The organism is Hyphomicrobiales bacterium, from assembly GCA_016125495.1.
GTDB lineage: Bacteria > Pseudomonadota > Alphaproteobacteria > Rhizobiales > RI-29 > RI-29.
In genome coordinates this window covers 57,672-100,523 of the sequence record WGLQ01000005.1, presented here as the reverse complement: position 1 = coordinate 100,523, position 42,852 = coordinate 57,672, and the positions used below count along the sequence as shown (strand labels likewise).

The following is a 42,852-nucleotide window of genomic DNA, read 5'->3' as shown; positions in this document are numbered from 1 at the left end:
GTAGTAGCGGGGCACGTAGGTGACGCAGCCGGCGAAGGCCGAACCAGCGACGAGCATCGAAGAGGCGGTGACGAAGGCGTAAGCTGCGATCTTGCGGATCATCGGAAGTCTCCTTGAAGGGTGGGGTTTCGATCGGGTCTCGTGCAATCCAGGGGTGGGGGACCAACCCGGTCCCCCTTGGCGCTCAGCGCCGGCTCACCAGCCGTAGTAGCGGGGCACGTAGGTCACGCAGCCGGCGAAGGCCGAACCAGCAACCAGCATCGAAGAGGCGGTGACGAAGGCGTAAGCTGCGATCTTGCGGATCATCTGAGGTCTCCTAGAGCTTTGGTTCCATCCGTGAGCGCCGATCCTCGGCCGCCCGTTGTGACGATGGAATGGAGAGCCCAGACGAATTCGTGCGGGACGGCCCGACGAAGACCGTCTAGCGAATTGCAAATGAAACCTGATTTCATCGTCCTGCGGCCGCCGTCCCTCCGGTGATCCGGTTGCCTTTTCAAGCCCCTCGAACAAGGCACTGGCTCGCCGCGGACGGGCAAATCACTCTAAGGTGGTCCCGCATGCGCCGGTCGGGCGACGCACTTCGGGGGGAACGTCATGCAGGCTGCCACACGCATCATCGGCATCGACCCCGGCCTCCGGCGCACCGGCTGGGGCATCATCGAGAGCGACGGGGTCCGCTTGCGCTACATCGCGAGTGGGCGCGTGACCTCCGACGCGGGCGACCCGCTGGCCGTTCGCCTTCGCGCCCTCCACGAGGGCCTGACCGGGATCGTGCGCGCGCATCGCCCGAACGAGGCGGCCGTCGAGGAAACCTTCGTCAACCGCGACGCCCGGGCGACGTTGAAGCTCGGTCAGGCGCGCGGCATTGCGCTGCTCGTGCCGGCCCTCGCCGGCCTCTCGGTTGCCGAGTACGCTCCGAACCTCATCAAGAAAACCGTGGTTGGCAGCGGCCACGCCGAAAAGGTCCAGATCCACGCCATGCTTCAGATCCTGCTGCCGCGCGCCCGCCCCGAGAGCGACGACGAGGCCGATGCCCTCGCCATCGCGATCTGCCACGCCAACCATCGCGGCGCCCGGGCCCTTGCGGCCCGCCATGGCGTTCTCGCAGCGGGGGCCGCCGGATGATCGGCAAGCTCAGAGGGCGCGTCGACAGCTTCGGCGAGGACTTCGTGATCCTCGACGTCGGCGGGGTCGGCTACGAGGTCCACTGCGGCACCCGGCTGCTGGCGCGTCTCGAGGTCGGCGAGGAGGCCAGCCTCGCCATCGAGACGCTCGTGCGCGAGGACATGATCCGCCTCTTCGGCTTCGAAAGCGAGACGGAGCGCCGCTGGTTCCGCCTGCTCCAGTCGGTTCAAGGGGTCGGCGCGAAGTCCGCGCTCGCGATCCTCGGTGTCCTCGCCCCCGGCGAACTGGCAACCGCCATCGCCGTCCAGGACAAGGCCATGGTCGCGCGGGCCCAGGGTGTCGGACCCAAGCTCGCCCAGCGCATCGTCGCGGAACTGCGCGACAAGGCCCCCGCCCTCACCGCTGCCGGAATGACCTTGCCGTCGGGCACCCACGTGGCGCTCCCGACAACACCAGGCGGCTCGGCGGCCGCCGACGCCGTCTCCGCCCTCGTCAATCTCGGCTACCAGCAGGCCCAGGCCTCCGGCGCCGTCGCCGCCGCCCGCCAGAAGGCCGGCGATGACGCGCCGGAAAAAGAGCTGATCCGCCTCGCACTGCGCGAGCTGGCGCGCTGACGGGCGCCGCGGCGGGCTTGGCCGGACCGGCCAGCGATTCCCAACTCCACCATCACCTGCCCCGCTCCCCGCCCTGCAAAGATCACGGTTTCCTTTTGTGCGTTGGCACGACAGGATCATACTTTAGGCACAGATCGACAGCGGGAGTTGCTCATTGAGTGACCGAAAGCAGCGACGCGACAACAACGCGCGCGGTGCGGGGATCGACAGGTCCGGCGACCTCGGCGAGCGGTTGCGCATGGCATTCGATGCGGCCGGCGCGCCAGCCGCCCTCGCCGTTGCCCTCGCCCTGGCCGAGGCGAGCCGGCTCGTGGCCGATCTCCTCGCCGATGGCACCCTGCCGCCCAGCGAACGCACGGCACCGTGTGGCGACCATCCGGCGAGCCCGCATGCGATCTTCGCCGAGGCACTCGCGGCCGCCCCGGTTTCGGTCATCGCCTGGCCCGACGGCCGGCTGTCGCACTCGAAGGCACCCGCGACCGGTTATGCCGTCGCCTTGACCCCGTTGACCCTGGCCAGCCCCGCCAGCGCCGACGGGGCGGCGACCCTCTTTTTGATCACTGCCGATCACCCACGCGACGAGATCGCCGAACCCGGGGCACCGTTCCTGCGGCCCGGCCGCGACCATCTTGCCGGTGGCTATGTACTTTATGGCGCGCGCACCGCGTTCGTGATGGCCGTCGCGGGCCGCCTCCACTGCTTCCACCTCGATCGCCTCACGGGTCGCTTTGTTCCAACCGCCGGCCAACCCGCCATTCCGCCGACGTCGAACCGGCTCGCCTCCGACATCTCGTGCGAGCGCCTCTGGCCGACGCCCGCCCGCACCTACCTCGAGGATTGTCTCGCCGGCTCGCCTGGCCCGCACGGCCGCGAGCATGCGCTGCGCTGGTCCGGTTCCCCAGCCGGCGAACTGCACGGGATCCTCCAGGCCGGCGGCGTACTCTTCCTTCCCTGCTGCGCTCCTTCGGCGCCCGTCGCCGGTGGCCTTGCCCTGGTCCACGTGGCCACCCCCCTCGCCCTCGTGACCGAGGCGGCCGGCGGCCGGGCGAGTGACGGGCTCGCCCCGCTGCTCGAGCGCACGCCCAGCGCGATCCTCGAGCACGCTCCCGTGGCGCTCGGCTCGCGCGAGGAAGTGAGCAGCATCGAGCGCTACCACCACGATCCCTTCCACGCCCGCCGCTGCTCGCCCCTTTTCGTCTCGCGCGGTCTTTTCCACTCCTGAGGCCAGCCATGTCGGTCCGCCACCCGATCATAACGGTCGTGGGCGCCTCGGGCGCCGGCACGAGCACCGTTCGCCACACCTTCGAGCAGATTTTCCGCCGCGAGGGCATCCGGGCGGCGATGATGGAAGGCGACGCGTTCCACCGCTACGACCGCCAGAGCATGTCCGAGGAGCTTGCGCACCGTGCCGCACGAAACGACCTGACATTCAGCCACTTCTCGATCGAGGCGAACATCCTCGATGTACTCGAGGCGCAACTGCGCCGCTACGGCGAGACCGGCCGCGCCCGCTCGCGCCGCTACGCGCACGACGCCGCCCAGGCCGCCCAGCTCGCGATTGCCGAGGGCTCCTTCACCGAATGGGAGGAAATTGGCGAAGACACCGATCTGCTCTTTTATGAAGGGCTGCACGGAGCCCTACGCGCCGATGGCATCGACATTGCCAGCCAGGCCGACCTGCGCATCGGCGTGGTCCCCGTCATCAACCTCGAGTGGATACAGAAAATCCACCGCGACCGCGCCACGAGAGGTTATTCCACCGAGGCCGTCACCGACACGATCCTGCGCCGCATGCACGCCTACGTGCACGTCATCTGCCCGCAGTTCACCGAGACCGACGTCAATTTCCAGCGCGTGCCGATCGTCGACACCTCGAACCCCTTCATCGCGCGCTGGATTCCGACGGCGGGCGAATCCCTCGTCGTCATCCGCTTTCGCAATCCGCGGGGGATCGATTTTTCCTACCTCGTGACGATGATCCCCGGCAGCTGGATGAGCCGCGCGAATTCCATCGTCATCCCGGGCGACAAGCTCGACCTCGCCATGCAGCTCATCCTGACGCCGATGATCATCCGCCTCGTCGAGGCGGCCCGCCGAGCACGTTGAGGTGTGGCGGCCGATCACCTCGACCGCCACACGCGATTTTGCCCCGCCCGCGCCCCGTCAGCGCAGCTGGATCGGTCCGCCGGGCAGGCGCACGAGTCGCTTGTCGGCTGGCCAGCTGAGATCGTAACCGAATTCGATCTCGCCCGTTTTTCCGGCTGCAACCTCGATCTCCCAAGCGATGACGCCCGGTAGATTGTCGAGGTCGCGCTCGGACGGTTTGTTCGCCGCTCCCTTGAGTGCCACCTTGATGGCCTCGTCACCCGGCACCGGCACCCGGTCCACCACCCAGACCTTGACCGGCACGGCATGGCGGTTCTCGAGTGTGATCTTGAAACGATTGATCTCCGTTTTGGAGGTCGAGAAGGTGCCACTCTCGCCGGCCGTGCGCTCCGTCTCGTTGTGCCGCACGGTGATGCCGTCGTCGATGCCGACACCGAGCTTGTGCTTTGCGCCGGCAGCGAGCTGCGGCATCCAGCCGGCACCGACGAAGACATCGTCACGAAACAGCGACACCGGCCCCTCGAGCAGCCGGACATCCGCCGGCACGGTGAGGTCCGCATAGAGATAGACGGCGGGCGAGAGGGAGGGCACGGTTCGCCGCACCAGCTCCGTTTCCGGGCTCACCGCATCGATCCGCACGCGCCGCTCCGCGCCGCTCGTTGCCACCGTCGTTCGCCCGGGGATGCCATAGCTCGCCTGGAATGCACTCGAGGAGATCCGCGCTTCGATCTGCACCGCCGGCTGGCTCACGGGCGCCGCGGCACCGACCTGTGCGTAGCCCGCGGCTTCCGGGGCCACCGCATCCTCCATGCTGAGCGTACCGCCCGCCCGCGGCCGCATCCGCATGGCGGTCGGCGCCGGTGCCGGCGGCTGCTCGGGCTCGAACTCGAGGCGCAGTGACGGCAGATCGGGCGCCGAGGTGCCGCGCGCCGGCTGCGTCGTCGAGAGCGTCAGGGCGACGTTGCGCCAGTCCTCGCCGGTCGCCTGCTGGATGTTCGCGAACCGCACGAGCTGCAGCCCGGCCGCCCCGCTCGCCGCCTCGGTCGACATGCGCGCCTCGTATTGCGGCTGCCAGCTGGCGCTCTGCAATTGGTAGCGGATGCTCAAATCCGCCTCGAGTTCAGCGAGCGCAACGACCTGGACGTGCACCACGGTACGTTGCTCTTCGCGTGGCGGCTCGCTTTCGAGCTGGCGTCTCAATTCGTCGATCCGCTCGGTGATCTTGCGTTGCGCGATGCGCGTCGCCTGAATGACCCCGTCGGCCTCGCTCATGCGCTCGCCGATGAGTTGATAGAGTTCGCCGAGCCGTGCCGGCTCGATGCCCCAGGGATGTTCACCGAGCCCCTGGCCCTTGGCGATGACGCCACCGCTCGCGAGGTTGACCATGAGCGAGCGCTGTGTCGCGGCGACGTTCAAGCGGTCGGTCAGCGACTGCAATTCGTCGCTCAGCCTCTCGATTTCGTCCTCGAGTGCCTTGCGTGTCTTGGCGTCCAGCTCGCGCTCGGCGTCGTCCCCGATGACGTAGCGCACTTCGGTATCCACGGCGCCGAGTCTGAGGCCACCTGTCGCCGAACCCTCGACGCGCACCGATCCGGAGATCACCTCGGCCGGCAGATCATCGATTACCAGCACGTGCTCGCCGGCCGGCAGCTTCACCTTTGCCAGCCGCCGCGCCTCCGCCCCGGTCGGAAAAACGGTCACCGAATCGATCTCGGATTCGATGCCGATTTCGTCGGCCTGCGCCATCGTGCCGAGCCCCGCTGAGAGACCGGCGATGATGAAGGCGGCCAAGGTCGGTCTTACCAGGAAGCCAATCCGTCTCGCAGACAATCGCATCGGGGAACGCTCCATTGGTCTCGATGTTCCGCGCCGCAGCCGCGCGTGGTTCATGGTTAGACCTGCACCACGGCGGCAATCGGGCATCGCATCGTCGAGGGCGATATACCTCTCACCCAGGCCGCTTCTGACACCAGAATTGGTACATCGCGTTGAACACCCCCGGGTTCGCCTTCTCGAACGCCTCCCAGCTCGCGAACCGCCCCGGCCATTTCTCCTCCGGATAGGCCTTCGCGAAGCCCTGGCGCACGAAGCCACTCGCGGCAAAGCCGAGGAAATTCAGATCGAGCTTCTCCAGCGCGCGTTCGATGTCCGGAATGGTGAATGGCTGCTCGCTCTCGTGCAGGACGAGGTCGCGGAACGAACTCAGGGTATGGAAATCCTTCGATCGCGCGAGCTTGCCGCCGGGGATGTCGGGGTTCTGTGCGATCAGACGTTGGCGGTAGGCCCGCGCCTCGGCATCGCTGCACCCGGCTCCGGGAAAATCCGGCTCGAGCCCCAGCGCCAGGATCGGCTCGCGCGATATTGCACTGTAGAGCCCGACCAGCATGTAACCGCCGGGCGCCAGCCGCTCGACGAGCGAACGCCAACCGGCGATCGGATCGCCCATGTGGTGCAGCACGCCGACCGCCTCGATGATCTGGAAACTGCGCCCGCCGTCGTCGAACGACATGAGGTCGGCCTGGGCGAACGACAGGTTGTCGACTCCGAGCCGATTGGCCATGCGCTGGCCATAGGCGAGGCTCGCGAGGCTGAGGTCGATCGCCAGGACGCGCGCGTTCGGACCATAGCCGACGGCGGCCTGGATCGCCTCGCGCCCGGTGCCCGCGCCCGCGACCAGCACATCGAACGGCGCCTGGGCAAAGCGCATCGGCGCGGGCGAGGCGATCCGCTGAAGGTTCCGCAGCCCGCTCAGCGGCTGGGGCATGTTGAGGCTTCGCCAACGCGGATAGGGATTGTGTTCGTACTGGCGTGCGACGCGCCTCGAGACGTCGTCGGCGATCGGCCCGAGATTGGGAATCTTTGCCGCGAGCCGCCGCTCTCCGTTCGCGGCATCGAGTTCCTCGCGCGCCAGATCACGCAGCCAGCGCGGCTTCAGCCCTTCGATCTCGGCCGACGAGAGGCCCCGCAGAAGATGGTCGATTGGCCGGTACAGCGCCAGATTGGCGAGCGCCACGGCCGCCGTCGCCGAGCCGGAAGCCAGTTCCGTGGCTGGCGCCTCGAGTCGCGCCAGCGCCTCGCTTTCCGCACTCGTTTCCGCGAAGATGAATTCGTTGCGCGTCAGTTGGCGCACCAGGGCTGTGAGGAACGCCTGCAGCGCGCGATCGTTGAGCCGCTCCTCGGGAAGGTCGAGCAGCACTTTGCGGCGCAGCACAGTGAGCAACCGCTCGAGCTTGAGGTCGCGATTGACGCCTTCCGAAAGGCCGAGCAGGAACAATTCGTTGTCGAGCGCAGCCGACATTCGCCGCTCGATGAGCCCGAACGCCGCCCGTTCATGCTCGGCGTCTGGGGCCGCCATCGCCTCGGCGAGCGGACCGTCCGATGTGGCATGCGCCAATGCCGCTTCCGCGATCGGTTGATGGTCGACGCCCTTGAGCCGCAAGCCCGCCTTGAGCCCTGCCGCATCGAGCAGACCCGGATAGGTGAGCCGCCCGAGCGCCAGAATGCCGGCGAGCCGCTGACCCGCGTCGACATGCTCGCTCGACAACCGCAGCACCTCGCTGAAGCGCACCGCCGCACCGCCGAGATCGCCGACCCGCTGCAACACGAGCCCCAGCTTGAAACGCGAATCGTAGTCGCGCTTGTCGGCCTCGATCACCTGCTCGAACAGGGCGCGCGCTCGGGCCCATTGGCCCTGGGCTGCCGCCTTCTGCGCCTCGAGCGCGAGGTCGGCCTTGCGTTGCACCGGTTGCGAGGGCCGCCCGCCCGTCTCCTCGGCCATGGAGCCTCCAATACCGCCTCATGCCAACGGCGGCGGGAATCGCCGCACACGCCGCGAGCCTAGGCGATTGCGCGCCCGCCGACGAGTCCAACCGAAGGGCGGTTGGGCGACCGTGAGCAGCACGCGAAATCTCGCCAGCGGCGGTACGCCGCCGGCTCGTCAGATGACGTCGAACACGAGTGGACGGGCCTGCACCACGTGTTCGATCTCCATGATCGCCTCGAGCACGCCTTCGGGCAGCGCGCCATCGACCTCGATGAGCGCGATCGCGTCCCCGCCCGGCGCCGCCCGCCCGAGATTGAAGGAAGCGATGTTGACGCCCGACTTACCGAGCAGCGTTCCGAGCGCCCCGATGAACCCCGGCTTATCACGGTTCGTGACGTAGAGCATGTGCGGCGCGAACGAGGCATCCATGTTGATGCCCTTGATCTGGATGATGCGCGGCTGGCCGTCCGAGAATACGGTGCCAGCGATCGAACGCTCCTGGTTGGCGGTGCGCACGGTGAGGCGAATGTAGGCATCGAAGGCGCCGCGCTTGGACTGGCGCACCTCGTCGACCGCGATCCCCCGCTCGCGCGCGATGGCCGGTGCCGAGACCATGTTGACCTCCGCGAGCGAGGGGCGCAGCAGCCCGGCGAGAGCCGCCGCCGTCAACGCCTTGACGTTCATCTCGGCGACATCGCCGGCATATTCGATCCGCACCCCGAGAATGCTCGACTGCGTCAGCTGTCCGGCGAACGAGCCGAGCCACTCGGCAAGGCGCACGAACGGGCGAAGGCGCGGGGCCTCGTCGGCGCTGATCGAGGGCATGTTGAGCGCGTTGGTCACCGCCCCGCTCGTCAGGAAGTCGGACATCTGCTCCGCGATCTGGAGGGCGACGTTCTCCTGCGCCTCGAGCGTCGAGGCCCCGAGGTGGGGTGTCACCACCACCTCCTCGCGCGCAAAGAGCGGATTGTCCCTCGCCGGCTCCTCGGCGAAGACATCGAGCGCCGCGCCCGCCACGTGCCCCGCCTCTATCGCCGCCAGCAGCGCGGCTTCGTCGATCAGTCCCCCGCGCGCGCAGTTGACGATCCGCACGCCCTTGCGCGTGCGTGCGAGTGCCGCGGCATCGAGGATGTTTCGGGTCTTTTCGGTGAGCGGTGTATGCAGGGAGATGAAGTCGGCTCTCGCGAGGAGTTGGTCGAGTTCGACTTTCTCCACACCGATTTCGATCGCCCGCTCCGGCGAAAGGAACGGATCGAAGGCGACGACCTTCATGGCGAGCCCGAGCGCCCGGCTCGCCACCACCGAACCGATATTGCCGCAGCCGATGATGCCAAGCGTCTTGGCCGTCATCTCGACGCCCATGAAACGGTTCTTCTCCCACTTGCCCGCACGCGTCGAGCGGTCGGCCGCCGGGATTTGCCGCGCCAGCGCGAGCAGCAGCGTGATCGCGTGCTCGGCCGTGGTGATCGAGTTGCCGAAAGGCGTGTTCATGACGATGATGCCGCGCGCCGTCGCGGCCTTGACATCGACGTTGTCGACGCCGATCCCGGCCCGCCCGACCACCTTGAGCCGACTGGCGGCGGCGATGACCTTGTCGGTCACCTTCGTTGCCGAACGGATCGCGAGCCCGTCGTACTCCGCGATGATGGAGAGCAATTCGTCCTTGTCGAGTCCTGGCCGGAAATCGACCTCGAGACCGCGCTCGCGGAAGATTTCGACGGCACGCGGCGAGAGCTGATCGGAAATGAGGACACGAGGCGCCATATTGTTTTCCTCTCGAAGGCGAGAATCTGGAGAATGCCGGGGCCCGCCCGGATGTGGCTTCACGCGGCCCGGCCGAGGACCTGGCCACCGCGGTGGTTTGCCCGGCGTCAGCTGCCCGCGAGCCGGGCGCGGCAAACCGCGTGCGCCCAGTCGAGCCAAGGCAGCAGCGCCGCGACATCCGAACGCTCGACCGTGCAGCCGCACCAGATCCGCAGACCCGGCGGCGCGTCGCGATAGGCGCCGATGTCGAGTGCCACACCCTCCCTTTCGAGGAGCGCGGCAAGGTCCTTGGCGAAGGCCGCACGCGCCTTTGCATCGACCCTCGTCACCTCCGGGTCCACGACCTCGAGGCAGACCGAGGTGTTGGAACGCGTCGCCGGCACCCGCGCGAGATGACCGACCCAGGGCGTGCGCTCGACCCAGGCGGCAACCTCCCCGGCATTTCGATCCGCCCGCCCGGTCAGCGCCGCGAGACCGCCGATTTCTTGCCCCCACGTCAGGGCGTCGAGATAATCCTCGACGCACAGCATCGACGGTGTGTTGATCGTCGCCCCCTCGAACACATCGTCCATCAACTTGCCGCCCTTGGTGAGACGGAAGATTTTCGGCACGGGCCAGGCCGGCGTGTAGGATTCGAGCCGCTCGACCGCCCGCGGCGAGAGCACCAGCATACCGTGCTGACCTTCACCCCCGAGCGCCTTCTGCCAGGAGAAGGTTGCAACGTCGATGCGCGGCCAGTCGATCACCTGCGCGAAGGCTGCCGACGTCGCATCGCAGAACGTCAACCCCTTTCGATCCCCGGCAATCCAATTGCCGTCCGGTACGCGCACGCCCGAGGTCGTACCGTTCCAGGTGAAGACCACGTCTCGGTCGAAATCGACTGCCCGGAGGTCCGGGAGGTCCCCATAGGGTGCCTCGAGAACACGGACGTCGGCGAGCTTCAGCTCCTTGCGGATGTCGGAAACCCAGCCGGCACCGAAACTTTCCCAGGCGAGCGCATCGACACCCCGCGCCCCGAGCATGGTCCACATCGCCATCTCGAAAGCGCCGGTATCCGACGCCGGTACGATCGCGAGGCGATATCCGTCCGGCAGGCCGAGCAGCGCCCGCGTGCGCTCGATTGCCTCCACGATGCGCGCCTTGGGAGCCTTGGCGCGGTGCGAACGTCCGAGCGACGTCGTCAAGGGGTCTTGGGAAAAAATCCGCGCCGCATCCCACCCGGGGCGCTTGACGCATGGCCCGGATGAAAATCGGGGGTCGGCCGGGCGCATGGCCGGCCGGATCGGCAGTGTCATTGTCCTACCCTCACAGATAGTCGCGCCTCGTTGGGGAGGCGTGGCCCGAGAAGGGTGGTAGGGCCCCCTCGTCTCGCTGTCAATGCGCTCCTTCGTCGCATGCCCGCCGTGCCCCGGCACGAAGCGGCGGCACGAAACGAAGGCGGGAGGGGAACCGGGTCCCCTCCCGCCGCATGTGTTCGCAGTCGGTTTGCAGTCCTCGGGTACGGGAACCGCTTACCAGATGTCGTAGCGCAGACCGAAGCGGATCTCGTGGCTCGTGAGATCCTCGGTGTGCTGCTGAACGTCGACGTTGTAGTTGTAGGTGACGTCGTTGTTGGTGTTGGTGCGCGAGTAGGTCTGGGCGACCGTGGCGCTGGTTGCGACGTTACCCATGTAGGTGAAGCGGTAGCCGAGGTCCATTTTCAGACCGCTGCGCAGCTCGCGCGAGACACCGGCCATCACCGCGAAGGCCGCCTCGAGCTCGCTGTCGCCATCGAGTTCGCCCTGGCCGCACGTGCAGACCGCCTGAACGAGGCCACGGTCGATCTTGTGGTGCGCCAGACCAACGGCGAAGCCGAGGTAGGGACGCAGCCAGCTTTCGGCGCTGCCGCCGCCATCCTTCATGCCGCTGTAGGAATGGCCGCCGAAGTCATAGTAGAAGTTGGCCATGTAGAGCGAGGTCTGGATGCCGTACTCGTAGTTGCCGCCGATGTGCGTGCGCACGCTGACGAACTCGCCGGTCGCCGGATCCTGCACTTCGTAGGTGATACCGCCGTGGGCGAGACGGTTGGCGATGCCGTCGCCGTCACGGTCCCAATCGTAGACCGCGAGCGGGGAGATGCTGCCGGCCGGGTTGCCCGTGAACGGAGCGCCCGGAGCAACGAACGTGTCGACGTTGCCGTCGTTGTCGATGTCGTTGTCGTTGAAGGGATCGTAAGTCGCGTGGCTGTCGTTGGTCGTGCCACGCAGCTTTGCGGACTGGCGCCAGTCGGCCGTCAGGTCCATGCGCCAATTGTGAGAGAAATAATAGCCGATGCCGCCGCCGAAGCTCCAAACATCCTCGATATCGAGGTTGTTCAGCTCATGGTGCACGCCGGTAAGATACTGGTCACGCGCATAGGCGTGCGCATCGTCGTTGTTCCAGACGTAGCCGATATCGCCACGCAGGTACCAGCGGGCACCATCCGCGATGCTGACGGAGTGCGGGACGGGCGTCCCATATCCATCCTTCATGCCGCCTGCCGGCACCCAAAGGTCGGCAGCGGTTGCGCCGGCCGTCGAGCCGACCAACAACACCGCACCGACGACAACCGAACGCATTTTGTTCATGGGTCTGTCCTCTGCTCAGTCGAATGCCGGTTCCCCCGGCGTCACGGTACGCGGCCACTGGCCATACTGTTTCAGCTGAGGACTATGAGGCAGAGCCATTAAGCGATGGTTACGCGGCGTACGATTTCGGAACGATCGCACACGGGTGCTCCGGGCGGATGCACCGGTCGCCCGATCCCTTGGTGGAAAACAAAACGAAACCGCCACCGGAACCGGCGGCGGTGCGCAATTCCCGATGCTCGCGAACGGCGGGGTCGCGTGGCCGAATCGGCCGCCTCCCAGCCGCCTCAGGCGGCGGCCGAGCAGCGCTTCAGGGCGCCGACGATGCTGCCGACCACCGCCTTGACCAGCGCCTCGTCGTCACCTTCCGCCATGACGCGGATCACGGGCTCCGTCCCCGACGGGCGGATCACCAGCCGGCCGGACTTGCCGAGCTTCTGCTGGCCCTCGTCGATCGCCGCGCGCACCGCTTTATCCTCCAGCGGTCGGCCCTTTTCGTAGCGCACGTTCTGCAGGAGCTGCGGCAGCGGGTCGAAGCGCTTGCAGATTTCACTCACCGGCTTGCCGCTCTGCACCAGCACCGCCAGCACCTGCAGTGAGGAGACGAGACCGTCCCCCGTGGTCGCGAAATCGGACAGCACGATGTGCCCGGACTGCTCGCCGCCGACGTTGTAGCCGTGCTTGCGCATGTGCTCGACGACATAGCGGTCGCCGACCGGTGTGCGTTCGAGCTTGAGGCCGAGCCCTTCGAGGTAGCGCTCGAGGCCGAGGTTGCTCATCACGGTCGCCACGACGCCACCGGATGCGAGTCGCCCGCGGCGCTGCCAGCTCTCGGCGATCACCGCCATGATCTGGTCGCCATCGACGATCTGGCCGCGCTCGTCCACGATGATGACGCGATCTGCATCACCGTCGAGCGCGATGCCGATGTCGGCCCGGACCTCGCGCACCTTCTCACAGAGCGCCTCGGGCGCCGTCGAGCCGCACTTGGAGTTGATGTTGGTGCCGTTCGGCTCGACCCCGATCGAGATGACCTCGGCGCCGAGTTCCCAGAGCGCGAGCGGCGCGGCCTTGTAGCCCGCCCCGTTCGCGCAATCGACCACCACGCGCATGCCCTCGAAACTCAGATTGCGCGGCAGCGTGCGTTTGGCGAATTCGATATAGCGCTCGAGCGCGCTGTCGACGCGGCGGGCCCGCCCGATTTTCGTCGCCGGGGCGAGAAGATCGCCCGTGTTGCCGCTCATCAATTCCTCGATGCGCAGCTCCGTCTCGTCCGACAGCTTGTGCCCATCGGGCCCGAAAAGCTTGATGCCGTTGTCGTTGTAGGGGTTGTGGGAGGCCGAGATCATCACGCCGAGGTCGGCCCGGAGCGAGCGCGTCAGCATGGCGACGGCGGGCGTCGGCATCGGCCCGAGTTGGAAGACGTCCATGCCGACGGCCGTGAAACCGGAGACCATCGCGCTTTCGATCATGTAGCCGGAGAGCCGCGTATCCTTGCCGATCACGACCCGGTGACGGTGCTCGCCGTTGATGAAGAGCTTGCCGGCCGCCATGCCGACTTTCATCGCGACCTCGGAGGTCATCGGCGGCGTGTTCGCCTCGCCACGAATGCCATCGGTGCCGAAGAACTTCCTGCTCATCGTCGTTCGCCCCAAGGTAGCTCGCCTCAACCGCCGATCCCCTGCTCGCCCGTGGCTCATGCAATCGCCGGGCCCGACGGGGCCGAATCGGCACACCGCCCTCGCGGCCGCAGGATACTCCGCCCGGCCGACGCCTTGCATCAATTCGTGTATCGCCCCGTTACAGCGCCACGCCGCGTTGCATGCCCGCCGCTTGCTCCCGCAGGCATCACGACCGTCCCGCCGGTGGAGCGCTCGCCCGTCAGACAGCCTCGACCGCCCGCATAACGGCCAGTGCCTGGCGGGTTGCATCGACGTCGTGCACGCGGAGGATCTGCGCCCCCTGCCGGGCCGCCTCCAGCGCCACCGCCACCGAACCGTGCACCCGCTCGCCGGCATTCGCGACGCCGCTGATCGTGCCGATGAAGCGCTTGCGCGAGGCCCCGATCAACAAGGGGACGCCGAGCGCATGGAGAGCGGTCATGCCGGCGATCAGCTCGAGATTGTGCTCCAGCGTCTTGCCGAAGCCGATACCCGGATCGACGATGATGCGCGCGCGCTCGACCCCGGCACCGGTCGCGGCCTCGATCCGGCTTTCCAGATAGTCGAACACATCGAGCAGCACGTCGTCGTACCGCGGATCGTCCTGCATCGTCTTGGGATCACCTCTGGCATGCATGAGGACCACCGGGCAGCCGAGTTCGGCGACGGTCTCGAGGGCGGCAGGATCATGGGAGAGCGCCGAGACATCGTTGACGATACTGGCGCCCGCTGCGATCGCCCGCCGCATGACCTCGGCCTTGCGCGTATCGACGGAGATGATGGCCCCCGTCTTGCCGACCAACCCCTCGATGACCGGCAGGACGCGGGCGAGTTCCGTTTCGAGCGGAACGGCATCGGAGCCGGGCCGCGTCGACTCGCCTCCCACATCGAGAATCGCGGCCCCTTCCGACGCCAGCCGCAGCCCGTGTTCGATGGCGCTTGCCGTCGAGGAGAACGAGCCGCCGTCCGAGAAGCTGTCCGGCGTCACGTTGACGATGCCCATGAGATGCGGGTGGTCCATCGCGAGCCCGCCGACCGCTGGACGCGGCTCGATGAGACGGTCGAACTGACGCCAGAGGTCGGCACCGTCGAACGGCGGATGGTACCAGTCCTCATTGGAAAAGCCGCCCTGGCCCCAGCTCGCCAGCAGGATGCGGGCGAAGGCGCCGGCAGGGGTGCGGTCGATCAGCTCGAGGTGGGTGAAGCCGAGGTCGTCGCGCCCGGCGAGCTTTTCGATGATCTCGGTGCGCTCGGGATCGTAGCGGCTGCGGTGAAAGCCGGCGAGCGGGAGCGGGCGCAGATAGAAGCGTCGCCTCATTGCTTGCCCCTCGAGGAACAGTTCAGTCCGGGATCGAACACGGTGCCGCGGAACGTGATGCCGTCCGATCCCCGCCATCGTGCGGTTCCTTCCCCCTCGACGGGGAAAGGATGGGCGCAAGGCGTGCAACAGGTCGATGCGTCGGGCCGATCGTCGCATCACCCCCAAGGTTTTCCCGAGCCGTCACGACCTCGGATCGTGACGGCTCGAGGGAGGCGTGTGACGTGGCCCCGCTCGCACTCGGCAAGAAGCCGCGCTCAGGTCGGCTGAGGCTCCATGCCGCCAGTGCCGCCCGGCTGCGACTTCGGCCGCCCGGCGGTCGGCACCGTGGTCGCGCGCGGACCACCCGAAGAATCCTCGCCCGTGTCCCGGATCGGCGGCTTGCCGTCGAGCAGATCGCGGATTTCCTGGCCCGACAGCGTCTCGTACTCGAGCAGACCATTGGCGATGGTGTGGAGCTGATCGAGGTGCGTCTCGGTGATGCGGCGCGCCTCGCTGTAGCCCTCCTCGACCAGCCGCCGCACCTCGCTGTCGACGAGGAGTTGCGTCTCGTCGGACATGTTCTGCGTGCGCGAGACCGAATGACCGAGGAAGACCTCCTCCTCGTTGTCGCCATAGGCGAGCGGGCCGAGCTTTTCGGACATGCCGTATTGCGTCACCATCGCCTTGGCGATCTGCGTCGCCATCTTGATGTCCTGGCTGGCCCCGGACGTAACCTTGTCGTCGCCGAAGATGATCTCCTCGGCGACACGCCCGCCCATCGCGACGGCGAGATCGGCCTTGAGGCGCGCCTTGGTCACCGAGACGAGATCGCGCTCCGGCAGACGCATCACCATGCCGAGCGCGCGACCGCGCGGGATGATGGTCGCCTTGTGCACCGGGTCCGACGCCGGCTGATACATGGCAACGAGCGCATGGCCACCCTCGTGGTATGCGGTGAGGCGCTTTTCTTCCTCGCTCATCGCCATCGAGCGCCGCTCCGCGCCCATCATGACCTTGTCCTTGGCGTCCTCGAACTCGCTCTGCGTCACCAGCCGCTTGCCACGGCGCGCCGCGAGCAATGCGCCCTCGTTCACGAGGTTGGCGAGATCGGCACCGGAGAACCCGGGCGTGCCGCGCGCGATCACCTTGAGGTCGACGTCGGGCGCCAGGGGCACCTTGCGAACGTGCACCTTGAGGATCTTCTCGCGTCCGAGGATGTCGGGGCGCGGCACCACCACCTGGCGGTCGAACCGACCCGGCCGCAGCAGCGCCGGATCGAGCACGTCCGGCCGGTTGGTGGCGGCGATCAGGATGATGCCCTCGTTCGATTCGAACCCGTCCATCTCGACGAGCAGCTGGTTGAGGGTCTGCTCGCGTTCGTCGTTGCCGCCCCCGAGACCGGCACCGCGATGGCGCCCGACCGCGTCGATCTCGTCGATGAAGATGATGCAGGGGGCATTCTTCTTGGCCTGCTCGAACATGTCGCGCACGCGGCTGGCGCCGACACCAACGAACATCTCGACGAAATCGGAGCCCGAAATCGTGAAGAACGGCACGTTGGCCTCGCCTGCGACGGCGCGCGCGATCAGCGTCTTGCCCGTGCCGGGAGGGCCGACCAGCAGCGCGCCGCGCGGGATCTTGCCGCCCAGCCGCTGGAACTTCTGCGGATCACGAAGGAACTCGACGATCTCCTGCAGGTCCTCCTTGGCTTCGTCGACTCCCGCCACCTCGGCGAACGTCACACGGCCGTGCCGTTCGGTGAGCAGCTTGGCCTTCGATTTGCCGAAGCCCATGGCGCGCCCGCCACCCGACTGCATCTGGCGCATGAAGAAGATCCAGACGGCGATCAGCAGCAGCATCGGGAACCAGGAGATCAGCACCGAGAGGAGCGTCATGCCCTCTTCCTCGGTCGGACGCGCTTCGATGCGCACCCCCTTCTCGTGCAACCTGTCGATCAGTTTGGGATCGTCCGGCGCATAGCTCTGGAACGTACCGCCACTGACATAGTGGCCGCTGATCCGCTGGCCGGACACCACGACATCCTTGATGTTGCCGGCTTCGACCTCGCTCAGCAGCTGCGAATAGCCGATCTCGGCCGCCCGCACGCGCTGGCTCGAATTCTGGAAGAGGTTGAAGAGGGCGATCAGCAGGAGGCCGATGATCAGCCAGATGGCGAGGTTGCGAAAATTGGAGTTCATTGAGGTTCCTTCGCCGCCAGGGGTGCCGTCGCGCACGCGCACGACGCACCCTCACGATTACAGAGAACATAGGTAGCATTGCGATGGTTGCCAAGTTTCACCATCGCGATATCGGCGCTGCGCAGGCCCCGTTTCCAGCCCCCCGACGCGCCCGCCCGAACACCCATTCTGCTTCGCTCATGCGCCATTGTGCCCACCCCGGGCCGTTTCGACGACGAGCCCCACGAAGCGGGCGTCGAGCCCCATTGCATCCATTGCAAGACCCGAACCGTCCGGTCCGACCGCGATCCCGACGGACGGCGCGGCGAGCGAGCCATCCGCGAACACCGCCAGCGGCAGGCAGGCCGCATCGCGCCAGACCGGCACGCCGACCTGCGCATGGGCGGCCCGCAGGCCCTGCCAAGCCTCCTTGGTCATCGGCGTGATCTCGCAGGGCTGGTCCACGAGGGGGCCGCCGGGCCGCCCCGGTGCGCAAGGCGGGCGCCGAACCATACAACGCCCGTCCCAGAGGCCGGCCGCCCCTGGCGCCAACACCAGTCGCGGTGATCCCATCCTGCCGACCTCGCGCCCGATGACGACCTCCTCGGCTGCCAGCAGCAAAACGCAGCCGCCGACCGTGAGCCGGCCAGTCTGCCCCCCGAGCACAGCCGCCAGCACCTCCTCGCGTTGCGTCAGCGAACTTCGTGCCCCGCCGCCCGCGGCCGCCAACCCGCGCCCGAGCACGCGTAGCGCCGTCTCGTCGCCAGCCTGCGACAGCGCGGCCCGTGCGAGCCGGACGATGCCGGTGCGCGCGTAGCCCGCTACGACGTCCGCTTGGCACGCGATCCAGTCGTCCGCCAAGCGCTCGAGGGTCGCGCTTGCCCGTCCGGCACGTTCCGCGAGCCGAGAGATTGATGGCGCCGCCAGGCCGAGCCCCTCCAGCACCTCGAGCGCCTTGCGCACACGCGCCCTTTCGAAACGCTGATCGGTGTTGCTCGGATCATCCACCCAATCGTCGATGCCGCGCGCGGTGAGACTGGCGACGAGCCGCCTGCGTTCGACCCCGATCAGCGGCCGCACCAGGACGATGTCCGACGCCGCCTCCAGGGCCCCGCTGCCGACTGGCGAAGGCACGGGCCGCCCCCAATGCATCGGCTGCTCGGACCGCATGCCGGCGAGCCCATCGACGCCGCTCCCGCGAACGAGCCGCATCATCACCGTTTCGGCCTGGTCGTCGAGGTGATGAGCGGTGACGACCGCCCCCGCTCCGATCGCGCGGGCGTGGGCGGCGAGGAGGCCGTAACGGGCGGCCCGCGCTTCGGCCGCGAGCCGTGACGGGCCGAGGCGCTCCGGAACGACGAGGGTGGCGTGCTCGAGTCCGAGCCGTGCGGCATGCGCTGCAACGACGCGCGCCTCCGCCGCCGACGCGGCTCTGAGACCATGATCGACGGTGGCAACGCGAACCAGTGGGACGACTGCCGGTTGGGGGGAGATACGCCCAACGCCATCGACGGCGCGCGCCCGCCCCCTCCGACACCATTCGGCGACGAGGACGAGCAGGGCGAGACTGTCCGCTCCGCCGGAAACCGCCAGCAGCAACCGGCAATGCCTCGCGAGGACAGCGAACAACCCGTCGAGTTCTTCGCCGGAGATGGATGCTTCGTCGCGCGAGGCGTGTGCCGAGACGATGCCCCCGGACTTCCCCTGGAGTCCGGTTTCGTCCGGTCCTGGCTGGTCGTCGGCGTCATGCATGACCTTGCGCCTCAACCGACCACGACCGGAGGCGCATGAGACCATGCCTGCGACGGCAGGCGCCCTGGTCACGCGGCCGGCGGCCGCAGTTTAGCACCCAGCGCGGTTCTGCTCTTCGGCAACGCGGCGCCTGTTCTGGCCGGCGGCTTCCGGAAAGCGTGCCTCGAACTCCTGGAACGTCGAGCAGGCCGCGGGCTTCTGTCCGAGGCGGCTCAATGACATTGCCAGCTTCAGCAGGCTGTCGGGCGCCTTGGTGCTCTCGCCGTATGTCTTGTAGGCCTTGAGAAAGGCGCCGGCCGCCTCCCGGTAACTGCCGCGCACATAGTGCGTCTCGCCGAGCCAGAACTGCGCGTTGCCGGCCAGCTTGTCCTCCGGGAAGCGATCGACGAATTCGGTGAATGCCGTCTGGGCGGCCCCATAGTCCTGCTGCAGCAGGAAGCCATAGGCGCGTTCATAGACCTGCTCGGGCGTCTGGCCCGTCACAGCCAAGCCGCTGGCCAGCGCCTCGCTTCCGGCGCCCGGAGCCAGAATGCGCCCGATCGGATCGCTACCCGTCGCCCCATCGAGCGAGGGCAGCGGCTGCAGGGTTCCCGCGCTGACATCGCCGACGCTGGTCGAACCCGTGCCGTAGCCACCATCGAACCCTCCCGCCACGCCGCGATTGGCCGGCGCGATCTCGGTGCTGAAGCCAACCGCCCCTTGCCCACCCGATGACGACTGGCCATCGTAGGTCGCCTGCGAGCCACCGCGCACTTCCGAAGTCAGCGCCGCGATCTGCCCCGAGATCGCCTGCAGCTGCGTCTCGACGGCCTGGAGGCGGAAGGCATCGTCGCCCGAGAGGCCGCCACCCGGACGCACCGCTCCGCCCGCCAGCGACTGTAGCGTTCCGATGACCACCTGGAGATCGACGATCTGCGCCTCGAGCTGCTCGATGCGCTGGCGCAATTCCTCGACTTCGCTGCGCTGTTGTGCGTCGGCCGGTTTCACGCTTGCCGTGGCCACGAGAACGCCGAGGCAAACGCCGATCGCCCAACCGTGAATGGTCCATACCCGCCAGACGTTCGCCGAGACGAGCCGTTCGAGCAGGCTGACGCCTCGCGGACGAAGGCGCGCAATGGAGCTGGAAGCGTTCATATCTCAGGGTTCCACTTCTGCGGCTCGCGGTGCTTGGACCTGGCGATGGACGACAGCCCCATTCAGGTCACAGCGGCTGAGCCGAAAAAACGACAGCAGATTCGCCATTTCGGCAATCCCCGGTGTCGGCACCCGCCGACGATCGCTGTCGCGCCACGGTGACGCCCATGTTCCGAGCCGAGGATAACCGCTCGGGCCAGACCGCGCCATACCGCGCCGGCTCGCCGAGCAAGGCCCGGGTGCGCTGGCCTTCCGCCGTTTCCCGGTCGACACACTCCGGACGGCCCGCCGCCCCCCAACCGGGGAATTGCGGGCACTCCCATCGTCATCATCAGCGCGACCTTGAGAGGTCGATCTGACGCAGCGCCTCGGAAATGTCGCGTGGACGGCGCCGAACCGGCGGGGCGACCTGCGGTGCTGGCGCTTCCGCGCGGGGTAACCCGGCACCCGCGACGCCGTCGCCTCGCTCGCCGCTCTCGACGATCGTCTCCGCCCCGTCTGACCCCGAGCGCACCGGCTCGACGCGGCTGACCCGGAATGTCCCCGTCGCAGGCACGCCGACCGCTGTCGCCGGCTCGCCGACCTTCGGCCCATGTCGTTGCTCGTGCGAAACGCGGCCCGGCCGGGCTCGCGCTGCCCCCACGACCGTGACGACTCGCCTGTTCTGGCGGGCGCAGATATCGCGGTCGCACTGCGCCACCGGCTCCGTTCGTCCGAAGGCGACGATCTCGATCAGGTCCTCGGAAACCCCGTTCTCGATGAGGAACAGCCGGACCGCCTGGGCACGCGCCACCGAGAGGTCGAGATTCTGCGCGTCCGTTCCGGGTTCGTCGGCATGCCCCTCGATTGTCACGTGGGCCGGATCGAACCCGATGATCCAACGCGCTTGCGCCTCGAGCACACCAGCAGCAGCCGGATCGATGTCCGCGCTTGCCGCACGAAAGAAGACGCGATCACCGACACTGGCGCGAAAGTCCGCCGGATCCCCCCCGAGACCGAGGAGACTGCGCGCCAAGCCATGATCGACGACCCCCTCGTTGCGATCATTGCCGTCGGCCGGAACGCTCGCCCCGCCGTCAGCGGCCCGCTTTTCTGAAGGCCGCGCATCCAGCGCCGGATCGACATCGTCACGAAACTCATCTGGCAAAGCCTCGCGCAGCAACGCTTCCCCGTCGACCAGCGATGGTCCACCCCCGGACCCCCGGCGACCACGCGAATCCAATTCGCCGGCCGGTGCGCTGACGCCGCCACCGAAGTCGACAACCTGATCGCCGACCGACCGCCGACGCCGCAGTTCGGCGAGCACCTCGGCCACGAGCGCATCGTCGCCGACGTCGCGCGCTTGGCCCGCCGGCGCATTGTCGGCCTCCAGCGCCAGCGGCTCGGGGCTCGGCTGCTCGCCATTCTCGTCGTCCTGCGCGAACACCGGCTCGCCGACGGTCGCGCCGTGGTCGAACGGCGCGCGCGAGCGGTAGAGGTCCAGCAACTCGGCGCGCGCCTCGGATGCGATGCTTTCGCCTTCATAGGCTTCGATGACGGCAGCGAAGTAGAGTTCGGCGCTCTCGAGATCGCCGCTCGCACGGGCCCGCCGGGCCTCGACCATCAGCCAACGTGCGCCCGTCGCCGTGGGACTGTCATTTCTGGCGCCGCCATCCTCCTGCATGGCACCGAGCGGTTCGACGGGAACCGGCTCGACGGCCTGATCGGCAATCGCGCGGTCAGCCGCCAAGCCACGCTCCTCGATCTCACGCAGCCGCTGGGCCAGCGCTTCGATCTCGGCCCTGAGGCGCACGATCTCGGCTTGGCCGCCCGTTGCCTCACGAGCCCAGCCTGAACCAACTGGCCAAACCACCGCCAGCGCGAGCCCACCGACGAGGCCCAATGCAATCCGATTTCGACGCCGCTTCATCATTGTTCGACCCAGCCGCTTGGGACAGTGCTGGGGGCCGCACCACCGCGCAATTGCAGCCGCGCCGGATGCGGTCACCCCGTCGGAATGAGCACGCCATGTCTCTTGGGCCGAATTTTGGCCCAACAGGTTGTCTGGGCGAGGATGAGTTGGCGACGCCGGCAGAATGATCCGCGGCTCGCAACGGTCAATGGGACCGCAAGGGGCGCACGCAACGCACCGACCGGCGGCAACGCCGGGGCGACGGTCGCGACGTCGAGGCCGCCGTCAGCTGGACGAACGGTTATTGAGGAGTGTGTGCGAGCGCCGGTTCTGCGACCAGCATGAGATGTCGTTGCACACTGCCACCGGACGCTCCTTACCGAAGGAGATGGTCCGCATGCGCTGCGGCTGCACACCCTGCCCCGTCAGGAACGAGCGAACCGTCTCGGCCCGCCGAGCGCCGAGCGCTATGTTGTATTCCCGCGTGCCCCGCTCGTCGGCGTGACCTTCGAGCGTGATGGTGTACTGCGGATACTGATTGAGCCAGAGCGCCTGCTTCTGCAGGGTCTGCTGGGCTTCCGGGGTGAGATCGGTGCTGTCGGTCGTGAAGTAGACCGTGGTCCCGACGTTGACGCTGAAATCACGCTCCGTGCCCGGCGTCACCGGACCGCTCGACCCGTAGCCGCCGTTCGCAAGGTCCGCCGTCGGTGAGGCGGCCTGATTCGCGCAACCCGCCGCAAGCAGCGCGACGGCGCTGATCGCCGCGAAGCGCGAAAACATGTTGTGCGGTTGCAGTCTCATCTCCGACCTCGCTGACCCCGTGCGGGCATTTCCAGCGCTGAGCGCGCGCGTGACCTGGAACGGCATGCCACCAAGTTGGCGCGAAATTGTGACGTGGGCAACGCGATTTGCGCCTGCAGCAGGAACGTCCGCCGTCTCGTCCCCGCAATCCACCGATCGGCATGACGCCGTCCGGCAGCGGCGTGACCATTGTATCGATGGCCGCTGCTGTGGCCGAGACGCCGCCCGACCACTTACGGGCCTTCAAAGAGAAACCGCGCACATCGCCTGATTTGACGATGGCGCGGTCTCGCATTCCGCTGGCTCGCCACGTTTCCGTGGGAGCCAGAATCCTTTCGCGAATTACTCCGCGACCTGCTGCACAGCCACGTCCGCCGCGCCGAGCTTCATCGGCGTGTGGGGGACTTCCTTGCGGCATGCACCAAGAGCAGCCGTCGCCAGCACAGCGGCAACGACGAGTGCGCCCTTCAAACCCTGCATGGTCTTCTCTCCTCTGCTAATCGGCAATCGCCGTATTCTCGATTAGCTGGCGTCGGCAGAGTCGATCAAGCAAAGCCCCCAAGGTGACGCAGGTTTTCCACGGCGTTGGTGCGAAAATGCCACGAGACCAGCACGGGCGCCACGCTTGGCGGGGGCCACCGGTCGGTCTGCGCCCTGGAACCTGAAGGGTAAGGAAAAGAGGCACTTGCTGGCAATTCCAATGGCCACTGAACAGGTGCCCACGACGCTCCCGGAACGGTCAACGCCCGAGCCTTGGCGACCAGGCCGGGTCCGAGGCGAACGAAGGGGTCGGCACCCGTCGCTCGTTGTAACCGGTGAGATCGATCGAGTAGATGGCCGGACCGCCGTTCTCTCCGGGCGACTCCCGAAAGAACATCAGGACCCGGCCGTTCGGCGCCCAAGTCGGGCCTTCGTTGTGAAAGCCGCCCGTGAGGATTCGCTCGCCGCTGCCGTCCGGCGCCATGACCCCGATGAGAAAGCGGCCTGCGTACTGCTTCGTAAACGCAATGAGGTCGCCGCGCGGCGACCAGACCGGCGTCGAATAACGCCCTTCCCCGAAGCTGATGCGGCGCTGCGCCGAGCCATCGGCATTCATGACGAAGAGCTGCTGGCCACCTTCGCGGTCCGATTCGAACACGATCTGACGCCCGTCGGGCGCGTAGGACGGCGCCGTGTCGATGGCATTGGCCTGTGTCAGTTGGCGCGTGGCGCGCGATTGCAGGTCGAGTTCGTGGATGGCCGAAGCCCCGCCCTGCTGCAGACTCATGATGATCTTGCGCCCGTCCGGCGAGAAGCGTGGGGCGAACGACATAGTCGGGAAGTTGCCGACCACCTGACGCTCACCGCTGTCGATGTTCATGAGGTGCACACTCGGCCGCCCGCCATCGTAGGACATGTAGGTAATGAGCTGCGAGGTCGGGCTGAAACGCGGTGTCAGCACCAGCGAGTCGCCCCGCGAGAGCACCCGCACATTCGCCCCGTCCTGGTCCATGATTGCCAACCGTTTGACCCTGCGGTCCTTCGGTCCGGTCTCGTCGATGAAGACGACGCGCGTGTCGAAGTATCCCGCTTCGCCGGTCAAACGCTCGTAGATGACGTCGGCAATGAGATGCGCGACGCGGCGCCAGTTTGCGGCATCGAACGCGAACGACTGGCCAGCGCTCTGGCGCCCGGTGTAGACATCCCAAAGGCGAAAGGCGACCTCGAGCCGCCCGTTGCCGCCGGAGGTCACATTGCCGACCGCGAGCGCCTCGGCCTCCAGCACACGCCAGTCGGCAAAGCGTGGAACCTGCTGCGCGCTGGCACCGCGCTCGATGAAGGCCGCCGGGTCGATCGGCTCGAAGAGGCCCGAGCCTTGCAGGTCGGCGGCGATGACCCCGGCGATGCTGGCCCCGAGCCGGCCGCTTTCCTCGTCGACGCCCAGGAACTCCGGTATCGCGATCTTGAGGGGGTTGAGCGAGCCCTCGGTCACCCGCCCGGTCACGGCATGGGCCGGCGCAACGAGGCTCATCGCCAGCGCAAGCGCCACCAGGACGAAGCCGATCGAGGCAGCCGCCTTCGCGGCGCCCGTGCGCGCACCGCACTCTACCCGGCTCGAAAGCGAAGCTGCCCGCATTCCCACAACCTTCCCTTTCCTGCCCGTGGCCGTCGCCGGTGCAGTTTGTCCCAGTCATGCCACCGGTCGAGCCCTGCCGGAGATCACCGGCAGGGCCGTGGCGTCACGCGACTTGTGCAGGCAACGCGCCCCGCGGTCCATGGTGCCACGCCAGCATCCCCGTTTTCCAACGGACTGGCGACTATTTCTAGGCGGATCGCAACCGTTGTCGGCGCCGCGACGCGCTCGTCCCGTTCCTCACCCGCCGAACATCCGCGTTGGATCGAAGGTGATCTCGTTACGCGCCCAATCGTCGTACTTGTCCTTCGGCAGGCGGTAGGGCTGGCAGGCCTTGATCGCCCGGATCGCGGCATCCGCCGCGGCGATGAAGAACGGCGAACTCTGATGGTTCACTACCCTCGGAATGCCCGTGACAGCGCCATTTCGGTCGAGTTCGAAAGCGATGACAGGCAGCAAGGCCTGCGCATTGGCGGCCCCGACCGGTGGCGTCCAGCACTGCCCGATCTGTCGCATGAAGAAGTCGAACTCGCTGATGGTCAGCTGGTCACCCTGTCCATCGGCCTGACCGAGCACGTTCGGCGTCCGACGCTGGCGATTGCCGAGCGCTTCTGTCTGAGCCGGCTGTGCGGCCGCGGCAGGGGCGGCATCGGGTAGTTTGTTGAGCAGCGCCGCGATGTCTTCCGAATCGAAGTTGTTGCGCTGCTCGCGGCGGGCGGGCGGCGTCTTCTTGGGCGGCTGCTGGGTGGCCGGCTTCGGGCGTTCGGCGCGCGCGGGCGGCTTGGGCTTGCGCGGTGGCGCCGGTGCCGCGGCGGGTGCGGCCGTCGCTTCGGGCTCACTCTTGGCCGCGGGTGGCACCGGTTCGGACGGCGCCGCTGGCGCTGGCGGCGGGAGCGCCGCGACCCGCTTTGGCGGCGTCGGCGTCTTTGCCGGCGGCGTCTCCTTGGGCGGCGGCGGCGTGGCGACCGTCGGTTCCGGCTTGGGGGTCCCCTGCCGGATGCGGGTCAGTTCTGCGATATCGACGATCTCGACGTTGATCCGCGTCGGCTGCGGCAGATCGAGCGGTTTGGATTGACCGAATTCGAGCAGCCCCCAGCCGATCAATGCGGCATGCAGGAACAGCGAGACGAAGAAAGCGATGCGCATCGTTCCTCCGCCTTCACGAACCCTCGATATCGGTGATCAGCGACACCTTCGTGAACCCCGCCGCGCTGATTCGCCCCATCACACGCATGACCTGACCATAATCGATCGCGCTGTCACCACGAACGAAGATCGCCTCGTCCGTCCCCCCCTTGCTGGCCGCGATCGCCTGCAGTCGCGGCGCCAGTTCGTCGAGAGTGACGGCGGTTTCCATGAGAAAGATATCACCCTTCGCCGAGAGCGTGACCGTCAGAGGCTCCTGGTTCGACGAAATCTGTTTCGCACGCGTCTTGGGCAACTCGATGGGCACGCCGACCGTGAGCAGCGGCGCTGTCACCATGAAGATGATCAGCAGCACCAGCATCACGTCGACGAAAGGCGTGACGTTGATCTCCGCCAACGGCATGTGCCGCGCGCGGCGACCCGACTTCTTGCCGCGCGAACTCCCCTGGAGGCTGGCTCCCATGGTCAGCTCCTGACGTCGACTTGCCGCGAGATGATTGCCGAGAACTCGTCCGCGAAGCCCTCGAGACGGCTCGCGAGGCGCCCCGCGTCGTTCGAGAACTTGTTGTAGAAGATCAGAGAGGGGATGGCAGCCAGCAGGCCGAGCGCGGTCGCAAAGAGCGCCTCGGCGATGCCTGGGGCCACCACGGCGAGGTTCGTGTTCTTGGAGGCCGCGATCGCCGTGAAGCTGTTCATGATCCCCCAGACCGTTCCGAAGAGACCGATGAACGGCCCTGCCGAAGCGACCGATGCCAGGAAGAGCAACCGCGACTCGAGGCGCTCCATCTCGCGAGCGAGCGTGACGTCCATCACCTTCTCGACCCGCCCCTGCAAGCCACGGAGCGACTTCGGCGTCGCCTCCAGGCTGCGCTTCCATTCGCGCATCGCGGCAACGAAGAGCGCGGCCGTCGACCTCGTCTTCTGGCGCGAGAGACCGGCATAGAGATCCTCGAGCGACTGGCCCGACCAGAACATCTGCTCGAAGCGGTTGGCATCGCGGCGAGCGCGCGAGAACGCGATGAGCTTTTCGAAGATGATCGCCCAGGACCATACCGAAGCCAGCATCAGACCGATCATCACCGCCTTGACGACCGGGTCGGCCTGCATGAAGAGGCCGATCATGGAGAGGCTGCCCTCACCCCCGTGGGGAAGTGCCAGGATCTCGACCGGGTTCATTGAAACTCCCGCCACTGGGGCCGCCTCGAGCCAGCCCGCCTCGTCCGACCGATGGCGGACCGGATCAGTTGTCCGACCGCGCCCGCTTGCAGCACGATGGCCGATACAGAAGGAAACATGATGGCCGGCCCGATGCGGCCGCCCTCGCTCGCCGGCACGCCAATTCCGGCTCGCACAAGCCGCTCATAGAACGGCTTATTGTGACCAAACAAGGACCCGTATCGTTCCACACCCGAGGTCACCTCGGCGCCATGCGCACCACTGTGCCTGCCCATCGCCCCCATCCGTCACCGCGACAATTGCTCGCGCAGCGCCCCCTTGATCCGCAATGGCCGTCCGCTTGCCCCGACCAGAACCACCTGCACCCGGCCGCGCGCGATCACCGTCCCCTCGCGTCGGATCTCCTGGCTCAACCGGCAGTAGGCACTCGCGAGTTCCTCCACCCGAGTTGCGACGACCAGAACATCGTCGATTCGCGCGGGAGCGAGATAGTCCAGTTCGAGCCGGCGCACGACGAACGCGGCGGGTCCCGCCCCGTCTCCTCCATCGGCTCCCGCATGGAGCACATGGTGATGAACGCCGAGCAACCGCAGGTAGTCCGAGCGCCCGCGCTCCATCCATCGCACGTGGCTGGCATGATAGGCGACGCCGGAAAAGTCGGTGTCCTCGAAATAGACCCGCACGGCGAGTTCGTGACCCGACGCGGTGAGCCGCCCGGCAAGGTCCGGCCATCCGCTCGCGGCACAGGCGCCCGCGCTATCCATCGCCTCGCCGGCCCGCACTACATCGTCGCCCACGGGTGTCATCGGCTCCGTCCCGTTGCTATATTGTGGCGCATGCACCGCGCGTTTCCCGAACGCTCGAACGAGAGGTTCCATGAGCCAGGCCCGCGCCATCAGCCGAACCGCCACCTACCAGGATATCGTCGATCTGCCGGACCATGTCACCGGTGAGATCGTCGCCGGCAACCTCTACGCGCATCCCCGACCCCGACCGCGCCATGTCCAAGTCACGACCGAGTTAGCGAGCGACCTCGTCAATCCGTTCGGCCGCGGCCGTGGTGGTCCGGGTGGCTGGCTGGTCCTCGTCGAGCCCGAATTGCACCTCGCCGACGACATCGTCGTTCCCGACCTTGCTGGCTGGCGTCGCGAGCGCATGCCCCGGCTACCCGAAACGGCCTGGTTCGAGACGTCAACGGATTGGGTCTGCGAGGTGCTCTCGCCCTCCACCGCGCAACTCGATCGCGGCCCCAAACGAGCGGTCTATGCCCGCGAAGGGGTGAAACACCTCTGGCTGCTCGATCCCGACGGCCGAACACTCAAGGTGTTCGAGCTGCGCGCCGGCCTCTACGTGCTGCTCACCGTAGTCGTCGGCGACGACATGGCCGCCGCCCCGCCATTCGACGCCGTGCCCTTCAGCCTCGCCAACCTCTGGATCGAATAGGAGCGCCCCGCACTGGTCCGGGCGATCAATCGTCACCCTCGCCACCTTCCCCGTTCGCCCCGCCGAAGAGGCTCGCCTGGCGCTCTTCCGCCGAGCGACTGCGCAGGATGCCGAGGTGTCGATAGGCCTTCAGCGTAATGACGCGGCCGCGCGGCGTGCGCCCGATGAAGCCCTGTTGCAGCAGATAGGGCTCGACGATCTCCTCGAGCGCGTCACGCGGCTCCGATAGCGCCGCCGAGATCGTCTCGATCCCGACCGGGCCGCCGTCGTAGTTTTCGGCGATGCAGCGCAGATAGCGATGGTCGAGCGCATCGAGGCCCGCCCCGTCGACCTCGAGCTGACCGAGCGCCCGGTCCGCCACCGCCGCATCGATCAGCGCCGCCCGCTCGAAGGCCGCGAAATCCCGCACCCGCCGCAGCAGCCGGCCCGCGATCCTCGGCGTGCCGCGCGATCGCCTTGCGATCTCGCGCGCACCGTCCTCGGCCATCGGTACGCCGAGCACCCGGGCCCCGCGCTTCACGATGGTCGTCAGCTCGTGCTCCTCGTAGAAATTGAGGCGGATCGGGATGCCGAAGCGGTCGCGCAACGGCGTCGTCAGGAGCCCAGCCCGCGTCGTCGCCCCCACCAGAGTGAACGGCGGAAGATCGATGCGCACGGAGCGCGCCGCCGGCCCTTCGCCGATGATGAGATCGAGCTGGAAGTCCTCCATGGCCGGATAGAGGATCTCCTCGACGGCCGGATTGAGCCGGTGGATCTCGTCGATGAAGAGGACGTCCCGCGCCTCGAGGTTGGTCAGCAGCGCTGCGAGATCGCCCGCCTTGGCGATGACCGGGCCAGATGTCGCCCTAAAGCCGACCCCGAGTTCGCGTGACATGATCTGCGCGAGGGTCGTCTTGCCGAGGCCGGGTGGTCCGGCGAAAAGCACATGATCGAGCGCATCGCCGCGCGAGCGCGCCCCCTGGATGAAGACCCTGAGGTTCTTGCGGGCCTGCTCCTGGCCTATGAAGTCGTCCAGCGTCTGCGGCCTGAGGTGCGCATCGACCTCGTCGGCCTCCCGCTTGGCGGCGGAGATGATGCGTTCTGGCTCGGGCATCGTGCGCTCCACGTCTCGTTCGTGGCATCCGGCAGCGTCCGGGTCGGGCCCCTCGCCAGCGAATCGACTGGCCGAAGACTACCCCCGATCGCCGGACCGGCTCAATCGCCGCCATCGACGGCCGCCCCCGGATCAGTGCGTTGCGAGCGCGAGCACCAGGATGGCGACCGCCGCGAGCGAGATGGCAATGATTTTCCGCCCCGTCAGCGGCTCCATGCCGAGCGCTGTCGAGAGCACCAGTGATCCGACGAAGCTCATGTTGGCGATCGGCACGACCACGCTCGCCTCGCCGACGCCGACGGCCAGCATGAGGAAGTTGGCGACGAGAAAGATGAGGCCTCCGGTTGCCACACTATAGGCGAGCGTCGAGCGCGCGAGAGCGATCCGGCCCTCCCAGGCGATCGCATAAACGGCCCCGACGGCGATGAACCCGACCGCGGACATCAGCATAATGAGCTGCGGCTCGACCGCATCGAGGCTGGCGATCTTGAGCACGATGCCCCAGACCGCGCGCAACAGGGAGGCGGCGACGGCGAGCAGAAAATAAAAGCGAAAACTCGCCGCTCCGGTTTGGAGTGGTCTCGGCCGGTAGAGCACCGCGACGGCCACCACGGCCAACCCGACGCCGAGCGCCTTTTCCCATGTCAGTGGCTCGCCGATGACGAGGATGGCCAGAGCCACCACCGCCACCGTGTTGAGACGGTAGACCGTCGAGGCGAGGCTGACGTCGACCTCGGCCAGACTCTCGACCAGGAGAAGGTTGGCGAGCGCGATGAGGACGCCCGCCAACGCCCCAACGGCCACGACATCTCCGAGGCCACCGAGCCCGACACCGGCCGCCGTTATCGCCACGAGTTGCAGCCCGAGCCAGACGAGACCGGCCAGCATCACATAGGTGCCCCGCGCGCTCGCCTGCACGGAAAACCGGCGGAAAACGATGTCGAGCGCGGCCGCCGCCGAGAGGCTCCCGAGCGCATAGGTTACCGCGAGCGACAATTGCTGGGTCTCCGAGTAGATGATTATTGCCGGCGCCCGCCCGATCGGTTCGGATGGGACCGGCCCGGAGCGGCCCCTCCCGAAACCATGCCGGTCGCTGCCCTCGGTTCAGCGCGCGCCGGGGGGGTCCTTGGGAATGAAATGCATGTGCTCGAGCGCGATTGCAACGGGCAACGTGTCTCCGATCTTGATGTCGAGGCTGTTGTGCCCCTCGATCTGCATCGCCTCCCCGCTCGTCGTGCGCCCGGCGATCCGGATCCGGTCGCCGAGGAAGAGCCGCTCCTCGACGACCACCCGCGCGTGCGCCCGCTCTTCGCCGACGATCGCGACGTCCTGCGGCCGGCAGACGACCTGGCATCGCCCGGCCGCCGGTGCCGGTGAGTGCACCGTGGTGACGTTCCGCGGCAGGGGGATCCTGGCGAAACCGAGCCGCACCGTTCGCGCCCCGTCGGCAGCGACCTCGACCTCCCCGTCGAAGAGGTTGGCCGTGCCGATGAAATTGGCAACGAACGTGCTCGCCGGCCGGGCATAGACGTCGTAGGGCGAACCCACCTGCATGATCCGGCCGTGGTCCATCACCACCACCTGGTCGCCGAGCGACATCGCCTCCTGCTGGTCGTGCGTGACGTAGACCGCGGTGATCGCGAACTGCCCGAGCAGGCGGGCGAGTTCGGCGCGCAATTCGTGGCGGATCTTGGCGTCGAGCGCGGACAGGGGCTCGTCGAGGAGGAGGATATCAGGCGAGAACACGACCGCCCGTGCCAGCGCCACGCGTTGCTGCTGACCGCCCGAGAGCTGATGCGTGCGGCGATGCGCGAGGCTCGTGATCTGCACGACCTCGAGCGCCTCCATCGCCTTGCGCCGGCGCTCGCTCGCCGCCACCCCGCGCACCAGCAGTCCGAACTCGACGTTCTCCTGCACCGTCATGTTCGGAAACAGCGCATAGGACTGGAAGACCATCCCGATGTTGCGCTTCTCGGGGAGCAGATACGTGACGTCGCGGCCATCGAACAGAACGGCCCCCTCGGAAGGCTCGAGCAACCCTGCGACGATCTTGAGAATCGTCGACTTGCCCGACCCGGACGGACCGACCAGCGTCGTCGTCTTGCCCGGTGGGCAGACCAGATCGACGCGCGAAAGCGCTTCGGTGCCGTCGGGATAGACCTTCCTGAGGCCGTCCAGCCGGATTTCGTAACTCATACCCCCTCGTCCCTTCCACTCGCTTGCGTTCGCGTGCGCACGCCTCGGCCCGACAGGCTCCCGGCGACAGGCATCAGGCCGCCTGCCCGACGTCGCGCATTTCTTTTCCTCCGACCAGCTGGATTGCGAGGAGCACCGGAACGACGATCAGGATGAAGACACTCGTCGCCGCGCTCGACACCTGGAAGCTGTCATTGGTGTAGGAATCGTAGAGCGCCGCCGGCAGCGTAAGCGTCGTTGGCGTCGTCAGCAGGAAACTCGCATTGAACTCCCCGAGCGAGATCGTGAACACCAGAAGGGAGCCGACGATGATGGCGTGCCGCAAGTTCGGCAAGAGCACGTACCACACCCGCTGCCAGCCATTCGCGCCTGTCACGGCGGCGGCCCGCTCGAGCTCGAAATAGTTGTAGCTGCGTAGCGTGTTGGTCACCGATTGCAGCATGAACGGCAGCGTGTAGAGGAGATGCCCCATGAGGATGATGAGTGAAGATCCCCGGATCATGCCGTAGGTGCCGATGAGGGCCACGGCGATCGAGATGCCCGGCAGCGACAGCGGGATGAGGATCAATTCTTCCACGAGGCTCTTGCCGGGAAAGTCGTAGCGCACCAGCGCATATCCTCCGCTCACCCCGAGCACGATGGTGAAGGCGATGCAGAGCACCGCGAGCTGCAGGGAGAGGAGCAGCGTGTGGCCGTAGACTTCGAAGACGTACTGATACCAGAGCAGCGTCACGGGGCCGGTCGTCTGGCGAGCTCCCGAGCTGAACGCGCCGAGGTCCTGCTGCTGCCAGCCGGCTCCGCTGTGCGTACTCGCCGCCCCCATCGTCGAGAGCGTCGTGAACGAGCCCCAGACGCAGATGAGAATGGGTGTGACGACGAGGAAGACCAGAACGAGGCTCGTTACCGCCGACATCACCGTCCAGGCCGAAGCCGACCGTCCACGGCGCGGCGGTGCCGACACCGTCGCCCGGCTCGACATCCCTTCGCCGCCACTGCTCCCCGCCGATCCCATAATATCGACCTCCCTATCCCACCTTTCGGGCGCTACACTAGGCGCCGCTGAACACGTAGTGCCGCTCGGCCCAGCGCCGAAGGAAATAATTGATCGTCACGGTCAGCAGTCCGAGCACGACGGACATGGCCGCCGCCATCTCGAAGGCGAGATTGGCATAGACCTGGTTGTAGATTTCGAGCGGAAATACGCTTGCCTTCTTGAGCAGCAGAAGCGCCACGCCGAACGAGCCCATCGAGACCGCGAACGTCACCGCGACGGTCGAGACCATGGCCGGAATGAGCAGCGGCAGGAGGACGTATCTGAGGGTCTGCAGGTTGCTCGCTCCGAGACCGCGCGCCGCGCTTTCGAGGTCCCAGTCGAACTTGCGGATCGCGGACTCGAGCGTCAGCGTGGCGCGGGGGATTTGAAACCAGATGTAGGCGAGGCCGAGCCCGACGAGGCTGTAGGCGAGTGCCTCGCCGAGCGGCACGCCGATGAGGAGGCTCGAGAGCTGCGGGATGAATCCGATCCGCCCGATCATGATGACGGCCAGGAAGCCGATGATGATGCCCGAAAAGGCCATCGGGATCGTGAGGATCGCCCGGAACATCCGCTTGCCCCAGAAATCCTTGCGCACGAGCAGCCAGGCCGGTCCGATGCAGAGCGCGATGGAAAGGATGGAAACGATCGCGCTCACCGCAACGCTCGTGAGCAGCGTAGAACGGATGAACGGGTCGGTGAAGACGCTGACGTAGTTCGCGAGCGAGCAGGCCGCAAGGCCCGTCTTCCTTGCCCCGACATCGTCCACGTTGCCGGCTTCCAGAATGTCGATGGCGGGCAGACAGCCCTGATAGACCATGTCGACGAACGGATAGACCATGACCCCCATGAAGAACACGACAAGCGGTGCGATGTAGAGGAGCGGTGCAAGGCTGCGTCTCATCCTATGGGTCCCGATCTGCTTTCCATGCGGTGAGGGAACTGCTCCGGAAGGGAACGCCCCTTCCGGTTTTTTTCTCTACCGTTGCGGTATGCACACCCTGCAGCAGCCGCACTCGAGCCTATTGCCGACGGATCTGATCGCGCCAAGCGGTGCGATAATTGCCGATGATGCCGCGCTTCTCGGCGATCGAGACCGCCTTGATGAGGTCGTAGGTGCCGTGCATCGGCGTCATGCGCTGGCGAGCCTGGTCGGACATGTACTCGGGCAGGATCGGCACCCAGTAGCTGTCCGCCCAGATGCCCTGCGCCTCGGGGCTCAGCAGCCAGTCGAGGTAGGCCTTTGCGAGTTCCGGACGCTTGGCCCACCGCACCATGCCCATGGCGAGCGGCACCGACACCGTGCCTTCGCAGGGAATGATGACCTCGATCGGCCCGCCATCCTCCCACTTCATCTTGTAGCCGCTGCCATCCGCGTGGAGCCAGACGGCGACCTCCCCGCGAAGCGTCGGATTGTAGCTCGTGTCACGCGAGTAGCGCAGCACGTTCTTGTCCAGCTTCTTGAGATACTCGAGACCCGGAGCGAAATCCGTCGTGCTGCCGCCCATCGCCATGTTGGCCGCGAAGATCGCCTCCATCGCCGTGCCGTGGACGGTCGGATCGTCGTAGGCGACGAGCCCCTGGTACTTTGGATCGAGCAGATCCGCCCAGCACTTCGGCACCGGAACGTTCGCCTTCTTGAGTGCATCGGTATTGACGATGAACGCGATCACTCCCTGGTGCACGCAGAACCAGGTCCCCTCGGGATCCTTGCACCAGTCCGGAATGCGATCGAACCCGGCGGGTTTGTAGGGTTGGTGCACGCCGCGCTCGCCGGCTTCATAGGCGACGAGGGAGTTGTAGTAGGCGACGTCGGCGACGGTGTTGGCCTGTTCACGCAGGAGCGCGGCGAGCGTCGGCCCGCTCCCCTTCATGTCCGGCGGCACGCGCACGCCGTACTCGCGGTTGAAAAAGGCGGTGAGACCGCCCCAGTTCGCATAGTTGGGCTGCGCGTCGTACTGGATGAGGGTGCCGCCCTCTGCACTCCTGGCCGCCTCGACGCGCGCCTTGAACGCCTCCTTGTTCCATTCCGCGGCCCCCGCGGTACCAGGCGCCGTGAGTGCGAGCGCGACGGCCGCGCCGCTCATCAATGCCGTCAGCCAGCGAACTCCCTGCATGGCATTAACCTCCCATAACTCCATGTTCTATTTACTTGATCGCGGTCAGGCGGTAGGACTTGTCCTCGGCCTCGTCGTAGACCAGCGTCAGTGTCTGCCCCTCCTGGAGCGCCCCGGTTGCCCCTCGCACGCCATCGGTGATGATGAACGTGTAGGTTTCCCCTTTCTTGGCGTTCGGGATCGCGCCGCAACCGCCATCGCTGCACTCCAGCAACAGCGCGGAGTTCTTCTGATCGATCCAGACCAGCTTGCCGCTGGCCTCCGCCGCGAGCGCCTGGCCCGACGAGAGCGCAAGCATCGCGGTCGCCGCAAGGAGCGGCCGCCTTGCCCCACCCGGTATCAAGGTCTTGAGCATGAATTACCTCCCTTAGGCACCGTTGAACCGTTCCCAGCGTGCACGGCGCGCCACCTGCCGCAGTGGGCCGTCGGTGGTCGTTCTGTCGCACGGTTGGCCTTCCCGCGGCACAGCGCGCCGCGGATTGCGCCCGGTGTTCCCAGGCGACCGTCGAATTCCGTTGTGCTCACATTTTGCGCTCCCCCCCGGCCGTGAGGCACGCAACGCTCTCGCCGCCCTGCTCGGCGACCGGACAACTGGCCGCTTGGCGCGCGCAACAGTTTTCCAGCAGGAAGCGCGCAAGCTCGGACAGAACCTCGAGGCGCGCGGCATAGATGATGAAGCGCCCACGCCGTCGCCGCGTGACGAGCCCGGCCTCCACGAGGCATCTCAGATGGAATGTAAGGGTCTGTGAGGAGACCGAGAGATGACGCGCGATCTCGCCGGCCGGACTTCCATCGGTGCCGCATTCGACGAGGTGCCGGACCACGTCGACACGGGTCTCCTGTGCAAGAGCAGAAAATGCGCGAACCACATCCAACTTGCTCATACTACCACACTACTTTTGTCGTAAAACTTTCACAGTACGGAATTTGCATAGCTGCTATACGGTCGGGCGGAACCTGACGGACTCGGCGCCGTTGTCGTGTACATCGTTCGCTGGCGGCTGCGTGCCGCGCCCCGAAAGCGAGTTGAAAGGGCCCCATGAAGCGCGACATCGTTGCGAGCGCAGCTGTTATTCCTCCTGCAGGCCGCCGGCGGAGGATCGAGAGCGAACCGCTCGCCGCCAACCTCGCGGCGCTGGTCCGCGAGGCATCTGCGGACGGCGGTGAGACGCTCGTCTGGGACTTCTTCGAAGCCGGCGAGCGCATGACCTACGCGGAACTCTGGCCGCGCGTCGCGGCGCTGGCCGCGGGCCTTCGGCGGATCGGCGTCGGCCGCGCCGACCACGTCGCGGTCATGCTTCCCAACGTCGCGGCATTTCCCCTCTCCTGGCTCGCGATCGCCACCCTCGGCGCCGTCATGGTGCCCATGAATGACGGCTACACAGAGCGGGAGATCGCCTACGTGCTCTCCGACAGCGAAGCCCGCTGGCTCATCGTCCATGAAAGCTGCCTCGATCGGGTCGAGCGCGTCATCGCCGCCGGCACGGTCGGACTCGATCCCCGGCGCATCGTCGTCGCCGGCGCCCCGCGCCCGGACCACCACGGCCTGGACGATCTGTTGGCGACACCGCTCGACGGCTTTTCTCCGCCCGACGACGTCGGCCACGACGATCTCCTCAACATCCAGTACACCTCGGGCACGACCGGCTTTCCCAAGGGCTGCATGCAGCCGCAGCGCTATTGGCTGAACGCCGGCAAGGTGAACGCGTTCCGCGACGGCCGCCGCTACCGCCGCATCCTCGCATCGACACCATTCTATTATATGGACCCCCAGTGGCTGCTGCTGATGGCGATCCACCAGCGCGCGACGCTCTACGTCGCCGCGCGCCAGAGCGCCTCGCGCTTCATGCATTGGGTTCGCGAGCATCGCATCGAGTTCTGCCTCCTGCCCGCCCTCACCTTGAAGCAGCCCGCCCACCCCGACGACCGCCGCAATGATATCATCCGCGCCAACGTCTACGGGCTCCCCCGCCATCTCCACGCCGTCATCGAGGAGCGCTTCGACCTCTGCGCGCGCGAAGCCTTCGGCATGACGGAAATCGGCCCGACGCTCTACATGCCGATCGAGGAGACCGCCATGGTCGGCTCGGCCTCCTGCGGCATCCCCTGCCCGTTCCGCGAATGCCGCATCGCCGACGAGCAGGGCAATACGCTGCCGCCCGGAACGGTCGGCGAGTTGCTTGTGCGCGGGCCCGGTATTTTCCGTGGCTACTACCGCAAGCCCGAGGCGACGGCCGCCGCCTTCCACGGCGACTGGTTCCGCACCGGTGACCTCTTCACCATGGACGAGCGCGGCTACTTCTCCATCGTCGGCCGCATCAAGGACGTGATCCGGCGCAGCGGCGAGAACATCGCCGCGCGCGAGGTCGAAAGCGTCCTGATGTCGTTCGATGCCGTGTCCGAGGCCGCATGCGTTCCCGTCGCGGACGAGGTGCGCGGCGAGGAGATCAAGGCGCTGATCGTCTGGCGCGACGGTCCGGACGTCGGCTTGGCGCCGCTCGAAGCACTCATCGAGCATTGCCGACGCAATCTGGCGTCCTTCAAGGTTCCACGCTATTTCGAGAGCCGGTCCACGCTTCCAAAGACATCGTCCATGAAGATCGCCAAGCACCTGCTGCTGTCCGAAGCCGGCCCGGCGGGCCCGGTCCATGATCGGCTGGCCGGGCAAGGAAAGGGCCCCGCGAATGGCTAGCATGCACGATGCGGTGATCGTCGGGGGCGGCCACAACGGCCTCGTATGCGGCACCTATCTGGCGCGGGCGGGGCTGCGCACGCTGGTCCTCGAGCGCCGCCCGCTGCTCGGCGGTGCCTGCGTCACCGAGGAACTCTGGCCGGGCTATCGGCTCTCGACCGGCTCCTACGTGATGACACTGATGCAGCCCAAGGTGATCCTCGATCTGGACCTCCTGGGCCACGGCCTCACCGTCATTCCGACGCCGCCGACCTTCGCACCCATGGACGATGGTGGCTCGATCGTCTTTTGGGGTGATGAAGACAGGTTCTGCGCCGAGCTTGCGCGGTACTCCCCCCGAGATGCGGCGGCCTATCCGGAGTACCGGCGCAACCTGGAGCGTCTCGCCCCGTTCATCCGGCGCATCATCTGGGAAACGCCGCCCGACGTTGCCTCGCGGCGCCCCCGCGACCTCCTTCGCACGGCGCGCTTTCTCTTGCGCTACCACCAGTTCGCCGACCGCTTCTACGAACTCTACGATGTGCTGACCATGAGCGCCTTCGACTACCTGCGCAAATGGTTCGAGAGCGATGCGGTCATCACAGCGCTCGGCTATTATGTTCCTGGCGGCGGCACCAACGCCTCCATGCGCATGCCCGGCACCGCGTTTTCCTGCATCCGCCCGCTGGTGCGCGACAACACGACCGCGGCCGGTCCCTCCGGGCTCGTACGGGGCGGCATGGGCGCGCTCACCGGGGCGATCGCCGCCGCCGGACGCGCCGAGGGACTGGAAATCCGAACCGGCGCCGAAGTCGCGCGCATCGAGTGCGAGCGGGGCGCTGCGACCGGCGTGCGGCTGACGAACGGTGAATTCATACCCGCGCGCACCGTCGTCGCCAACGCCGACGCCAAGTCCACCTTCCTGCGCCTCATGGACAGCGCCATCTTGCCGGAAGGCTTCGTGCGCGATGTCCGCGCCATCCGTACGAACTCCTCCATCTTCAAGGTCCACCTCGCGGTCAGCGAATTGCCGCGCTACAGCGCCTTTTCACCCGCCGAGCGCGGCTTCGACTATCCCGTCGGTGTGCGCATCGGCCCGAGCGTCGACTATCTCGAGGAGGCCTTCGACGACTACCGGAAGGGGCGTTTTTCACGCCATCCCTTCCTCACGGTCTATGCCCCGAGCGTGCTCGATCCGACGCTCGCGCCGCCCGGCCACCACGTCCTCTCCATCATGGGCGGCCATGCCCCCTACCGCCTCGCCGACCGCGATTGGAACGAGGCGCGCGGCGACCTGCTCGAGGCCACCATCGCGACCATCGAGCGCCACGCCCCTGGCGTGCGGTCGAGCATCCTGCATTCCGAGGTTCTGACCCCCGCCGATCTCGAAGCCCGCTTCGGCCTGCCCGAGGGCCACGTCCACCACGGCGACCTCACCATCGACCAGCAGTTCATCCGCCGCCCCGTCGGCGGTTTCGCCGACTACCGCACGCCCGTCGCCAATCTCTACCTTTGCGGCTCCTCGGCGCACCCGGGCGGCGGCGTCACGGGCGTGCCCGGCCACAATGCGGCGCGCGAAATCCTGAAGGACCGCCGCCGCTGAACGTCGGTCGTGCCTCGTGCCGAAGTGGGAGCCCCGGGAGCCACCGATGATCGATTTCTCCAGCACGCCGCCCGTCGCCGCGTTCAACCCACAGGCGACCGGCCACCTCGCCAACTACCGCCGCGTTTATGCCGCGAGCGAGGCCCGCGTCGACCGGCCCGCCGATCCCGCCGCAGCGCTCACGGCCTATCTTGCCGCCTATGACGCCCTCGGCGCCCGCGCGGTGGTGGTCAAGGCGCGCGACGTCGAAACCAGTTTCGGGCTGAAAATCCACAACGAGGACGTCGCCGCGTTCTGCAAGGCGCACGGCCCCCGCTTCATCGGCTTTGCCGGCGTCGATCCGCACAAGGGCATGGCCGCCGTTCGCGAACTCGAGCACGCCGTCACCGGGCTCGGCCTCGTCGGCCTCAACATCCAGTGTTTCGAGAGCAAGCTCGCCATCGACGATGCCCGACTCTACCCCCTCTATGCCAAGTGCATCGAACTCGACATCCCGGTCAACATCCACACCGGCCTCAACTTTTCGACCCGCAGCACGATGAGCCACGGCCACCCCGGCGCCCTCGACACGGTCATGACGCACTTTCCGGAGCTGCGTGTGATCGCCTCCCCGCCCGGTTGGCCCTGGGTGAACGAATTGATCGCCGTCGCCTGGCGCCACAAGAACGTACACATCGGCCTCGTCGCCGTTCGCCCCAAGGTGCTGGCGATACCGGGCTCGGGCTACGAGCCGCTCCTGCAGTACGGCAACACGCTCCTCCAGGACCGCATCGTTTTCGGATCGGCCTGGCCGATGCAGCCGGTGGCCGAGGCCGTCGGTGAGATCGAGGCCTTGCCCTTGAAGGACGGCGTCAAACGCAAATGGCTCGGCGAAAACGCCGCCGGGTTCCTGCGCCTCGCGTGAGACACGCCGGAGGGCCCCACCTCCTGTTGCGCGTGAGCAACTGGTTCCCGAAAACCCTGGCTGCCAACGCATTCGCGCATGCAGTGCGCGGCGAAGTCATCGAGTTTCCTGGAAGTGATTTGCTTGCAGAGAGGGGAATCCACATGCGGCGCCCGTTCGCTCACCGACCGATCCGCTCGCTGGCCTGCCTCGCGCTGGTCCTGGCTGCCTGCCAGAGCGCATCCGCCGGCGGTTTCTATGCTCCCTATCAGTCCGGCAAGGCGATGGGCACCGCGCTCGCGGGCTGCTCGGCGCGCAGCGACGATGCGAGTTTCTTCTTCTGCAATCCGGCCACCATCGGCGGGCTCGACGGACCGAGCGCGGTGATCGACACCAAGCTGTTCGCTCCATCCGTCAAGATCGAGGCGAATTCTGCGTTCTCACCGCTCGGTGCCAACCTTTCCGCGGCGGGCGGCTCGGGTGAGATGACGGAGACCGCATTCGCGCCCACTTTCTTTGCCGCCATCCCGATCGCCAGCGACCTCTGGCTCGGCCTCGGCGCCACCGGCCACTTCGCCGTCGACATCGCCGCCAACCCGGGTTGGGCCGGCCGCTTCCACCTGATCGAAACCGACATGACGGGGATCAACATCACGGCGGCGCTCGCCTGGCGCGCGGCCCCCTGGATTACGATCTCGGCTGGCGTCCAGGCTCAGCAGTTCGACGCCCAGTTCACCAAGTCGGAACTCATTCCGACCCCCTTCGGCTTCGTCGAGGCACTCGGCTACCTCGATGGCGAGGATCGCGCCTTCGGCGCCGTCGCGGGCATTCTGCTGACGCCCGGCGAAGGAACGCGAATTGGCATCGGCTATCGCTCGGCCCTCACCCACCACATGCGTGGCGAGGCCGGCGCCGTGCTGCCCGGCATTCCCGTCGAGACCGCCACCTTCGACGTCGATCTGCCGCATATCGTCACGCTCGGTATCGAGCAACGCGTGAACCCGCATCTCAGACTCTTCGCTGAAGGCCAATGGGTCGGCTGGAGCCGCTTCAAGGGCTTCGACATCGCCTTCGGCTCCGGCCGTCCGAACGAGCTGCGCGCGCAAACCTGGGACGACACGTGGTTGCTCGCCGCCGGGTTCGGCTACCTGCTTCGGCCGGGCACCGAATTGACCGCCGGCATCCACTACGACACCGCCGTCACTGACGGCGGCACCAACACGCTGAGCCCGGACGGCGCCCGAACCACAATCGCCATTGGTTTCACCCACAAGATCGACCACAACGCGACGATCTCGGCCCAATACGCGCACGTCTTCTTCGAGGACGCGGCGATCAATGTGGCCGGACCGACCAGCGGCACTTTGAACGGGGTGTACGAGGCCGAACTCGACACCTTCGGGGTGAACGTCGCGATCAACTGGTAGGGTCCGCGTCCGTCGAGCCTGATCCCGCAGACCCTTGGCCGCGGCCACCCCATTGTCATTCTTCGATGGCCACACGACGTGTGCGGCAGTCGCCTCGCGTGACGGCACGTGAAGTGACAGGGCCGTGCCCGACGGCCGAGTTCGTGACCCATTGTCGCAACGGCTCCGGTGAGGGCACGGTCACCGTGCCTTCACGGTTGGAGGACGTCAGGTGTCAGCGCGTTCGCACGGCGACCAACCGGCGCCGATCGATCAAGCCCCCCCGTCGCCGCCCTGGCACGCCCTTGCCGCCGACGACGCGCTGGCGCGGCTCGCCGCATCGCGCGACGGGCTCGACATGGGCGAGGCCGCAAGGCGCCTCGGCGCCCATGGTCCGAACGCCCTCCCAGCCGCGGCGCGCAAGAGCATGTTCGCCCGCATCGCCGGACAATTCGACAACCTCCTCATCTACGTGCTTCTGGCATCGGCCGCGGTGACGGCGGCCCTGTGCCACGCGATCGACACCGGTGTGATCCTTGCCGTCGTCGTCATCAATGCGGTGATCGGCTTCGTCCAGGAGGGCCGGGCCGAAGCGGCGCTCGAGGCGATCAGGTCGATGATCAGCCCGAGAGCTTCGGTCCTTCGCGCCGGCAGACGGCAGACGGTCGATGCGGCCGATGTCGTGCCCGGCGACATCCTTCTCGTCGAGGCCGGCGATCGCATCGCCGCGGACGTCCGCCTGCTCCGGGCCAGGAATCTGCGCGTCGAGGAGGCGATCCTGACGGGCGAGTCCGTACCGGCAGAAAAGCAGACGGCACCGGCCGAGGACGATGCCCCGCTCGGCGATCGCCGCTCCATGGCGTTTTCGGGAACCCTCGTCACGGCGGGTCAGGGCATCGGTGTCGTGGTTGCGACGGGTGCCGCCACCGAACTCGGCCGCATCAGTGGTCTGCTCAGTGGCGTCGAGCGGCTCGAAACCCCGCTGGTCCGCCAGATGAACGCCTTTGCCCGGCAATTGACACTCGTCATCCTCGGACTGGCCGGCGGCACATTCGCCTTTGCCGTGCTCGTGCGCGGCTACGCCGTCGAAGACGCATTCATGGCCATGGTCGGCATGGCCGTCGCCGCGATCCCCGAAGGCCTTCCGGCGGTCATGACGATCACGCTCGCCATCGGCGTACAACGGATGGCGGCGCGCAATGCCATCATCCGCCGTCTGCCGGCGGTCGAAACCCTGGGTTCGGTCAGCGTCATCTGTTCGGACAAGACCGGCACACT

General features: G+C 67.2%; 34 protein-coding genes and 1 pseudogene (1 of these 35 cut by a window edge). 10 read left to right on the top strand and 25 right to left on the bottom strand.

Annotation, left to right across the window (positions count from 1 at the left end):
* Window positions 1–594 precede the first annotated feature (594 nt).
* The 4 genes from ruvC (at window position 595) to GC150_05090 (ending at window position 3,845) form a co-directional block, all read left to right on the top strand.
* Window positions 595–1,125: a crossover junction endodeoxyribonuclease RuvC gene (ruvC, locus tag GC150_05105; GenBank protein MBI1384268.1), complete on the top strand. Its 531-nt coding sequence runs from the start codon at window positions 595–597 to the stop codon at window positions 1,123–1,125.
* Window positions 1,122–1,739 (top strand): Holliday junction branch migration protein RuvA, encoded by a 618-nt coding sequence (gene ruvA, locus GC150_05100; GenBank protein ID MBI1384267.1) that lies wholly within the window; start codon window positions 1,122–1,124, stop codon window positions 1,737–1,739. The genes ruvC and ruvA overlap by 4 nt, the downstream gene beginning before the upstream one ends.
* Window positions 1,740–1,893: 154 nt before the next feature.
* Entirely contained in the window at window positions 1,894–2,961 is a 1,068-nt protein-coding gene (locus tag GC150_05095) for a hypothetical protein (GenBank protein MBI1384266.1), read from the top strand.
* Window positions 2,962–2,969: 8 nt separating this feature from the next.
* Complete coding sequence (locus tag GC150_05090) at window positions 2,970–3,845, top strand: phosphoribulokinase (protein ID MBI1384265.1); 876 nt, start codon at window positions 2,970–2,972, stop codon at window positions 3,843–3,845.
* Window positions 3,846–3,902: 57 nt separating this feature from the next.
* On the opposite strand, the gene GC150_05085 is transcribed toward GC150_05090, so the two are convergent.
* From GC150_05085 to GC150_05005, 17 genes are all read right to left on the bottom strand, one after another.
* Entirely contained in the window at window positions 3,903–5,768 is a 1,866-nt protein-coding gene (locus GC150_05085; GenBank protein MBI1384264.1) for a mucoidy inhibitor MuiA family protein, read from the bottom strand.
* A 25-nt stretch (window positions 5,769–5,793) separates the two neighbouring features.
* The gene (locus tag GC150_05080; GenBank protein MBI1384263.1) at window positions 5,794–7,623 is read right to left on the bottom strand and encodes a methyltransferase domain-containing protein; all 1,830 of its coding nucleotides are present in this window, start codon (window positions 7,621–7,623) and stop codon (window positions 5,794–5,796) included.
* Between the two features lie 159 nt (window positions 7,624–7,782).
* Window positions 7,783–9,372, bottom strand: coding sequence for a phosphoglycerate dehydrogenase (locus GC150_05075; protein ID MBI1384262.1), 1,590 nt, complete (start codon window positions 9,370–9,372; stop codon window positions 7,783–7,785).
* Window positions 9,373–9,479: 107 nt separating this feature from the next.
* The gene (locus GC150_05070; GenBank protein ID MBI1384261.1) at window positions 9,480–10,667 is read right to left on the bottom strand and encodes a phosphoserine transaminase; all 1,188 of its coding nucleotides are present in this window, start codon (window positions 10,665–10,667) and stop codon (window positions 9,480–9,482) included.
* Between the two features lie 216 nt (window positions 10,668–10,883).
* The gene (locus tag GC150_05065; protein ID MBI1384260.1) at window positions 10,884–11,978 is read right to left on the bottom strand and encodes a hypothetical protein; all 1,095 of its coding nucleotides are present in this window, start codon (window positions 11,976–11,978) and stop codon (window positions 10,884–10,886) included.
* Between the two features lie 287 nt (window positions 11,979–12,265).
* Window positions 12,266–13,618, bottom strand: coding sequence for a phosphoglucosamine mutase (locus GC150_05060; GenBank protein ID MBI1384259.1), 1,353 nt, complete (start codon window positions 13,616–13,618; stop codon window positions 12,266–12,268).
* Between the two features lie 241 nt (window positions 13,619–13,859).
* Window positions 13,860–14,957: a dihydropteroate synthase gene (gene folP / locus GC150_05055; protein MBI1384258.1), complete on the bottom strand. Its 1,098-nt coding sequence runs from the start codon at window positions 14,955–14,957 to the stop codon at window positions 13,860–13,862.
* Between the two features lie 257 nt (window positions 14,958–15,214).
* A complete protein-coding gene (gene hflB / locus GC150_05050; GenBank protein ID MBI1384257.1) occupies window positions 15,215–17,137 on the bottom strand; it encodes an ATP-dependent zinc metalloprotease FtsH in 1,923 nt (640 codons plus the stop codon).
* Between the two features lie 177 nt (window positions 17,138–17,314).
* Window positions 17,315–18,913, bottom strand: a complete 1,599-nt coding sequence (gene tilS / locus GC150_05045; GenBank protein MBI1384256.1) for a tRNA lysidine(34) synthetase TilS — start codon at window positions 18,911–18,913, stop codon at window positions 17,315–17,317.
* A 45-nt stretch (window positions 18,914–18,958) separates the two neighbouring features.
* On the bottom strand, window positions 18,959–20,002 hold the full coding sequence (gene ybgF / locus GC150_05040; GenBank protein MBI1384255.1) for a tol-pal system protein YbgF: 1,044 nt from the start codon (window positions 20,000–20,002) through the stop codon (window positions 18,959–18,961).
* A gap of 331 nt (window positions 20,003–20,333) precedes the next feature.
* The gene (locus GC150_05035) at window positions 20,334–21,914 is read right to left on the bottom strand and encodes an OmpA family protein (GenBank protein ID MBI1384254.1); all 1,581 of its coding nucleotides are present in this window, start codon (window positions 21,912–21,914) and stop codon (window positions 20,334–20,336) included.
* A 264-nt stretch (window positions 21,915–22,178) separates the two neighbouring features.
* Window positions 22,179–22,673, bottom strand: coding sequence for a peptidoglycan-associated lipoprotein Pal (gene pal / locus GC150_05030; protein ID MBI1384253.1), 495 nt, complete (start codon window positions 22,671–22,673; stop codon window positions 22,179–22,181).
* A gap of 760 nt (window positions 22,674–23,433) precedes the next feature.
* Window positions 23,434–24,810 carry a Tol-Pal system protein TolB gene (gene tolB / locus GC150_05025; protein ID MBI1384252.1) on the bottom strand — a complete coding sequence of 459 codons (1,377 nt, stop codon included), beginning with the start codon at window positions 24,808–24,810 and terminating at the stop codon, window positions 23,434–23,436.
* Between the two features lie 237 nt (window positions 24,811–25,047).
* On the bottom strand, window positions 25,048–25,953 hold the full coding sequence (locus GC150_05020) for a hypothetical protein (GenBank protein ID MBI1384251.1): 906 nt from the start codon (window positions 25,951–25,953) through the stop codon (window positions 25,048–25,050).
* Between the two features lie 13 nt (window positions 25,954–25,966).
* The gene (gene tolR / locus GC150_05015) at window positions 25,967–26,416 is read right to left on the bottom strand and encodes a protein TolR (GenBank protein MBI1384250.1); all 450 of its coding nucleotides are present in this window, start codon (window positions 26,414–26,416) and stop codon (window positions 25,967–25,969) included.
* Between the two features lie 2 nt (window positions 26,417–26,418).
* On the bottom strand, window positions 26,419–27,129 hold the full coding sequence (tolQ, locus tag GC150_05010) for a protein TolQ (protein ID MBI1384249.1): 711 nt from the start codon (window positions 27,127–27,129) through the stop codon (window positions 26,419–26,421).
* A gap of 287 nt (window positions 27,130–27,416) precedes the next feature.
* On the bottom strand, window positions 27,417–27,893 hold the full coding sequence (locus tag GC150_05005; protein ID MBI1384248.1) for a YbgC/FadM family acyl-CoA thioesterase: 477 nt from the start codon (window positions 27,891–27,893) through the stop codon (window positions 27,417–27,419).
* 112 nt (window positions 27,894–28,005) lie between these two features.
* On the opposite strand from GC150_05005, the gene GC150_05000 reads away from it, so the two are divergent.
* Window positions 28,006–28,572 carry a Uma2 family endonuclease gene (locus GC150_05000; protein MBI1384247.1) on the top strand — a complete coding sequence of 189 codons (567 nt, stop codon included), beginning with the start codon at window positions 28,006–28,008 and terminating at the stop codon, window positions 28,570–28,572.
* Between the two features lie 25 nt (window positions 28,573–28,597).
* Here GC150_05000 and ruvB read toward each other — a convergent pair whose 3' ends face one another.
* The 8 genes from ruvB to GC150_04960 all read right to left on the bottom strand — a co-directional run bounded on the left by ruvB (window position 28,598) and on the right by GC150_04960 (window position 35,895).
* Window positions 28,598–29,665: a Holliday junction branch migration DNA helicase RuvB gene (gene ruvB / locus GC150_04995; GenBank protein ID MBI1384246.1), complete on the bottom strand. Its 1,068-nt coding sequence runs from the start codon at window positions 29,663–29,665 to the stop codon at window positions 28,598–28,600.
* A gap of 132 nt (window positions 29,666–29,797) precedes the next feature.
* The gene (locus GC150_04990) at window positions 29,798–30,706 is read right to left on the bottom strand and encodes an EamA family transporter (GenBank protein MBI1384245.1); all 909 of its coding nucleotides are present in this window, start codon (window positions 30,704–30,706) and stop codon (window positions 29,798–29,800) included.
* A gap of 63 nt (window positions 30,707–30,769) precedes the next feature.
* Window positions 30,770–31,861: an ATP-binding cassette domain-containing protein gene (locus tag GC150_04985; protein ID MBI1384244.1), complete on the bottom strand. Its 1,092-nt coding sequence runs from the start codon at window positions 31,859–31,861 to the stop codon at window positions 30,770–30,772.
* Between the two features lie 73 nt (window positions 31,862–31,934).
* Window positions 31,935–32,873 (bottom strand): ABC transporter permease subunit, encoded by a 939-nt coding sequence (locus GC150_04980; GenBank protein MBI1384243.1) that lies wholly within the window; start codon window positions 32,871–32,873, stop codon window positions 31,935–31,937.
* Between the two features lie 37 nt (window positions 32,874–32,910).
* On the bottom strand, window positions 32,911–33,798 hold the full coding sequence (locus GC150_04975) for an ABC transporter permease subunit (GenBank protein MBI1384242.1): 888 nt from the start codon (window positions 33,796–33,798) through the stop codon (window positions 32,911–32,913).
* A 118-nt stretch (window positions 33,799–33,916) separates the two neighbouring features.
* Complete coding sequence (locus tag GC150_04970; protein MBI1384241.1) at window positions 33,917–35,035, bottom strand: extracellular solute-binding protein; 1,119 nt, start codon at window positions 35,033–35,035, stop codon at window positions 33,917–33,919.
* 7 nt (window positions 35,036–35,042) lie between these two features.
* The gene (locus GC150_04965) at window positions 35,043–35,366 is read right to left on the bottom strand and encodes a hypothetical protein (GenBank protein ID MBI1384240.1); all 324 of its coding nucleotides are present in this window, start codon (window positions 35,364–35,366) and stop codon (window positions 35,043–35,045) included.
* A 166-nt stretch (window positions 35,367–35,532) separates the two neighbouring features.
* Window positions 35,533–35,895, bottom strand: coding sequence for a metalloregulator ArsR/SmtB family transcription factor (locus tag GC150_04960; GenBank protein ID MBI1384239.1), 363 nt, complete (start codon window positions 35,893–35,895; stop codon window positions 35,533–35,535).
* Between the two features lie 155 nt (window positions 35,896–36,050).
* Here GC150_04960 and GC150_04955 point away from each other — a divergent pair, with 155 nt between their 5' ends.
* From GC150_04955 to GC150_04935, 5 genes and pseudogenes are all read left to right on the top strand, one after another.
* Window positions 36,051–37,703 (top strand): AMP-binding protein, encoded by a 1,653-nt coding sequence (locus GC150_04955; GenBank protein MBI1384238.1) that lies wholly within the window; start codon window positions 36,051–36,053, stop codon window positions 37,701–37,703.
* Window positions 37,696–39,285, top strand: coding sequence for an NAD(P)-binding protein (locus GC150_04950; GenBank protein ID MBI1384237.1), 1,590 nt, complete (start codon window positions 37,696–37,698; stop codon window positions 39,283–39,285). Before GC150_04955 ends, GC150_04950 begins: the two co-directional genes overlap by 8 nt.
* Window positions 39,286–39,331: 46 nt before the next feature.
* Window positions 39,332–40,189, top strand: coding sequence for an amidohydrolase family protein (locus GC150_04945; GenBank protein ID MBI1384236.1), 858 nt, complete (start codon window positions 39,332–39,334; stop codon window positions 40,187–40,189).
* On the top strand, window positions 40,147–41,595 hold the full coding sequence (locus GC150_04940; protein ID MBI1384235.1) for a hypothetical protein: 1,449 nt from the start codon (window positions 40,147–40,149) through the stop codon (window positions 41,593–41,595). Before GC150_04945 ends, GC150_04940 begins: the two co-directional genes overlap by 43 nt.
* 274 nt (window positions 41,596–41,869) lie before the next feature.
* Window positions 41,870–42,852: pseudogene (locus tag GC150_04935) on the top strand (HAD-IC family P-type ATPase); it runs 1,729 nt beyond the window's last position.

Coding starts and splice junctions, on each gene's coding strand:
- ruvC (MBI1384268.1), top strand. CDS start 595: ATGCAGGCTGCCACACGCATCATCGGCATCGACCCCGGCCTCCGGCGC.
- ruvA (MBI1384267.1), top strand. CDS start 1,122: ATGATCGGCAAGCTCAGAGGGCGCGTCGACAGCTTCGGCGAGGACTTC.
- GC150_05090 (MBI1384265.1), top strand. CDS start 2,970: ATGTCGGTCCGCCACCCGATCATAACGGTCGTGGGCGCCTCGGGCGCC.
- GC150_05085 (MBI1384264.1), bottom strand. CDS start 5,768: ATGCCCGATTGCCGCCGTGGTGCAGGTCTAACCATGAACCACGCGCGG.
- GC150_05080 (MBI1384263.1), bottom strand. CDS start 7,623: ATGGCCGAGGAGACGGGCGGGCGGCCCTCGCAACCGGTGCAACGCAAG.
- GC150_05075 (MBI1384262.1), bottom strand. CDS start 9,372: ATGGCGCCTCGTGTCCTCATTTCCGATCAGCTCTCGCCGCGTGCCGTC.
- GC150_05070 (MBI1384261.1), bottom strand. CDS start 10,667: ATGACACTGCCGATCCGGCCGGCCATGCGCCCGGCCGACCCCCGATTT.
- GC150_05065 (MBI1384260.1), bottom strand. CDS start 11,978: ATGAACAAAATGCGTTCGGTTGTCGTCGGTGCGGTGTTGTTGGTCGGC.
- GC150_05060 (MBI1384259.1), bottom strand. CDS start 13,618: ATGAGCAGGAAGTTCTTCGGCACCGATGGCATTCGTGGCGAGGCGAAC.
- folP (MBI1384258.1), bottom strand. CDS start 14,957: ATGAGGCGACGCTTCTATCTGCGCCCGCTCCCGCTCGCCGGCTTTCAC.
- hflB (MBI1384257.1), bottom strand. CDS start 17,137: ATGAACTCCAATTTTCGCAACCTCGCCATCTGGCTGATCATCGGCCTC.
- tilS (MBI1384256.1), bottom strand. CDS start 18,913: ATGGTCTCATGCGCCTCCGGTCGTGGTCGGTTGAGGCGCAAGGTCATG.
- ybgF (MBI1384255.1), bottom strand. CDS start 20,002: ATGAACGCTTCCAGCTCCATTGCGCGCCTTCGTCCGCGAGGCGTCAGC.
- GC150_05035 (MBI1384254.1), bottom strand. CDS start 21,914: ATGATGAAGCGGCGTCGAAATCGGATTGCATTGGGCCTCGTCGGTGGG.
- pal (MBI1384253.1), bottom strand. CDS start 22,673: ATGTTTTCGCGCTTCGCGGCGATCAGCGCCGTCGCGCTGCTTGCGGCG.
- tolB (MBI1384252.1), bottom strand. CDS start 24,810: ATGCGGGCAGCTTCGCTTTCGAGCCGGGTAGAGTGCGGTGCGCGCACG.
- GC150_05020 (MBI1384251.1), bottom strand. CDS start 25,953: ATGCGCATCGCTTTCTTCGTCTCGCTGTTCCTGCATGCCGCATTGATC.
- tolR (MBI1384250.1), bottom strand. CDS start 26,416: ATGGGAGCCAGCCTCCAGGGGAGTTCGCGCGGCAAGAAGTCGGGTCGC.
- tolQ (MBI1384249.1), bottom strand. CDS start 27,129: ATGAACCCGGTCGAGATCCTGGCACTTCCCCACGGGGGTGAGGGCAGC.
- GC150_05005 (MBI1384248.1), bottom strand. CDS start 27,893: ATGGATAGCGCGGGCGCCTGTGCCGCGAGCGGATGGCCGGACCTTGCC.
- GC150_05000 (MBI1384247.1), top strand. CDS start 28,006: ATGAGCCAGGCCCGCGCCATCAGCCGAACCGCCACCTACCAGGATATC.
- ruvB (MBI1384246.1), bottom strand. CDS start 29,665: ATGCCCGAGCCAGAACGCATCATCTCCGCCGCCAAGCGGGAGGCCGAC.
- GC150_04985 (MBI1384244.1), bottom strand. CDS start 31,861: ATGAGTTACGAAATCCGGCTGGACGGCCTCAGGAAGGTCTATCCCGAC.
- GC150_04980 (MBI1384243.1), bottom strand. CDS start 32,873: ATGGGATCGGCGGGGAGCAGTGGCGGCGAAGGGATGTCGAGCCGGGCG.
- GC150_04975 (MBI1384242.1), bottom strand. CDS start 33,798: ATGAGACGCAGCCTTGCACCGCTCCTCTACATCGCACCGCTTGTCGTG.
- GC150_04970 (MBI1384241.1), bottom strand. CDS start 35,035: ATGGAGTTATGGGAGGTTAATGCCATGCAGGGAGTTCGCTGGCTGACG.
- GC150_04965 (MBI1384240.1), bottom strand. CDS start 35,366: ATGCTCAAGACCTTGATACCGGGTGGGGCAAGGCGGCCGCTCCTTGCG.
- GC150_04960 (MBI1384239.1), bottom strand. CDS start 35,895: ATGAGCAAGTTGGATGTGGTTCGCGCATTTTCTGCTCTTGCACAGGAG.
- GC150_04955 (MBI1384238.1), top strand. CDS start 36,051: ATGAAGCGCGACATCGTTGCGAGCGCAGCTGTTATTCCTCCTGCAGGC.
- GC150_04950 (MBI1384237.1), top strand. CDS start 37,696: ATGGCTAGCATGCACGATGCGGTGATCGTCGGGGGCGGCCACAACGGC.
- GC150_04945 (MBI1384236.1), top strand. CDS start 39,332: ATGATCGATTTCTCCAGCACGCCGCCCGTCGCCGCGTTCAACCCACAG.
- GC150_04940 (MBI1384235.1), top strand. CDS start 40,147: ATGGCTCGGCGAAAACGCCGCCGGGTTCCTGCGCCTCGCGTGAGACAC.